50 protein-coding genes and 5 pseudogenes (2 of these 55 cut by a window edge) are annotated in these 57238 nt (G+C 63.4%); 22 read left to right on the forward strand and 33 right to left on the reverse strand.

All coding sequences use genetic code 11. The features are described 5' to 3' along the window. The 4 genes in view from HB778_RS03330 to HB778_RS03350 are tightly spaced (each overlapping or abutting the next) and all read right to left on the reverse strand, a layout consistent with a single transcriptional unit that may run on beyond the window. Positions 1 to 166, reverse strand: the 5' end (the start) of a protein-coding gene (locus tag HB778_RS03330) for an efflux RND transporter periplasmic adaptor subunit (protein WP_183461455.1). It extends 1094 nt beyond the left edge of the window; 166 of the gene's 1260 nt are visible here — the first part of the coding sequence; its start codon is at positions 164 to 166; its stop codon lies off the left edge, out of view. Then, a complete protein-coding gene (locus HB778_RS03335; RefSeq protein ID WP_244661792.1) occupies positions 150 to 3299 on the reverse strand; it encodes an efflux RND transporter permease subunit in 3150 nt (1049 codons plus the stop codon). Before HB778_RS03335 ends, HB778_RS03330 begins: the two co-directional genes overlap by 17 nt. Then, a complete protein-coding gene (locus tag HB778_RS03340) occupies positions 3296 to 4459 on the reverse strand; it encodes an efflux RND transporter periplasmic adaptor subunit (RefSeq protein ID WP_183461457.1) in 1164 nt (387 codons plus the stop codon). Before HB778_RS03340 ends, HB778_RS03335 begins: the two co-directional genes overlap by 4 nt. Further along, positions 4425 to 5468 (reverse strand): hypothetical protein, encoded by a 1044-nt coding sequence (locus HB778_RS03350; RefSeq protein WP_348524670.1) that lies wholly within the window; start codon positions 5466 to 5468, stop codon positions 4425 to 4427. Before HB778_RS03350 ends, HB778_RS03340 begins: the two co-directional genes overlap by 35 nt. Before the next feature lie 209 nt (positions 5469 to 5677). On the opposite strand from HB778_RS03350, the gene HB778_RS03355 reads away from it, so the two are divergent. The 6 genes from HB778_RS03355 (at position 5678) to HB778_RS03380 (ending at position 13322) form a co-directional block, all read left to right on the forward strand. Further along, the gene (locus HB778_RS03355; RefSeq protein ID WP_183461461.1) at positions 5678 to 6403 is read left to right on the forward strand and encodes a response regulator; all 726 of its coding nucleotides are present in this window, start codon (positions 5678 to 5680) and stop codon (positions 6401 to 6403) included. Then, the gene (locus HB778_RS03360; protein WP_183461463.1) at positions 6400 to 7644 is read left to right on the forward strand and encodes an ATP-binding protein; all 1245 of its coding nucleotides are present in this window, start codon (positions 6400 to 6402) and stop codon (positions 7642 to 7644) included. Before HB778_RS03355 ends, HB778_RS03360 begins: the two co-directional genes overlap by 4 nt. A gap of 576 nt (positions 7645 to 8220) precedes the next feature. Further along, positions 8221 to 9393, forward strand: a complete 1173-nt coding sequence (locus HB778_RS03365; protein ID WP_183461465.1) for an acyltransferase family protein — start codon at positions 8221 to 8223, stop codon at positions 9391 to 9393. Next, positions 9390 to 10496 carry a glycosyltransferase family 2 protein gene (locus HB778_RS03370; protein ID WP_183461467.1) on the forward strand — a complete coding sequence of 369 codons (1107 nt, stop codon included), beginning with the start codon at positions 9390 to 9392 and terminating at the stop codon, positions 10494 to 10496. The genes HB778_RS03365 and HB778_RS03370 overlap by 4 nt, the downstream gene beginning before the upstream one ends. A gap of 4 nt (positions 10497 to 10500) precedes the next feature. After that, a complete protein-coding gene (locus HB778_RS03375; protein WP_183461469.1) occupies positions 10501 to 11538 on the forward strand; it encodes a glycosyltransferase family 2 protein in 1038 nt (345 codons plus the stop codon). After that, positions 11538 to 13322 carry an ABC transporter ATP-binding protein gene (locus tag HB778_RS03380; RefSeq protein ID WP_183461471.1) on the forward strand — a complete coding sequence of 595 codons (1785 nt, stop codon included), beginning with the start codon at positions 11538 to 11540 and terminating at the stop codon, positions 13320 to 13322. Before HB778_RS03375 ends, HB778_RS03380 begins: the two co-directional genes overlap by 1 nt. Positions 13323 to 13891: 569 nt before the next feature. On the opposite strand, the gene minE is transcribed toward HB778_RS03380, so the two are convergent. The 4 genes from minE to HB778_RS03400 all read right to left on the reverse strand — a co-directional run bounded on the left by minE (position 13892) and on the right by HB778_RS03400 (position 18321). Continuing rightward, entirely contained in the window at positions 13892 to 14164 is a 273-nt protein-coding gene (gene minE, locus HB778_RS03385) for a cell division topological specificity factor MinE (protein ID WP_183461473.1), read from the reverse strand. After that, a complete protein-coding gene (gene minD, locus HB778_RS03390) occupies positions 14161 to 14976 on the reverse strand; it encodes a septum site-determining protein MinD (RefSeq protein ID WP_183461475.1) in 816 nt (271 codons plus the stop codon). Before minD ends, minE begins: the two co-directional genes overlap by 4 nt. Before the next feature lie 65 nt (positions 14977 to 15041). Then, positions 15042 to 15773, reverse strand: coding sequence for a septum site-determining protein MinC (gene minC, locus HB778_RS03395; protein WP_432421232.1), 732 nt, complete (start codon positions 15771 to 15773; stop codon positions 15042 to 15044). Positions 15774 to 15969: 196 nt separating this feature from the next. Then, entirely contained in the window at positions 15970 to 18321 is a 2352-nt protein-coding gene (locus HB778_RS03400) for a tetratricopeptide repeat protein (RefSeq protein ID WP_183461477.1), read from the reverse strand. A 146-nt stretch (positions 18322 to 18467) separates the two neighbouring features. On the opposite strand from HB778_RS03400, the pseudogene HB778_RS03405 reads away from it, so the two are divergent. After that, a pseudogene (locus HB778_RS03405) lies at positions 18468 to 19735 on the forward strand (IS256 family transposase). On the opposite strand, the gene HB778_RS03410 reads toward HB778_RS03405, so the two are convergent. Then, on the reverse strand, positions 19654 to 21468 hold the full coding sequence (locus tag HB778_RS03410; RefSeq protein ID WP_183461479.1) for a hypothetical protein: 1815 nt from the start codon (positions 21466 to 21468) through the stop codon (positions 19654 to 19656). The pseudogene HB778_RS03405 and the gene HB778_RS03410 overlap by 82 nt on opposite strands. A gap of 241 nt (positions 21469 to 21709) precedes the next feature. Between HB778_RS03410 and HB778_RS03415 the strand changes: the two genes are divergently transcribed. Beyond that, the gene (locus HB778_RS03415) at positions 21710 to 22204 is read left to right on the forward strand and encodes a hypothetical protein (protein ID WP_183461481.1); all 495 of its coding nucleotides are present in this window, start codon (positions 21710 to 21712) and stop codon (positions 22202 to 22204) included. 231 nt (positions 22205 to 22435) lie between these two features. Here HB778_RS03415 and HB778_RS03420 read toward each other — a convergent pair whose 3' ends face one another. The 11 genes from HB778_RS03420 to HB778_RS03470 form a co-directional block, all read right to left on the reverse strand. Next, a complete protein-coding gene (locus HB778_RS03420) occupies positions 22436 to 22942 on the reverse strand; it encodes a hypothetical protein (protein WP_183461483.1) in 507 nt (168 codons plus the stop codon). Positions 22943 to 23067: 125 nt separating this feature from the next. Continuing rightward, a complete protein-coding gene (locus HB778_RS03425) occupies positions 23068 to 23781 on the reverse strand; it encodes a class I SAM-dependent methyltransferase (protein WP_183461485.1) in 714 nt (237 codons plus the stop codon). A 149-nt stretch (positions 23782 to 23930) separates the two neighbouring features. Continuing rightward, positions 23931 to 24725, reverse strand: coding sequence for a glycosyltransferase family 25 protein (locus tag HB778_RS03430; RefSeq protein WP_183461487.1), 795 nt, complete (start codon positions 24723 to 24725; stop codon positions 23931 to 23933). 216 nt (positions 24726 to 24941) lie between these two features. Continuing rightward, positions 24942 to 25091: a hypothetical protein gene (locus HB778_RS03435; protein ID WP_013894378.1), complete on the reverse strand. Its 150-nt coding sequence runs from the start codon at positions 25089 to 25091 to the stop codon at positions 24942 to 24944. A gap of 24 nt (positions 25092 to 25115) precedes the next feature. Further along, a complete protein-coding gene (locus tag HB778_RS03440; RefSeq protein WP_183461489.1) occupies positions 25116 to 25439 on the reverse strand; it encodes a DUF2934 domain-containing protein in 324 nt (107 codons plus the stop codon). A gap of 112 nt (positions 25440 to 25551) precedes the next feature. Further along, a complete protein-coding gene (locus tag HB778_RS03445) occupies positions 25552 to 26163 on the reverse strand; it encodes a BA14K family protein (RefSeq protein WP_183461491.1) in 612 nt (203 codons plus the stop codon). A gap of 77 nt (positions 26164 to 26240) precedes the next feature. After that, entirely contained in the window at positions 26241 to 26606 is a 366-nt protein-coding gene (locus HB778_RS03450; RefSeq protein ID WP_348524671.1) for a DoxX family protein, read from the reverse strand. A gap of 406 nt (positions 26607 to 27012) precedes the next feature. After that, complete coding sequence (locus tag HB778_RS03455; RefSeq protein ID WP_183461493.1) at positions 27013 to 27492, reverse strand: tetratricopeptide repeat protein; 480 nt, start codon at positions 27490 to 27492, stop codon at positions 27013 to 27015. A 31-nt stretch (positions 27493 to 27523) separates the two neighbouring features. Beyond that, positions 27524 to 28495 (reverse strand): MBL fold metallo-hydrolase, encoded by a 972-nt coding sequence (locus HB778_RS03460; RefSeq protein ID WP_183461495.1) that lies wholly within the window; start codon positions 28493 to 28495, stop codon positions 27524 to 27526. Positions 28496 to 28624: 129 nt separating this feature from the next. Continuing rightward, positions 28625 to 28846 carry a DUF680 domain-containing protein gene (locus HB778_RS03465; protein ID WP_183461496.1) on the reverse strand — a complete coding sequence of 74 codons (222 nt, stop codon included), beginning with the start codon at positions 28844 to 28846 and terminating at the stop codon, positions 28625 to 28627. A gap of 41 nt (positions 28847 to 28887) precedes the next feature. Further along, the gene (locus HB778_RS03470; RefSeq protein ID WP_183461498.1) at positions 28888 to 29136 is read right to left on the reverse strand and encodes a DUF680 domain-containing protein; all 249 of its coding nucleotides are present in this window, start codon (positions 29134 to 29136) and stop codon (positions 28888 to 28890) included. A 438-nt stretch (positions 29137 to 29574) separates the two neighbouring features. Between HB778_RS03470 and HB778_RS03475 the strand changes: the two genes are divergently transcribed. From HB778_RS03475 to HB778_RS03485, 3 genes are read left to right on the forward strand one after another with little or no spacing between them, the layout of a single operon-like run. Next, a complete protein-coding gene (locus tag HB778_RS03475; RefSeq protein WP_183461500.1) occupies positions 29575 to 33702 on the forward strand; it encodes a Pls/PosA family non-ribosomal peptide synthetase in 4128 nt (1375 codons plus the stop codon). Positions 33703 to 33725: 23 nt separating this feature from the next. Continuing rightward, the gene (locus HB778_RS03480; protein WP_244661793.1) at positions 33726 to 34208 is read left to right on the forward strand and encodes a GNAT family N-acetyltransferase; all 483 of its coding nucleotides are present in this window, start codon (positions 33726 to 33728) and stop codon (positions 34206 to 34208) included. Continuing rightward, positions 34205 to 34849 (forward strand): 4'-phosphopantetheinyl transferase family protein, encoded by a 645-nt coding sequence (locus tag HB778_RS03485; protein ID WP_183461502.1) that lies wholly within the window; start codon positions 34205 to 34207, stop codon positions 34847 to 34849. Before HB778_RS03480 ends, HB778_RS03485 begins: the two co-directional genes overlap by 4 nt. A 7-nt stretch (positions 34850 to 34856) precedes the next feature. On the opposite strand, the pseudogene HB778_RS03490 reads toward HB778_RS03485, so the two are convergent. Together HB778_RS03490 and HB778_RS03495 are read right to left on the reverse strand one after the other, a co-directional pair. Then, positions 34857 to 35950, reverse strand: a pseudogene (locus HB778_RS03490) (KamA family radical SAM protein). Between the two features lie 168 nt (positions 35951 to 36118). Then, complete coding sequence (locus HB778_RS03495; protein WP_244661794.1) at positions 36119 to 37165, reverse strand: SDR family oxidoreductase; 1047 nt, start codon at positions 37163 to 37165, stop codon at positions 36119 to 36121. 93 nt (positions 37166 to 37258) lie between these two features. Here HB778_RS03495 and HB778_RS03500 point away from each other — a divergent pair, with 93 nt between their 5' ends. Continuing rightward, the gene (locus tag HB778_RS03500) at positions 37259 to 38215 is read left to right on the forward strand and encodes an AraC family transcriptional regulator (protein WP_183461506.1); all 957 of its coding nucleotides are present in this window, start codon (positions 37259 to 37261) and stop codon (positions 38213 to 38215) included. 627 nt (positions 38216 to 38842) lie between these two features. Here HB778_RS03500 and HB778_RS03505 read toward each other — a convergent pair. Genes HB778_RS03505 through HB778_RS03515 form a run of 3 tightly spaced genes read right to left on the reverse strand, consistent with a single transcriptional unit; the run spans position 38843 to position 40725 of the window. Then, entirely contained in the window at positions 38843 to 39055 is a 213-nt protein-coding gene (locus HB778_RS03505; protein WP_183461508.1) for a tautomerase family protein, read from the reverse strand. Positions 39056 to 39085: 30 nt separating this feature from the next. Continuing rightward, the gene (locus HB778_RS03510) at positions 39086 to 39979 is read right to left on the reverse strand and encodes an SDR family oxidoreductase (protein WP_183461510.1); all 894 of its coding nucleotides are present in this window, start codon (positions 39977 to 39979) and stop codon (positions 39086 to 39088) included. A gap of 8 nt (positions 39980 to 39987) precedes the next feature. Continuing rightward, entirely contained in the window at positions 39988 to 40725 is a 738-nt protein-coding gene (locus HB778_RS03515) for an SDR family oxidoreductase (protein WP_183461512.1), read from the reverse strand. 103 nt (positions 40726 to 40828) lie between these two features. Between HB778_RS03515 and HB778_RS03520 the strand changes: the two genes are divergently transcribed. The 4 genes from HB778_RS03520 (at position 40829) to HB778_RS03535 (ending at position 45467) form a co-directional block, all read left to right on the forward strand. After that, positions 40829 to 41722 carry a LysR family transcriptional regulator gene (locus HB778_RS03520; RefSeq protein WP_183461513.1) on the forward strand — a complete coding sequence of 298 codons (894 nt, stop codon included), beginning with the start codon at positions 40829 to 40831 and terminating at the stop codon, positions 41720 to 41722. Positions 41723 to 41861: 139 nt separating this feature from the next. After that, positions 41862 to 43139, forward strand: a complete 1278-nt coding sequence (locus tag HB778_RS03525; RefSeq protein ID WP_183461515.1) for a peptidoglycan-binding protein — start codon at positions 41862 to 41864, stop codon at positions 43137 to 43139. A gap of 222 nt (positions 43140 to 43361) precedes the next feature. Continuing rightward, a complete protein-coding gene (locus tag HB778_RS03530) occupies positions 43362 to 44297 on the forward strand; it encodes a hypothetical protein (RefSeq protein WP_183461517.1) in 936 nt (311 codons plus the stop codon). Positions 44298 to 44522: 225 nt separating this feature from the next. Further along, positions 44523 to 45467, forward strand: a complete 945-nt coding sequence (locus HB778_RS03535; protein WP_183461518.1) for a DMT family transporter — start codon at positions 44523 to 44525, stop codon at positions 45465 to 45467. Between the two features lie 85 nt (positions 45468 to 45552). Here HB778_RS03535 and HB778_RS03540 read toward each other — a convergent pair whose 3' ends face one another. Beyond that, on the reverse strand, positions 45553 to 47109 hold the full coding sequence (locus HB778_RS03540; protein WP_183461520.1) for a serine hydrolase: 1557 nt from the start codon (positions 47107 to 47109) through the stop codon (positions 45553 to 45555). Positions 47110 to 47284: 175 nt separating this feature from the next. Between HB778_RS03540 and HB778_RS03545 the strand changes: the two are divergent. Further along, positions 47285 to 48930: pseudogene (locus HB778_RS03545) on the forward strand (acyl-CoA synthetase). 338 nt (positions 48931 to 49268) lie between these two features. On the opposite strand, the gene HB778_RS03550 reads toward HB778_RS03545, so the two are convergent. The 6 genes and pseudogenes from HB778_RS03550 to HB778_RS03570 all read right to left on the reverse strand — a co-directional run bounded on the left by HB778_RS03550 (position 49269) and on the right by HB778_RS03570 (position 54271). Then, positions 49269 to 50309 (reverse strand): alpha/beta hydrolase, encoded by a 1041-nt coding sequence (locus tag HB778_RS03550; protein WP_183461522.1) that lies wholly within the window; start codon positions 50307 to 50309, stop codon positions 49269 to 49271. Positions 50310 to 50760: 451 nt separating this feature from the next. Beyond that, entirely contained in the window at positions 50761 to 51318 is a 558-nt protein-coding gene (locus HB778_RS41220; protein WP_244661795.1) for a methyltransferase, read from the reverse strand. A 238-nt stretch (positions 51319 to 51556) separates the two neighbouring features. Then, positions 51557 to 51745, reverse strand: a pseudogene (locus HB778_RS41225) (methyltransferase); the annotation flags it as partial. A gap of 228 nt (positions 51746 to 51973) precedes the next feature. Further along, positions 51974 to 52768, reverse strand: a complete 795-nt coding sequence (locus tag HB778_RS03560; RefSeq protein WP_183461524.1) for a hypothetical protein — start codon at positions 52766 to 52768, stop codon at positions 51974 to 51976. Positions 52769 to 52808: 40 nt separating this feature from the next. After that, a complete protein-coding gene (locus HB778_RS03565; RefSeq protein ID WP_183461526.1) occupies positions 52809 to 53744 on the reverse strand; it encodes a hypothetical protein in 936 nt (311 codons plus the stop codon). A gap of 110 nt (positions 53745 to 53854) precedes the next feature. Beyond that, a complete protein-coding gene (locus HB778_RS03570) occupies positions 53855 to 54271 on the reverse strand; it encodes a hypothetical protein (RefSeq protein ID WP_183461528.1) in 417 nt (138 codons plus the stop codon). Between the two features lie 324 nt (positions 54272 to 54595). Between HB778_RS03570 and HB778_RS43050 the strand changes: the two are divergent. Further along, a pseudogene (locus tag HB778_RS43050) lies at positions 54596 to 54709 on the forward strand (nucleoside hydrolase); the annotation flags it as partial. 4 nt (positions 54710 to 54713) lie between these two features. Continuing rightward, positions 54714 to 54908 carry a hypothetical protein gene (locus HB778_RS41235; RefSeq protein WP_244662033.1) on the forward strand — a complete coding sequence of 65 codons (195 nt, stop codon included), beginning with the start codon at positions 54714 to 54716 and terminating at the stop codon, positions 54906 to 54908. A gap of 23 nt (positions 54909 to 54931) precedes the next feature. On the opposite strand, the gene HB778_RS03580 is transcribed toward HB778_RS41235, so the two are convergent. Further along, positions 54932 to 55408, reverse strand: a complete 477-nt coding sequence (locus HB778_RS03580; protein ID WP_183464983.1) for a TetR/AcrR family transcriptional regulator — start codon at positions 55406 to 55408, stop codon at positions 54932 to 54934. A 236-nt stretch (positions 55409 to 55644) separates the two neighbouring features. On the opposite strand from HB778_RS03580, the gene HB778_RS03585 reads away from it, so the two are divergent. The 3 genes from HB778_RS03585 to HB778_RS03595 all read left to right on the forward strand — a co-directional run. Beyond that, complete coding sequence (locus HB778_RS03585) at positions 55645 to 56106, forward strand: ester cyclase (RefSeq protein WP_183461529.1); 462 nt, start codon at positions 55645 to 55647, stop codon at positions 56104 to 56106. Continuing rightward, entirely contained in the window at positions 56103 to 56441 is a 339-nt protein-coding gene (locus tag HB778_RS03590; RefSeq protein WP_183461531.1) for a DoxX family protein, read from the forward strand. Before HB778_RS03585 ends, HB778_RS03590 begins: the two co-directional genes overlap by 4 nt. Positions 56442 to 56641: 200 nt before the next feature. After that, positions 56642 to 57238, forward strand: partial view of an adenylate/guanylate cyclase domain-containing protein gene (locus tag HB778_RS03595; RefSeq protein ID WP_183461533.1) — the 5' portion only. Its footprint extends 849 nt past the window's final position; 597 of the gene's 1446 nt are visible here — the first part of the coding sequence; its start codon is at positions 56642 to 56644; the stop codon falls past the right edge of the window.

A 57238-nucleotide genomic window follows, 5' to 3' on the forward strand; every position in this document is an offset into this window, starting at 1 on the left:
ATTGCGGATGCAGCGTGACGACGCCGACCTCCGGCTTGCCGACGCCGCCCATGCCGGCGGGAGCTTTGCTCCCCTCCTGCGAACAGGCCGCCAGAAGAACCGTGGTGATGAGTATCGCCGCGAGCCGGCGGACCGGCAGGGAGGACGGACTAGACTGGATAGACATGGCCTGGATGATCTTTCGCTGGAGTTGCGGTCGCCGTCTGGCTGTCGGGATCGGAGCGTTCCACCAGCAGCCGCGCGAGATGCCGGCCGAGGAAGCGCTGGATGTCGTCCATGAAGGTGTAGACGACGGGAACATAGACGAGGCTGAGCACGGTCGAGGAGATGAGTCCGCCGATCACGGCGATCGCCATCGGCGCCCGCGTCTCGGCGTCCGCGCCGATGCCGAGCGCGATCGGCAACATGCCGGCGCCCATGGCGATCGATGTCATGACGATGGGCCGTGCCCGCTTGCGGGCGGCGTCGAGCAGTGCGTCGAGGCGGCTCATGCCACGCTCCTTCTCGGCGACCAGGGCGTACTCGACAAGCAAGATCGAGTTCTTGGCCGCAATGCCCATCAGCATCAATATCCCGATCAGCGGCGATATACCAAGCGCCTTGCCGGTCATCAGCATGAAGCCGAGCGCACCGCCAATCGAAAGCGGCAGCGCGACCAGGATGGTCACCGGCTGCACGAAGCCTCGAAACAGCAGCACCAGCGTCAGGTACATCAGCAGAATGCCTGCGGCGATCGCGGTGGCGAAGCCGGAAAACAGCTCCTGCATGCGCTGAGCGTCGCCGCGCGCCAGCTCTTGCACGCCGGCCGGCAGATTGCGCATCGCCGGCAAGGCGTGGATGGAAGCGGTCCCCTGGCCGAGCGTCAGGCCGGAAAGATCCGCCTCGACCGTGGCGCTGCGGCTGCGCCCCACCCTGGTGATGCTGTTTGGCCCGGCATTGAAGCCGATATCGGCCACCGCACCCAGCGGCACCGTGCCCTTGCTGCCGATCAGCGGCAGCACCGCCAGTTTCGCCGGATCGTCGATGGCGCCGTCGGGCAAGGTCACGACGATCGCAACCTGGCGGTCGCCGAGATTGAACTTGGCCAGGCTGGTGTCGGTGTCGCCGATGGTGGCGATCTTCACCGTCGCCGCGATCTCGGTTGGCGTGACGCCGAGTTCGGCTGCCCTGGCGCTGTCGGGGCGCACGATCAGTTCCGGTTTGGTCGTCGCCGCGGTCGACTTCGGATTGATGAGGCCGGGCACGGATTTCATCCCGTCGACCAGCGCGTCGCTTGCCTTCTGCAGCGCCTCGCCATCGTCGCCGACCAGCGTGATGGCGACCTTGGCGCCGGCAAAGCCGTCGGCGCCGAACTGGATGCGCCCGCCCGGAATGTCGTTGAGCTTCGGCGAGGCCTCGGCCTCGAACTGCTGCTGGCTGACGCTGCGCTCGCCGCGTGGCTTCAAATTGACGGTGACATTGGCGCTGCGCACCTCGGCCGATGTCGATCCGCGGTTCGGACCACCGCCGGATGAAGCCGCCGTGCCGATCGTGGCGAATATGCTGTCGACGGCCGGCTCGGCCTTCAGGCGCCTTGTGATGTCCTGGACGACGGCGGTCGTCTGTTCGATCGTCGAGCCCGGCTGCAGCTCGACCGAGATCATCGAGCGGCCGCGATCGGTCGCCGCCATGAATTCGGTCGGCAGTTTCGTTGCCAGCCCGATCGAGCCGGCGAAGAAGGCGATGCCGGCGACAAGCGTGATCCAGCGATGGTCGAGCGCCTTGCGCAGCAGCCACAGATAGGTCGGCACCCAGGCCGGCAGGTCGTCCTCGCTGTGGCCGCCGGCGCGCACCAGATAGGCGCCCATCAACGGCGTCAGCATGCGCGCCACCAGCAGTGAGAACAGCACCGACACGCAGACGGCGACGGCGAAGGAGAAGAAGAATTTTCCCGGAATGCCGGGCATGAAGGCGACAGGCAGGAACACCGCGATGATGGTCGCCGTGGTCGCCACCACGGCAAGCCCGATCTCATCGGCCGCCTCGATGGCAGCATGATAGGCGCTGGCGCCGGTCTGGCGCATATGGCGCACGATGTTCTCGATCTCGACGATGGCGTCGTCGACGAGGATGCCGACCACCAGCGACAGCGCCAGCAAGGTGATGTTGTTGAGCGAGATGTCGAACGCCGCCATGACGGCGAAGGTCGGGATCAAGGACAGCGGCATGGCGACCGCCGACACCAGCGTCGCCCTGATGTCGCGCAGGAACAGCCAGACGACGCCAATGGCCAGCAACGCGCCGAGCCACAACGCCTCGAACGCGGCGTCATAGCTCTCCTGCACGAAGCCGGAGGACGAGGTGACTTCGGTGAATTTCGCGGTATCGGTCTTGGCGCCGATGTCGGCGATCGCGGCGCGCGCGGCCTTGACCACGTCGATCTCGCTCGAACCGACCGAGCGGTAGACGTTGAAGGCGACAACCTGTCTTCCGTCGAGATAGGCGGCCTGGCGCGGCTTTTCCCAGCTGTCGACCACGCTGCCGAGATCGGAGAGCTTGACGCCGCCAGCGCCATTGAGCGCGATGTCTGTGTCGGCCAGCGCCTCGACAGAGCCGGCACTGGCCAGCGTGCGCACCGACTGCTCCTGGCCGCCGACGCTGGTGCGGCCGCCCGGCTGGTTGACATTGTTGGAGGCGAGTGTCTGGCTGACATCGCCGGCGCTGATGCCGAGCGCGGCGAGGCGGTCCGGATCGAGCTCGACACGGATGACGCGGTCGACGCCGCCCGAACGGGTGATCTTGGAGACGCCGTCGACGCCGAGCAGCGCCTTGGCGACATCATTGTCGATGTACCAGCTCAGCGCGTCCGGCGACATCGAGGGCGCCTCGACGACATAGGTCAGCACCGAATTGCCGGTCGCGTTCATCTTGGCCACGACCGGCGACTGCGCGGCCGCCGGCAAGCTCGACTGCACTTCGGACACGGCGTTGCGGACATCGTTGGCGGCGGTCTCGGGATCGATGCCCAATGTGAACTCGACCGTGGTGACGGACGAGCCCTCGCTGATCGAGGTCGAGACGTCGTCGACGCCTTCCAGCGTCGCCACGGCGTTCTCGATCACCCGCGCCACCTGCACTTCCATTTCGCTCGGTGCCGCTCCCGGCTGCGAGACGGTGACGGTGACCGTCGGCAGGTCGATGTCGGGCATATTGTTGGTGCGCAGCTGCATGAAGCCGTAGAGGCCGGCGATGGTCAGCGACAGGAACAGCACGATGGTCGGCACCGGATTGCGGATCGACCAGGAGGAAATGGCGTTCATCGCGCCGCCTCCGTCACCTTGCCGGCGGCGCCGGGTTGCGCGTCGGCGATACGCACCAGATTGCCGTCGCTGAGGAAACCGGCGCCGGCGACAACGACGCTGTCACCCTCCGACAGTCCGCTTTCTATGGCGACCCGGCCGTTCTGGTGCGCGCCTATGGTGACGGCGCGCGTGGCGGCCTTGCCGGCGTCGTCGACGACGAAGACAACAGGCTTGCCGTCCTGCCAGACCAGGGCGGCCTCGGCAACGCTGAGCCTTTGCGAGGCCGCTCCCGCGATCGACACGCGGGCGAACATGCCGGGCTTCAGGCCCGAGCCTTCGCCCAGCCCGACATAGACCGTGGCGAGCCGCGTCGTCGAACTGACCGTCTCGGCAATGGAGGACACCTGCCCGGCAAAAGTCCGGCCCGAAGCGTCGACGACGTTGGCCCCCTGCCCGACCGAGACCGATGGAAGGTCTTTTTCGGGGAGAAGCACACCGACTTCCAGCCTGCCGTCGCGGATGATCTTCATCAGCTCGGTGCCGGCCTGGACGATCGAACCGGCGACCGCCGGCCGGTTGGAGACGACGCCGTCGAAGGGCGCGAGGATGGTCGCCTGGTCGAGTTGGGCCTGCAGCCGCTCAGTAGCGGCCTTGGCCTGCTCGAGCGCGGCCCGGCCGGTCTTGACGGCGGTCGCCTTGTCTTCCGCCGTCTCAGCGCTGATCGCCTTGCTGGCCAGCAGCCTGTCGGCGCGGCCGGCGGCGGAGATCGCCGTGTCCAGCGTCGCCTGCGCCTGGTCGACGGCAGCCTTCTGCTCCGCCAGCTGTGCCTTGAGCACCGAGGCGTCGAGCTGCGCGACGACGTCGCCGGCCCGCACATGGTCGCCTTCGCCAACCAGCACTTCGGTCAATTTGAGGCTGGAGGTCTCGGCGCCGATGGCTGCTTCCTGCCATGCGGAGACGGTGCCGGTGGCGCTGATCGACGAGGCGACCGCCTCGGATCGCACCTTTTCGACCGCAACCGTCAGGCTGGCCTGCGGCGCCGCGACAGTCTGCGTGGCCGGTTCAACGGTCGCGCGTCCATAGGCTCTCAGCGCCGCCATCGCCCCCAGGACGATCAGCACGCCGGCCAGGACAAGATAGGTCTTACGCGATCTTGCGGTCATGATGTCCGTGGTCATTGGGCTGCTGCGAAACCGGCAGCGACAGGCGCCAGGCGGCGAAATGCAAGCGCACCGCGCCCTTCAGCGTATCGGCCGGCAGCGCCGCCGGCGTGGCGGCATGGCTGGCGCGCTGGCCGAGCGAGAGCCTCGGGCTCATCGATGCGATCAGCCGCAGCATCATCATGGCTTCCCACATTGCCGTGCTTCCATTGTGGATGATTTTCAAAGGTGGGATGGCGGAGCATGCCGCCATCCCACGAGACCGGCCGGCCCGAGAACGGGTTGGACACCGGGCCGGCCGGAGCAGCCGGACGGAGTTGTCAGCCGTTCCCGGGCTGGGGTGGCGGAAGCTGTCCGCCCTGGTCGGGCGGACCTCCAGGTCCGGCTGCATCTTCCGGCGGGCCGCCCCAGGGACCGGGGGTGGTCCGTGGGGTCGTTCCGCCGAAGCCAGGATTTCGAGCTGTTCAGGCGACAGCTTGGTGCGCAATTCGGCTATAGCCTCCTTCAGTTTGGCGGCCGAAGCCGCGCGCGCGGTAACCTCGTCGGCCAGCCTTTCCTGGAAGGCGAAGGGATCGGGCTTGCCGCCCGGAGCCGCATCAGGCCCCTTGGCCTCGGCGCCACCCGGGCCGGGGCCACCGGTGCCGCCGGGGCCGCGATCATGCCGTGGCGGCGCAAGCACGGCCTGCAGTGCACTGGTGTAGTCGCGCCAGGCGTCGAGCTGTTCGCTGCGGATACCGACGCGCGTCTCCAGCGCCGCCAGCCGGGCGGCCAGCATGAATTCCGGCGGCGGTCCCATGCGGTGCGCGCCAAAGCCTTCGGGGCCAAAGCCCTGCGGGCCAAAACCCTGCGAACCGTGCCGCATCGGCCCATGCGGGCCATTCTGGCCGAACCACGGCATCGGGCCATGGTCCGGTCCATCCTGAGCGATGACCGGCGGCTCGCCGGCGCCGGCATCGGGCTGTGCCGCCAGCACCGGGTGGATTGCGGCGACGGAAAACAGGCCGAGCGCAAGAAGTCTGCTTCGCATGACGGTGTTCCTTTCTCTCATGCATCGGACATCCCTGAGGATAGGAAGCCTGTTTGTCCGCTTCGCGTCGGCGTGTTGCCGAAGGTTTCCGCAAAGGGGCAATTTGTTTCCGAATGTTTCCCGCCCCCGGCCAGAAACATTGCGTTGCAATTTTCCATGCCGCTCGCGTGTGCGGTCCCTATAATCAGCGCCAAGCAAGGGCACGCATGATGCAATCACAACCCCATATCCTCGTCGTTGACGACGACCGCGAGATCCGCACGCTGCTCGGCCGCTATCTCGACGGCCAGGGTTTTCGCGTCTCGGTGGCGGCGGACCGGCGCGAATGCGAGCAGAAGCTTGGCGCCGGCCAGTTCGACCTCGTGGTGCTCGACGTCATGCTGCCGGACGGGTCTGGCCTCGATATCTGCCGCGGCTTGCGCGACCGCAAGCCGCATGTCCCGGTCATTCTGCTGACGGCGCTGAAGGAGGATGTCGACCGCATCATCGGCCTGGAGCTCGGCGCCGACGACTATCTCGGCAAACCCTTCAACCCGCGCGAACTGACCGCCCGCATCCGCGCCGTGCTGCGGCGCGCGGCACCCGAGGAGGCGCCGGCTCCCCGCCCCCGCATCTACCGCTTCGCCAGCTACCGGCTGGAACCCGACACCCGCAAGGTGACGGACGGGCGGGGCGAGCTCATCGACCTCACCGGCGCCGAGTTCGACCTGTTGCAGGTGTTCCTCGACCGCCCCGGCCGGCTGCTGTCGCGCGACCAGCTGCTTGACCTCACACAAGGCCGCGAACGCGACCCGCTCGAACGCTCGGTCGACGTGCTGATGAGCCGGCTGCGCCGCAAATTCTCGGACACCGGCGACGGGCCGCTGTTCAAGACCGTGCGCAATGGCGGCTACCAGCTCACCGCGCGTGTCGAGACGGTGGAGATCCCGGCGTGAACTCGCTGCGCCGAAGGCTGATCATCCTGCTGGTGGCCTCGATCATCGGCGTCGTCGGCCTCGCCACGACCGTGGCGATCAAGGTGCTCGGCGGGCCATCGCCGGAACTGATCATGGGGCCGGTTGCCCGTCAGGTCCAATTCATGGTGCAGCTGGTTCCCGGCCATGTGCCTGGCGCGGGCGATGCTCCGCTGACCATCCGCGACCACCCCGCCGATGGTCCGGTGGACCGCAAACACACGCGCGTGCTCAACGACATCCTGCGTGACGACGGCCTCGGCCTCTCGGCCGTTGTCAGCCGTACTCCGGGCACTCCCGGCATGGTCGCGTCGGTGGCGCTTCCCGACAAACGCTGGATGATCATCGACGTCCCCGACTTCGATCCGCCGAGGGATGTCTGGCTGGTTCTCGCCGGTTGGATCACGCTGATCGCGCTCGGCGCCACTGCCGTGTCGGTCTATTTCACCAGCGTGCTGGTGCGGCCGCTGGAGATGCTGGAGGCCGCCGTCTCGAAGATCGGCTCGGACGGCTTGCTGGCGCAGTTGCCGGAAGAGGGCTCGGCCGAGGTCAGGGCGACGGCGCATGCGCTGAACCAGCTCTCCTCGCGGCTGCGCACGGCCATGGAGAGCCGTATGCGGCTGGTGGCCGCCGCCGGCCATGATCTGCGCACGCCGATGACGCGCATGCGGCTGCGCGCCGAATTCCTCGACGAGGAGCGCGACAAATGGCTTCACGATCTCGACGAACTCGACCGCATCGCCGACAGCGCCATCCGCCTGGTGCGCGAGGAGGTGAACCAGGACGCCGTCGAGCCGCTGGACCTGGAAAAGATGGTGCGCGACATCGAAGCCGAAATGGTCACGCTCGGCCATGCCGTCTCGATCGGCCCTCTGGACAAGGTGTCGGTGCGCGCCGGCGCGCTCGGCCTGCGCCGTGCCCTGCGCAATCTGATCGTCAACGCCGCCACCCACGGCAAGGCCTGCACCATTGCCCTTGCCGCCACCGACAGGCGCGCCGTGCTGACCATTTCCGACAACGGCCCGGGCATCCCGCCCGACCTCATCAACAAGGCCTTCGAACCCTTCTTCCGCGTCGACCCCGGCCGCCAGCAATTCATCCCCGGCGCGGGGCTCGGCTTGGCCATCGCCAAGGAGATCATCGAGCGCTACGGCGGGACGGTGACGCTGGAGAACCGCAGGGGTGGCGGGCTGGCGCAGACGGTGGTGTTCAAGGCGGTGTGAGGCGTAAGCGAGCCGCCTGGTCAACCGACAAAAATGGGCGACTATGCTGCATCGCGAAAAGCCAATGATTCCAATTCATTCGCGGGTAAATCGGTATGAACCAAAATAGATAAAATGTAGATTTCTCAAATTTCAAGATTTTTTTACAGAGATTCTAACGCCTCCTGTCTCCGGGGCAGAAATGCTTCCAATCAACCAAAGCGAGTATACCGATACAACTCGAACCAAAAAGGTTGAAGTGCTATCGAAAATCGCAAGAGACCGAAAAAATGGCGGCTTTTTGCCAATTTCTAGCCTTGCTCACGCAAGTATTTCATCTCGCTAAATTTTTTGTGTTGCACCGCACAATGCCGTGACCGAACCATCGCCTGGGGGACTCATTTGCGACTGGACATACGCCGTGGAGGATTCCGCCAGCTTGACCAACTTGAGCTGTCCATCCGTCGAATTCGTTCCTGGCTCGGATGGACCCGCAAGGCTCGGGTTTGACGGTGCCGGGCCGAGGACAGGTACCGTCCATGTTGGCCCCCGGCTCGAAGCGGCCAGACGGCACGGACATCATAGGGGCGCAAGCTGATGGCAAACGCCCGCGACATCCAACTGGATGCACTGAGGGCCATCGCCGTGACGATGGTGTTGTACTCCCATTTCTTCGCGGCGGGAGGATCTTCCTTTTGGGGCCATATCGGCGTGCGGCTGTTCTTCGTGCTGAGTGGCTTCCTGATCACGCGCCTGCTGCTGGAAGCCCGCGCGGCCGCCGCGTTTGAAACCGGCCCCGCGCTGCGGTCCTTCTACATCAGGCGGGCGCTGCGCATATTCCCTCCCTATTTTGCCGTCCTTGGTTTCGTCTGGCTGGTCGACCTGGAACAGTCCAGGGGATCGCTGGTCTGGCATGCGCTTTATCTGTCGAATTTCTGGTATGCGCTGCGCAATGACTGGACGCCCTGGGTGCTGTGCCATTTCTGGAGCCTGAGCATCGAGGAGCAGTTCTATCTAGCCTGGCCGCTGGTCGTCCTGCTTGCCCCAAGGCGGCGCTTTGAACAGATCTGCATCGGCGTCATCGCGCTGTCGCTGGCCTATCGCTTCTACTGGCCGGTGACCGCCACTCCGGCGCTGGCGCGCGACCTGCTGCCGCCAGCGTCGATGGATGCGCTGGCCTCAGGCGCGCTGCTAGCCTGCTGGCGGTCAAGGGGCGCCGGCCTGCCGCAATGGATGCGGCTGAGCTGGCCGGCTTTCGCGGCCGCGTTCCTGATGATCGAGTGGTTTGTCCCGGCACCTCCCGATCCGACGCTGGAATGGGCCCGTTGGCTGCTGCTGCAGGTCCTGCCCCTGGTGCCGCTGATAGTCATCGTCGCCGCCTGTTCGCGCGGCCTCGGCGGCACCCTTGGCAGGCTCGCGGAGCTGCCGCCGCTGCTGGCCCTCGGCCGCATCAGCTACGGCGTTTATCTCTATCATCCGATATTGCTGTCGCTCGCCGTCAAGTCGCAGCCCTGGATTCCGCTCAATGTCTCGCAACAAGGGCCAGGACGGTTCCTGGTTGCAAGCACCGCCACGATCGTCCTGGCCTCGATTTCCTGGCTGGTTTTCGAAAGGCCGCTCAACAGCCTCAAGCGCCACTTCCCGTATGTCCGGCAAGCGCCCGCCGGTCATGCCGGCTGGTTTGCGAGGCCGGCGGAAGCCTATCCCGGCGGGTCGCCCGATGGCCGCACGCCATCCCTCGACCTCCCGCGAACGGATGCAAGACCATGACCGCCGCGCCGCTCGTCTCCGTCCTGCTGCCGGTCTACAACGCCGGACCCTATCTCGCCGCGGCGCTTGGAAGCATCCTGCGGCAGGACTACGGCCGCCTGGAGGTCATCGCGATCGATGACGGCTCGAGCGACAATTCGCTCGAAATCCTCGAGCGATACCGACAGGCCGACAGCCGCGTCTCGATCATCTCGCGCGAAAATCGCGGCCTCGTCGCGACGCTCAACGAAGGGCTGGCGGTCGCAAGAGGCGAGTTGGTCGCGCGGATGGACGCCGACGACATTGCCTATCCCTGGCGCCTGTCGCGCCAGGTGGCGCTGTTTGAACAGCGGCCCGAGCTCGGCTTCTGCGGCGCCGGCGTCGACATGTTGATCCGCGGCCGTATCGCCAGGGGCAAGCCCGATCCGGTGTTCCAGTTCGGCCGCATGCCCATACTGGCGATGTTCTTCACGATCTTCATGCACCCGACGGTCGTCTACAACAGGAAGGTCATCGAAGACGCCGCTCTCACCTACGACCCGACCTACCGGCACGCCGAGGATTTCGATCTCTTCAGGCGGCTGGCCAGCCGCTATCCGGCAGCCATGATGGCCGAAAACCTGCTCGTCTACCGTACTCATCAGGGGAGCGTGACCCACCGACACAGCAAGGAGATGCGCAGAACGCATTTGCGCATCGTGGCCGAGAACCTCGAGCGCGAGGGCCTCGCGGAAGCCATGCGGGACCTGCGCGACATCGGCGAAGCGGTCAGCCTCGACACGGTTACCCGCGCGGCCGACTTCATTCTGGCGCTGGAGGAGCGGATCCGCTCGCTGCCGGACGAGACGCGGCCGAGCTTCGAGGCCGGCGCGCTCAACCTGTTCTATTTCCTTTACCAGCTCGTCGCCGACGAAAAGCAGCCCGCATTGACGCACGAACTGCTGACGCGGACCGCGAAATGGAACGCCATCCGGCGGCGTGAGAAATATGCGTTGCGGCCGGGCGCCTGGGCGCCCTGGCTCAGCCGCGCCTCGCTGTCGGCCGGCAAGCAAGCGGACGCCGTCGAATACTTCTTCAAATCCGCGCCCGCCGCGGCGGTTCTGGCATCTCATCAGGTGGGCTAGAGGCATGACCATCGAAGCCCACCAACCTCTACAGCGCGATCGTTCGACGGCGCTTGGCGCCGCCCCGGCCGGTCTGCGAGCGGAGCGATCAGGCCCGGAAGTCAGCTTCATCATCTGCACGCGCAACCGCGTCGCCGTGCTCGAGGCCTGCATCCAGTCGGTGCAGGCCGCGTGCCGCGCCCATGCCGACTTCGCGGCCGAGCTCGTGGTCGTCGACAATGGCTCGAGCGACCGCACGGCGGAACGCCTGGCCAGCATCGCCGCTATGTCGGACATTCCATTCACGCCCGTTTGCGAGCCACGCCGCGGACTGGCGGCGGCCCGCAACGCCGGATTGCGGCACGCGCGGGGGCGCGTGCTGGTCTTCGTCGATGATGATTGCGCGGTGCATCGCGACTATCTCGCCGACCTGGAGCGACATTATTCCTCCGGGGAACAGTGGCTCATCCGGGGAGGCCGTGTCGAGCTTGGCGATCCCAGGGACTTGCCTTTCACGATCAAGCGATCGCGGGTGCGCGAGCGGCTGACGCCCGATATTCATCCCGGCGGCTTCGTGCTGGGCTGCAACATGACGATGCACCGCGACGTCGCGGCCCGCATCGGCTATTTCGATGAGCGCTTCGGCGCGGGCGGGCCATTGCGCTCGGCGGAGGATACCGATTACCTCGTTCGGGCGGTGTTGCTCGGCATCGCTGTTGAGTACGTGCCTGATATGACGATATTCCATCATCACGGCCGGCGGGATCGCAAAGCCATCGAAAAGCTCCACCGCGACTACAGCCTGGGCAATGGCGGGCTCTGCCTGAAACACATTCGCCATGCGCCCTGGCTGCTTCGCCATTTCTACTGGGCCGTGAGAGGGGCTTTCCGGGAATTGGCGGGCGGGCCCGCGTTCGATCGCGAACTCGATCTGTCGCACTGGCCGATCATCGGCATGAATCTGCTCGGCGCGGCCAGATACGCGCTGCTCCTGCTGGTGGGACGGCCGCAGGCCGAGCCGGTGCGGCAGGATCAACAAGCCAATGCCGAGGCACCGCTCTGATGCCGTTGCTCCCGCCTAGCCTGCCGATGCTGTTCCGCGCGTTCGGAAAGCGGCAACTGCGCCTGGTTCCGGCCGTGGTGGCTCTCGGTCTGGTCAGCGCCGCCCTCGAAGGGTTCGGCATCGGCCTGATCATCCCCCTGCTGGGCATCATCATGGGACACGGCGATGCGACGGGAATGGCTGGGTTCTCCGCTGTCCTCCAGCAGGTCGGATCGGGCTTCAGCGAGCGCGACAGGCTTATCGTCATTTCGGCCGCCATACTCGGCTCGATCATCCTGAAGAACGTCTTCGCCTTCGCCAACACGCTGCTGACGACCTTCATCTCCGGCAAGGCCAGTCATTCGATCCGCAGCGCACTGTCGGAGCAGCTCCTGCGGGTCGGCTACCCCTTCTTCCTGCGACAGAGCCCCGGACGGCTGCTCAACATCATCTCCAACGAATCCTGGCGGGCGTCCGATGCGATCCAGATCATGCTGTCGGCGATCATCAGCGCGTCGGCCGCCATCATCCTCCTGGCCTTTCTGCTGCTTTTGTCGTGGCGCATGACGCTGCTGGTCACGCTCGGACTGGCGCTCGTCCAGATCGCGCACGCCATCCTCTCGGCCAATCTGAAAGGCCCCAGCCGCAGCGTCGCTTCGCGCAACAGCCACCTCGCCTCGCAGATGCTGCATCTGGTGCATGCCGGACGCCTGATCCGCATCTTCGGCCAGGAGAGCCGGGAAAAGGCGATCTTCGACACCGCGTCCGACGCGGTTCGCCACGCCTCCTTCGTCCTGCAGGTCCGCCAGGGCGCGTTGCCGCCGCTGACGGAGGTTCTCCACGCCATGCTGTTCCTGGCGGTGGTGATCGGCGCCTGGCTGGCGCAGGTGAGTTTCCCGATGATCATCGCCTTCGTCATCCTGCTCTACAGGCTGCAGCCGCATATGCGCGCCCTGCAGGGGTCGTGGAGCCAGTTGCAGGGCCTGAGCGGATCGCTGGAAGAGGTGACATGGATGCTGGATCCCGCGGGCAAGCCCAGGCCGCCGCAAGGCGACGGACCGTTCCACGGTTTGCGCCAGGGCATCAAATTCGATGACGTAACGTTCACCTATTCCGGCACGGACCAGCGTGAGGTGGTGCTGCATGCGGCGACGTTCGCAATCAACAGTGGCCGCTCGACGGCGCTGATCGGCCGCTCGGGCGCCGGCAAGACGACGATCGTCAATCTTCTGTGCCGCTTCGTGGAGCCGGACAGCGGCAGGATCCTCGTCGATGGATCACCCCTCGATGGGATCGACGCCAGCCAGTGGCGGCGCCACATCGCACTGGCCAGCCAGGAGCTGGAACTGGTCGACGGCACCATTTTCGAGAACATAAGCTACGGGCAGGATGCGGCGACGATCGGCGACGCCGAGCGCGCCGCAAGACTGGCCGAAGCGCATGAATTCATCGAGCGGCTGCCTCAGGGCTACGAGACGCTCGTTGGCTACAGGGGCGTCAATCTGTCGGCCGGACAGAGGCAGCGGATCGCGCTCGCCCGGGCCTTGGTGCGCGATCCCGATCTGCTCATCCTCGACGAAGCCACCAATGCTGTGGACGGACTGTCGGAAGCGGCCATCGTCGAGACCCTGAAGTCGAGGGCGGGACGGCGCACGACCATCGTCATCAGCCATCATCACAGCACCATCTCGTTCTGCGACGACGTGGTGATCCTGAGCGGCGGCCGGGTGAAGAAGCAGGCCCCTTTCGGCGCCCTGGCATCGCTCTCCATGGACGAGCTTTACCAGCATGAACCGCTTGACTGACATGGGTCCGGGCAGCGATTCTCGGTGCGACCCTCGGCCGTCCGAATCAGTGGCCCGTGCTTGCCGCTCGCACCTTGCGCGATCGCACCAATGCCACGCGGCGCCCGGACTCGCTACCGTTCCTTCGCGGCGGACCTGTCGATCCGCCCGGGCCGGTGCCCATCGCTCACTCTCCAGATGCGGCGCCGGCCTCCCCTCTTGGCCCTCGTGCTGGTCATCCGCCGCCTCGCGCAAATGGTTGTGTTCGCGGCGGCGTGAGGGGGCTGGCGCAAGCTTTGCAGAACTTGGTTCCTCGCCCCCACGAATGTGGGGGAGAGGTGGCTCGGGCGAAGCCCGAGACGGAGCGGGGGAATGGCTCGACCTCAACGAAATTCAGAGGGAACCCGCCAGCGTCGCGCGGCCCCTCTCCGACCGCTTCGCGGCCACCTCTCCCCGCTTTGCGGGGGGCGAGGAACCCAAGTCTTGGGCGTCGCGCTGCCCCCACCCCGATCCGCTTTGCGGATCGACCTACCGGGGCGAGCCACGGGTCTCGCCCGTCCTCCGGCCCCCCACAAGGGGGAGGGCAAAGATCACCCCGCGATCGCCATCGGCGCCGGGCTCTTGTTGGGGATCTGGATATCGATCTCCAGCGTCGACATGGTCTCGCCGCGTTCCATCGAGACCTGCAGGTAATCCTGGTCGATCTGCACATGCTTGGCGATGACGGCCATGATCTCCTCGCGCAGGATGGAGACGAGGTCGGGCTGGCTGCGGTTGCGGCGCTCATAGGCGAGCAGCACTTGCAGCCGCTCGCGCGCCACCGGCGCGCTGGAGCGCCGCTTGAAGATGTCGAGCAGGTTCATGCCGCCCTCCTTCCCAAAAGACGATCGAGGAAGCCCTTGCGCTCGAAGGGCACGATGACAGGCAATTCCTCGCCCTCAAGCCTCCTTGCGGCTTCGATGTAAGCCTTGGCCGCCGAATTGAGCGGCTCCGACAGCGTCACCGGCGAACCGAGATTGGACGCGCGCAGCACGTCCTGGCTTTCCGGGATGATGCCGAGCAGCGGCACCGACAGGATTTCCAGCACATCGTCGATGGACAGCATTTCACCCCGCGCGGCCCGCCCCGCGTCATAGCGGGTGACCAGCACGTGCTTGGCGATCTGCTCGCCCTGTTCGGCGCGCATGGTGCGGGCGTCGAGCAGGCCGATGATGCGGTCGGAATCGCGCACCGACGACACTTCCGGATTGGTGACGATGACCGCCTCGTCGGCAAAGCGCATGGCGAGCTGCGCGCCGCGCTCGATGCCGGCCGGGCTGTCGCAGAAGACATAGTCGAACACCGAGCGCAGCTTGTCGATGACTTCGCCGACGCCCTCCTCGGTCAGCGCATCCTTGTCGCGCGTCTGCGAGGCCGGCAGCAGGAACAGCGTGTCGACCCGCTTGTCGCGGATCAGCGCCTGCGACAGCTTTGCCGTGCCCTGGATGACGTTGACGAGGTCGAACACCACGCGGCGTTCCGCGCCCATGATCAGGTCGAGATTCCTGAGGCCGACGTCGAAATCGACCAGCGCCACCTTCTTGCCGGTCTTGGCCACGGCGGCACCGAGCGCCGCCGTCGAGGTGGTCTTGCCGACGCCCCCCTTGCCCGAAGTGACCACCACTACCTTGCCCATCGAAAAAGCCTCCGTTGTTATCCGTTGTTATTCCGGGCCGGCTTGCCGGCCTTAAGTCAGCCGCATCAGCTCAGTGTCTCGACGCGCAGGCCCTCGCCGTCGAGGAAGGCCTGCACCGGTTTGCCGCGCGACACCCCTTCCATCTCCTCGGCGGTGATGTACCAGCCGTCGACCGACAGAAGCTCGGCCTCGTTGCGGCGGCAGAAGATGCGCGCACTGGTGTTGCCCAGCGCGCCCGCCGAAGCGCGCCCGCGCAGCGTGCCGTAGACATGGATCGAGCCGGCGGCGACGATCTCCGAACCGGAAGCGACCGAGCCCAGCACGATGACATCGCCATGCGGATGCATGATCGCCTGGCCGGAGCGGATCGGCGCCTTGATCATCAGCGTGCCCGAATCGTAATGCGAAACCTGCGGCTCGCTTTCGTCAGTCTTGCTTGCGCCAGCCTTGCCCCTAACAACGCTGGCAGCATCCGTCCGCGCCTCCATGCGGTGGTCCGGCGCCCTGCCCTCGGCCTGGCCTTCCCTGCCGGAAACCTCTTGCCCGCCCTTGCGGCCCGGCAGCAGCCCATCCGTCGTCGCCTCCTTGGCGCCGACCAGCAAGGGCGGCAGTTCAGGCCCGAGCGAAGCCCCTTCCAGCTCGATGGCATAGATGCGGATGCCGCGCGTGCCCAACTCAGTGACCAGCGCCGCGATCTCGCTCGGCCGCGCTTCAGCACATTCAAATCCAGCAGCACCGGCCGCCCGGCAAAATAGCCCGGCGAGTTGCCGATCCAGTGATCCAGCCCCTGCAGCCACTCCACCATGGGCGCTTCCGGGGTCAATGTGAAAGCGACGAAAGAGCGGGCACGAAAGCGAATGGATTTGGCCTCGAGGGGAGCGGCAAAGGTCACGGCTGGCGAATCCTTACTGAGAGGTAAACGCTAGCGAGGGAATGGTTAACGAATGGTTAATTCCTGGAAGCTCGGGAGGGTTATGGCGAGATGCCAGCGAACTATGATTTGCCTAGACGAGGGGAGGACGCGCTTAACGAAATCTGAGACAGCAAATCTAATACACCCTTCCGAGCATCCCCACCAACGGCAGGCGCTACCGCCAAGAGCAAGTTTGCGGCATCGCCTAGCTTTGGAGCTGGCTTCTTCATTTTCGCAATCGCCAAATCTATTGCTGGAACATGACTTGCGGGACTCGACATCATGAAACGCTGATGGTCGAGAACAAAGCGCCAGCCTGCAGCGATTTTAGTTGCCGCAGCAGATGCCAACGCCCCTCTCCCCAGCGAGGAGTTGATACAGATGGTAACCATCGCGTCCCGGTAGAATCTGAGGGAAGGATCCCCGATGACTGAGCCATCGGGGATCGCCGCAGCAGCAGCATAAAGCAACGGCATCGGGCTTGCGGGACCAACTTCAAGGTCACCGGACAACGTTTTGAATATCGAAGCCAAATCGGGGTCGTCGCCGAATATCATCTCTAGGCCGTGACGCAGCCCATCCAAGAAACTATGGTCTAAAGGCTTATCGGCAACGATCGTGTGATAAAGAACCGCATCGATAGGCAGGCGTTCTATCTTCTTTCGTAGTGACTGGTCACCAACCATGGCCTTTGGATCTGGCAAACTAAGTCCTGATAGCGGAACCCGCGACAATGGATCTTGGTCCTTTGACGCATCGCGAAATAGCGTTGTTACCCATACCGCAGCAGCACCCGCCCTTAGCGCCTCGACGATATTCTGCGATCGCAAGGCTTGCTCGTAGCGTTTTTCATACAGAAGCGCTTCCGTTAGTCCCCAAAGTGAGTCAGCCTGCTTTTCCATCGATCGAGCATCAACACCGAGGTTCGCTTCTATGCCAGATTCAACCACCGCCAGAATGCGCCAGTTATCTGCCAGAGACTTGAGAGGTATACCTCGCAATTTGGCTGTGTCTGATTCCAACGAGGAAGCTTGGCCAAAGCTAAAGGGTGGAGGCTCATCATCGCGTTCATTATCGAACTCAGAAAAGAAGAGCCCAACTATAGCCCGCACAAATTGATGCGCTCGCTCGGCTTGGCGAGAACTATCGGGCAAAAAAGCCTCAACAGCGTCAAGAGCGTCGGCGGCAACAAGGACTGCATCAGTTCGCCGCCCAGCACGCCAGAGAACAAGTGACTTTTCAACAATCAGGCCGACGGCCAAGGGCTTTCGATCTGGTACGCCTGTCAGCGACGTTATTGCCTTGTCCAGCAGCCGCTCAGCATCATCATAGTTTCCTGACTTGGCCGCGGAAAGGGCTCCATCGCGCAGAGCAAGCGATCGATCGAAGGGTGATTCCTTCCCAACCTCGTCCTCGATCTGGAGCAGTAGGTCAATCGCTTCGGAATCACGCCCTGCATGGCCCAAAACTTTGGATTTTTGGCGCACAAGCGAAGGAACTGAACCGTAAGCAGATATAGCCTTGTCGATGACCGCGATGGCCCGATCAAAGTTCCCTACGCCTTCGTCCAAGATTATCGAGCGAGCGCAAGCAATCTCGATAGAGATGTCTGGCCTACTCCATCCTTTGGCAACTACTTCGATCTGGTCATAGACCTTGAGCGCCACGCCCATATCGCGGTCCTCAAGCTGATCTCTCGACCAACCGCTATGAACGAACACCGCGTGCCCTTCGAAGATGGCACTCATAGCATCGATGAAGCCATTGCGATCATCAGGAGGGATATCATCGAGCGCTTTAAATACTGCCAACTCGTCGCTTGAATTGGTGATGTGGCGAGTAATATTGGAAAAAAGGAGGTCAGCAACATCCATGCCAGGTTTGAATTGAACTGGAAGCAATGTCTCGGGGTCAGGGATCGCGTCGCCTGCAATCTCGCGAACTTTTGGCTCAGCTGCGCGGAGCGCCAATGCATACGAAATCCGATCTGACGGTGTGATCTCGGCAAATTCGGCCACAAGGAATTTACTTGTTGCAATATGCACAAACAACGCGTGTAGGTCGGAGTGATCAACTGTATTGACCTCCTCAATTACTCGCCGTGCGATTCTTCCTGCAAGAGGCCCTTGTTCGAGCGCGTCCGCTACCTGGAATTGCAAGAGGCGCAACTGTGCCGCAACAGCTGGATTGGAAGGGAAAAGCGGCCTGTCAGTAACTAAGGCTGTCATTGGAGACAGAAGCGCAGCAGCGCCGCGAAGGGTCTCCTTCGACATGGCTTGCATGACATTGCAGAGCAACATCAGCACGCCCGAGTGTTCGCCCCAAAAAGCATTCCAGAAGCACAGCGGCAGTGTCCGCTCGTCAATTACATGTTTGCTTAGCCAATACTCGGCTGCAAGACAGCGCCATTCACGCGCTTCATCCAGAGGCACGTCTAACGCTATGTCTGTGAGCAATGGTGAAACCCGAAGATCGCCGCCGAGCTATGGCTGAAACTGGGTGATGACGGTTTGAGAAGGGCGGCGTATCGAGGCGGGTGATGAAGCCTGCCAGAACCTCTCAAGGAGAGCGATACGCCATGAACGAGACTATCAACATTGTTCGCCTTCGTCAGCCCGACGAAATCGATGATCCCCTGACGGATGTGCTTCGCACCGGCGCGCGCAAATTGCTGGCGCAGGCGATCGAGATGGAGGCCGAAGCGTTTCTTGCCGAGATGCGGGATCTCAAGCTTCCGGACGGACGTGACCGGCTGGTCCGGCACGGTCACGGGCCGGAGCGGAGCATCCAGACGGGGATCGGGGCGGTGCCCGTCAGCCGGGTGAAGGTCCGGGATCGCGGCGCGAACGGTGAAGCGGAGCGCATCCGTTTTTCCTCATCGATCCTGCCGAAATGGGCGCGTCGGACACGAAGTCTGGATGCGCTTCTTCCCGTTCTCTATCTGCGCGGCATTTCGACGGGCGACTTTCAGGAAGCTCTGGCAGCTCTGTTGGGCAAGGAGGCGCCGAACCTCTCACCCTCGGTGATCACGCGACTGACGGCGGAGTGGGGCATCGAATACGATCGTTGGCAAAAGCGCGATCTTTCGGCGCGCCGCTATGTGTATGTGTGGGCGGACGGGGTCTACCTGCAGGCCCGGATGGAAGATCATGCCGAATGCATGCTGGTCCTGATCGGCGCCACGCCCGAGGGCAAGAAAGAGCTGCTCGGCTTCCAGACCGGCATTCGTGAGAGCGCACAGAGCTGGCGCGAGCTGCTGGTCGACGTCAAGCGTCGTGGCCTGCAGATCGCGCCCGATCTTGCCGTCGGCGACGGCGCGCTTGGCTTCTGGAAAGCGCTCGATGAGCTCCTTCCCGGCACCAAGCACCAGCGATGCTGGGTGCACAAGACAGCCAACGTGCTCAACAAGGTGCCGAAATCGGTGCAGGCCGCCATGAAGACGGACTTGCGCGAAATCTTTTCCGCCCCGAACCGAGCCTCAGCCGAGACGGCGATTGCCGTCTTTGTCGAGAAATATGATGCGAAATACGGCAAGGCGGTCGACTGCCTGACCAAAGATCAGAATGCCTTGCTGGCGTTCTACGATTTCCCCGCCGAACATTGGGATCATCTGCGAACGTCCAATCCCATCGAGAGCGTCTTTGCGACCGTTCGCCATCGCACGGTGCGTACCAAGGGCTCACTCTCCTCGAAAACCGCCAGGCTGATGGTCTTCAAGCTGGTCATGGCCGCGCCAGGACGTGGCGACGACTGAAAGGACAAAATCAGTTGCCTAAACTCATCGCAGGTGCAACGTTCCAGGATGGAATCGAGGTCATTGAACTGAAGCCGCAGAGCGCCGCTTGATCAGCCTCGTCACCCAAATTGCAGCATAGCTCATCGCCGCCGGGCATCGCCTCAAGCCACGTTCCCCGCAGTACCGCCAATGCATCTCCTCCGTTTAGCAGAGAGGGGCCAGCAAGGGCGAGCTGTCGAATGAGGCCATCCTCGACCCGATCGAAAACACATGCAATGCGCCGAAGAAGACTTCCGGCATCCAGTGAGCGTGCTTGATCAAGCTCAGAAAGGTCCTCCAGCAGAGCGCGGCGCGCCTCGTCCCTAGATAGTTTAATGGCGTCACTTGGCTCGCCTATAATATCTTCAACAAGCGCCGTGTCCGGCCAGCCGCGAGCTCGCAAGCTGGACACCTTTGCAGCCGCCAATAGAGGGTGCCCGCCACGAGTCGACAAGCGAATGAAAATGCTCCAAGGAGCAATCATATCTTTAGCCGGGGAAGGCGCTGCGCTGACAAGCTCGACGACATCGGCCTCGCTGAAATACGGGGCCTGAATAGACGCAGTGGTGGATGTTCCGCATTCAAGAAGCAAAGCCGGCGATGGCACACGATGCGACGTTACAACTAAGCGCGCGCCACGAGAACCGAGCAGCCGTGCGAGGGCAGTAAGCCGAGAACGTAGAGCTCTTGAAGCATCGTCATCGAAGTCGTCGACGATAATCCCGTCGGCTGGAGCTGTGAGAGCAATCATGCGTGTCAGTTCACGCCAAGCTGCTGTTGAACCCGCTGCATCCTTCTGAACTGGTCTCAAATCCAGTTCTAGCCAGCGGCCACCTATTCGCTGGCCAACTAGCCGCGCCAACGTCGACTTCCCCACTCCATTGGCACCGTGTATCCAGATGAGAGGCTGCCCACTGGTCGCGCGCAGCAGGTTGTCGATTATTCCGGCGCGCTGAGCAGTGAACGGCCAAACTCCACCCAGTTCCGAAACCAGCACGCTTTGACCGATACCTTCGCTTGCTTGCAGCGATGGAGCCATTTGCTGTCCAAGCAGGATCGCGGCAGCAGCCTCTTCCATCGCTTTGACCAAATCGAACTGCGTAAGTCGCCGATCTTGCGCGCGAGGCTTAGCCGCGGTTTCAAACGCCAAATCCATCAAAGATTTCAGAGCTTGAGATGCGGCAATAATCGGCAAGTTGCGCGCATAAAAAAGCTCGCCTATCTGATCGCGTAGTTGCGTAGTCAGTTGTTCGGCCGAAATTGATTCAAGTTCCCATTGGACGCGGTGTAAGAGCCGTGAGCGCAATTCGGCATCGCTCGGGCCAGCGGCAACCCATTCTCCCAGTGGCGTGCCCGCCAAAATAGCGGAAAGTGCGGCACGAAGTGGCTGCGTATCAGAGTCCATCGCAGCAGCACGCCAATATGCAAGCCCTGACAGGTTGCCAGGGAAATCAAAGCCTCGTTCGATGGCTGCGCCGCCTCTCGCCAGGAATACTAAGCGACGATTGATTGTTCCTTCACGGCTTAAGTCCCAATAGCGTCCTAGGACTGCGGCGACCTCCGGTGACTGCAAACTAAATGGTCGAGGACCCTTGGTTGCCTGCGAGTTCTTCACCTGAACGTCTGTCGCCGCATACCCCGCGACGATCGTGAAATCCTCGGAAATCTCAAGGAGCAGTTCTTCATCTCCGCGCAGGCCAAGCAGCGCAGACACCGACTGCAGCAATTGATAACGAAACCCGGCGATTACATGCGCCGCACTGGGTGATCTCGTCGCGGCCTTGGCTGCTCGCTTGTTTTTCATGAATAGCGGCGCCGGTATTTAGCTCTCATATAAGTAGACGCGGAAGTCTTCTGTTTTTTTTCGTTTAGTCAAGCACCTTGCCGACGATCACGAGATATACACGCGGAGTATGCCGGCGTGGGCCCGCACCTATCGCTGCGTCGCCCAAACGACGCCGATCGGCTGTCTCGCCCCGTGGAGTTCGAGAACACAGCCATGCTAGCCTCCATCGAGCCGCCTGAAGCTCGAGGGGCAAGTCATGTTGGATCAATGGAGCAATTTCTTCGTCATGGTGGGCGGCGGCGCGGCGGGGCTTGCCGGGTTGATCTTCGTCGCGATCTCGATCAATCCCGAACGCATTGTCCGCAACACGACGCACAAGAACCGGGCAATCAACATGCTGTCGGGCTTCAGCGCGATTTTCATGGCATGCAGCCTTGCGCTTCTGGGAGGTCAGTATCTTCCGGCACTTGGCTTCGAATGGCTTTTCCTCTGGGGCATAGCAACATTCATATTCGTCAGAGGGTATGTTGTCGCCATCATGGCGGGGATGAGTTCCATCGGGCTGACCGGGCCCCGGCTGGCGGGCGGCACGCTGTGTTACCTGGCCGAGGTTGCAGGCGCGATTTTCCTTATTCTCGGGCGCGGCGTGGGCCTTTACATCGCGGCCCTTGGAACCATCGTCCTGTTCGCCTTCCTGATTTCAGGCGCATGGCTCCTCATCACCGGCATCTACGAAGAGCCGGCCGAGGGATGAGTTGCACGCCGGGCGCTTCTGCCCATCGACGCGCATAGGCCGGTGTCTAGGCCAAGTGGCGCTATCCCGGGACGCCGGTCGAGGCCTCATCAATGCCGACGACCGGACTTTCATCGCCTAACCCGCGCGGCCGATGCTGGATTCGTTCACGCGGCGCGATGATCGCGGGTCGGGAAGGCCGCTGACGTCTCACATTTCGGATGGTCCAGCCTCCCGGAACGGACAATCAGCTCACTGAGATACGTTGGGCACCCGCCAGCGCGGCGTTCCCACAATTTGCCCGCCTTTTGCGGCTTTGAAATAGGTCGCCGCGAGATCCTCGTCACACATCCATGACAGGTATATCTGGATCGAACCGCCCTCCTCGGTGACGGGGTAGCGATCGCTGCATGCCCCGATGCGCTTTTGATACAGGCGCTTTTGCTTGGCGGTCAGTCGATCGAGAAATCCAGTCTCGCATTTGTCGATCACGTCTTCCGACATGAATTCGTCGCCGCTCGATCCCCAGGCGCAGGCCTGGTGCAGCTTGTGAGCGGCCAGGCAATCGGGCGCGGCCTTGATGTCCGCCTCCAATTGAATGCCTTTCGGGCACTGCGCGTCCTCCGCGCCGCGGGAGCGACCAATAGAAGCCCCATCAGGATTGCGCAGCTGGTCCGCATATCGAATTCCCCCGGCGGCCTCTCCAGATCGGTTTTGCGTCCGTCGCATCTTAGCCGAATGGGCGCAAACGGGAAACATTGTCGCTTCCGGCTGTGTCCTGCGACCCGGAATGTCACAGGCCTCCGGCTGAGGCAGCGCTGCCGATGCCTTGCGCGGCCATCGCCTTGGCGGCGCCGTCGAAATGGGCGGCCGGTGCTATGCCCTCATTCGCGCGGGCTTCGAGTTAGGCGTCGCATGAAAGACCGAAGCTTTGCTTTGAATGTGCGCCTGCGCAACCTGTCAATCAATCTGAGGCGGTCAAGATATAGGTCCGGGTGGACGCAATCGAGCATTGTTGAAGGGCTGCCAAGTCCGAGTTTCTCGGCAGCCTGGTCATTGGCCATAATCAGGATGTTCTGCCTGTACCAGAAGGGCAAACTGCTGTCTGACCATATCTTCGGGCGAATTAGATCGAACGCCTCGTAACCCTGTTGCTTGAACAGGGCTGACCAATGGCTCTGCCAAGCCTCGTTGATGTGGTGAGTGCCTCCCTGGGAAGGGATGGCGGCCGAGAAAAGGACAACCGGTGCGCTGCGGCAAAGCCATTCGACAGCGCGCACGGAAGCTGGAGCCGAGATATGCTCCAGGACCTCCGTGCAAATTGCGAGGTCAAAGCGTCCAAGATCGGGAATCGAGTCCTCCAGGTCCCCCAGCACAAACTCCGCTTCCGAAATGAGTCTCTGTTCCGCGGGTACCCAAGGTCCGTCGATACCACGAACGCAGGCTACCCCCATCTGCTTTGCCGCCGATAGCCATGACCCGGTTGCTGTCCCGAGGTCGACAACAGACTCAGGCTTGAAATATTCAAAGACGTGCCCAAGTATTTCCTTCGCAATTCTGATTTCGCCCGAGCGTTCCCTAAAAAAAATCGCTGTCATAGGTGTTCTGGCTCATAATGCAGTCCTAAGAATTCATTCCAAACCTAGAGCGCTTCACCGTTTCATAGAAACGGCGAACCGCTCTAACTCCCTGTTTTGACGCAATTCCAGGCGGAAAACCGCTCACACTTTTCCTGGAATTGCTCTGGTCAAACCTGTTGGGCATGGAGCGCAAGCTCGTTTCGGGGCGATGCAACGTTCATTGCCAGCGGGAAGCGTAGCGGCACGACGTCGACCTTCTCGGTGGCGAAAAAGCTTCTGTTTCGAAAATGCCCGAAAATGCGAGTCGACTCTGCCCGGATCCTTTCGATGACGCGCTTGTTTCTGGCGGGCGGCGACCTGGATTGAATTAAGGTCTGAGGTCCGCCGTTTTCCGAAACGAAATGCGCTTGCGTGCAGAGCGCGGGCATCAACTGGTAGGTTGTATTACGCGCGGTCGTCATCTCGGTTGGATTGAAGAGTGCGAAATCGACCGCCGCTTTGAGACGATTCGTGCCCTTGAGCAGTTTTTGGGCGGCGTCTTTCGAAATCAGATAGCCGCACGAGCCCATGTGCCGTCCGGCCAGTCTCCTGACCGAGTATCCATTTTGAGCGGAAACATCCCGGCTCCCGATCCTCACCCGTACAAAGAATGTTTCGAGCTTGACCACATCCGCGTCTCTCGGGATCCAGCTGACATCGGACAGCATCGGTCCGGCGTCATGGCTGAAAACAACGTCGTCCTCGAAGATGGCGCCATACCGATCAGGGCCGTCCGCGATGCTCTGCCAGCAGAGACGGTGGCTAAGAAAGCAGCAGACTTCCGCCCCGGTCAGCGGGGGCGCAATAAAAGGAACCCCGCGTGCCGCATCGATACCGGCAACACGTTCAAAAGGAATTCCAATGCGGGAAAATTCTGCCGTGACGTCAGCGAGCCGATCAACTGATCGGTCAAGGTTGATCACAAAACACTTCACTGCCACCCCCCGAGGCCCTAAAGCAAAATTAGCGATATCTACTTTATGCCCGCCTAGGCAGGAAGTTCATTGTTAGTTCTTATCGCCCCTCACTGCTCTATAGGGATGCTCCAAGCAGCAGTCAACTTACCGTGAATGCCAAGCGATCGCAGCCGTTGGGCCAAGGCTTGCAAGCATATCGCCATCGCGACCGTCAGAACCCCCTCAATGCCGCTTGAAATACTGCACCTCCCGCTCATGCTTCTCGGCCGCTTCCCGCGTCTCAAACGTCCCCAAATTCCGCCTTTTCCCTGTCTTCTCGTCCTTCTTGCGCGAATAAAGCCGGTATTTTCCGTCCTTGAGTTTGCGGATCATCTCGCTCTCTCCAGTTGGGATCGATCAGGATTTTCGCCTGGCCTTGAGGCTGCGCGCTGCCTGCTCCACCGCCGCGCGGTCGCTGCCCAGGCGGTCGAGCAGCGCCTGCGCTTCGTCGCCCGAAATGCCGGTGCGCATGGCCAGCGCTTCGACCTCCAGCACGTCGGTGCTGGCGATCTCACGGGTTTGCGGCAGCGCGTCGTCGGCCGTCAGCGGCAGTGCGGCTTCCCGGTCGATCTCCATTTCGGCCTGGTGCCAGTGCCGCTCGTGGTCGCCATGGGCGCCGCCTTCGCGTTGCCAGATGGCGTAGGCACGGTCACGGATCTTGTCGTTGCGGTCGTCGGTCATGTCGGTTTCTCCCTTGTGTGAGGGATGAACGCCGGGCCGGCGGGATTGATCCAAAAATTTTGCGTGATCGAAATGGCCAGGGACCGCACGCGATTCAACCAGCCCGCGCCCCCTACTCGCACTGGCGCCTGGGCCCACCGGAGTATGGCTGGTAGCTGTTGTCTTCGGGACGGTAGGAGCGGTAGCGGCTGAAGCAGGACTGGACGTGGTCGTCCGAAAGGTCGGCCGACGCGACCAGGGGTGCTGCGCCGCCCTCGACATAGCTGACTGCGGTGGGCGCGGCCTGGTCGGCGGCAGTGGTGTCGAGATAGGGCGACACGCACGGGCGCTGCTGCCCGCTATAGGATGTGTAGCTGTTGTCGTCGGGATTGTAGGAGCGGTAGCGGTCCGCGCACCAGCTGACATGGGCGGGCGGCAGCCTGGCCTGTTGCTCGCCGGCGTCAAGCGCCACCGCGACTGAATTGGTCGGCTCGGGCGATGCCGCCTGCACCCTGGCTCCGGCGTCGGGTGCCGCGGGCTGCGCGGCGGCCACGCGCTCCAGCCCCGGCGCGGTCTTGTCCACGGGCTGTGCGTCCTTGGTCCACAGCTGCGAGACACTGTCGGCGGGCCTGGCCTGATGCGCGGGTTTGGCGACAATCAGCCAGGCGGCGAAAGCCAGCCCGCTGGCAAAGACCGCAAGGGTCAGGACAAAGCCTGCGACCAGTGCCAAAACCGCTTTCATCACACACTCCTTGAGCCCCTACTAATAGAATGCGGAGCACCCGGACTGGTTCCAGCGAGCGAGCGTTTGGCAAAGGTGCCTCAAACCGGCAACCGCACATCCACCGAGAACTCGTTCTCCACCGCCAGCAATGCCTTGACCATCTCCTTGTCGCGCTCACGCTTTTGCAGGGCGCGGGCCAGCAGCCAGTCCAGCGACAGCCGGCCGGCGCCGACGGCGGCCAGCACGAACATGCCGCCTGATATGGCCAGGTCCTTTTCGAAATGCAGCAGATCGTTCTGGCTGGCGAAGTTGGTGTGGAACAGCAAGGCGGTGGCCAGGCAGAACAGGCCGAGCCCGATGCCGCCCAGCCGCGTCAGCAGGCCTGATGCCACCGAGAGCCCTGCCCCCAGTTGCAGCGCGATGGTGGCGACAAACAGCGGCAGGCCGACGCCTTGGGCTGCCATTCGCCTTGGCGGCGCCGTCGAAATGGGTGGCCAGCGTCACGCCCTCATGCAGGAAGATGAAGGACATAAGCAGGCGGCCGGCAAGCAGGGTAACGTCCCTGATGTGGTATTTCGTGGCGAGGCCGGTGAGCTTCGCGGCGATGTCGTTCGGTGTCATGGGTCAGCCTCCAATTTTTGGGCACAGGCAAGCGTCGCCCGCCGTGGGACGCGAGAACGGCGCCTGCCGGATGTGATGTTCGAAAAGGCCGGAGCCGGCTCGAGGGAGAGCGCCGGCTCCGGCAATGGGCGCCAGCCACGAGCGCCCAAACTGGTAAGGGATGGGTCAGTGCCAGCCCCCCACTCCGTCTCGGCTTCGCCGAGCCACCTCTCCCCCACGTTCGTGGGGGGAGAGGAAATGGGTCACGGCCTACTGCGTCACCTTGGTGTCTATGGCTTTCTGCAGGTCTTCCAGTTCCTCGCAGCCGGCGGGGCAGAGTTTTTGTAGCGAGGCCAGCTGCGCCTTGGCCTTGTCCATGTCGCCGGTCTCGACATAGAGCTCGCCCAGATATTCGCGGGCAGCCTTGTGGTCGGGCTTCAGCTCCAGCGCCTTGTTGTAGTAGGTCAGCGCGGTGGTGAAGTCGCCGGTCTTGCGCAGCGTGAAGCCGAGCAGGTTGTAGACGTCGGCCTGCTGGTTGTCCTGCGCGAGATCGCGCAGGTCGGCCAGCGCGCCCTTATAATCCTTGGCGGCGATCTTGGCCTGGACGGCGGTAAGGTCGGGCGCATCGGCGCCCTCGATATCATCCACCGCATAGGCCGGCATGATTGTCGCGACGGGAACCACGGTCAGCACGGCAATGGTGCCGAGCAGGCCGAACAGGGCGTTTCTGCCCAAGAGAAGCTGTTTCATTGTCTTACTCGCTTGGTTTGGGTTGCCGCGTTCAAACTTGAACCGGCGTGAAGCCATAGGCACTGCCGTCCTTGACGAAAACGCCGGTGCCGGGGAACGGGAAGTGCGACCCGGAAATGCGGATGTTGTCCGCGATCACCCGGTCGATGATCTTGTGGCGCGTGGCAATCGCCGTCGGCCCATCCTGGTCGTAGGCGCCCTGCCACTCCGGATGCGGCGCGAGAAGTGCGGGCACGTACATGGTATCGGCCGAGATCATCAGCTGCTCCTTGCCGGAATTGGCGAGGTACACCGAATGGCCCGGCGTGTGGCCGGGTGCGGCGATGATCTGGATGCCGGGCGCCACTTCGGCGCCGTCCTCGACCAGCTTCCAGTTCTTCCATTTCGGAAAATTCTCGGCGATGCGCTTGCCCGCCGGCTTGCGCCCATCGGGCAGCTTGGCCAGGCGGCTGGGGTCGGTCCACCAATTGTATTCGGTGGCGTTGACGATCAACTCGGCATTGGGGAACACCGGCGTGTTGGTGCCCTTCTCCATCAGGCCCCAGACATGGTCGGGATGGAAATGCGAGATCATGATGGTGTCGATCGCCTTGTAGTCGATGCCGGCGGCGGCCATGTTGGCCGGCAGGTGCGTGGCGTTGGCCTGCCACTGGCCGACGCCCGAGCCGGCATCCATCATGATCAGCTTGCCGCCCATCTTGAGCACGACGACGGTGAGCGGAATGGGCATGAAGTCGGTGGTCAGCCCGGCCTTGGCGAGTGCCGCCTTGGTCTCGTCGACCGAGACATCCTTGATGAAGGCCGGGTCGTGCGGCTTCTTCCAGATGCCGTCATAGATGGCGGTCACCTCGATATCGCCGACGGTATATTTGTAGAAACCGACGGTCGGTTCCACCGGGGTTTCGGCAAAAGCGGGGCGGGTGAATTCAAGCTTGCCGGCAAGGCCGAAAGCGGCAGCGGCGGCGGCGGATTGAAGCACTGTGCGGCGTGTCATGCTGAACATTGTGTGGTCTCCTGTGGGTTGCGGTGGCGTCAAGAAATCGCGGAAGGAGCGACGGAGGGCCACGCCACATGGCCCCCCGTCCTGATTGCGGACCGGGTCGGGACCTCGAGGCTGTCCCGACCCCCGAACTCAGTTGCCCCAGATGCCCTGGCCTGGTTCGTCCGCATCAGTTTTGGTCGTTGCCTGCATGCCGTGCCGGACCATGTCCGGCTTGCGGATCGCGGCGGTGTAGGTGTTGTCCACGGTGACGGTCGTCGGATTGACGGTGCGGTCGCCAAAATGGTCGCTGCCGGCAAAGACGCTGGTGGTGGCCACGAGGATGGCAACGGCGGTGAGAGCAATGTTTTTCATGTCGATGGTTCCTGTTGTTGAGAGATTGCTTGAAGGTGGGCTCAGCGGCCCCAGAGGCCTTCGTCGTTGTGCCGGTTGATGATGTCCTGCACCGATCCCTGGCTCGGCCCGGTCGTCACCTTGGTGTCGACGCCGTCAGGACGTGCCGTGTAGGGGATCGAGGCGGTGGCATTGGTGTCGACGGAAGCGACAGGCTGGTTGGCATTGTCGGCGCTGAAATGGTCGCTGCCGGCAAAGGCAGCACTCGAGGCAAGCACCATCGCGGCCACGCTGAGAGCGAGCTTGGTCATTTCTAGTAATCCTTGTTTCGTTTCCTCAGGTCGCGGGCCGGCAGATTGGCCCCGCTGAAGGGAAGACCCGGCAAGGCGGTGGTTTATTCCCGGGGGTGGTGAGATTTTTTTGAAGGGCGGGATTCAAGGGGTTTGGACCCGCTGAACTCGGGTCCTCGCCCCATGAAACAGGGATCCCAAAGGCCCGAAGGGGCCCGCGAGGAGGAGGCAGGAAGAGCGCTCAGACACAATTCAGAAACAATATTCAACAGTTCGGAAAAACTGGCGAAAAGATCGGATGGCATAATCATCCTGCGGGGGACTGCGGGGACTTCCTTTTCGGAAGCTTCGGTCCGCCACCAACAAGGGTCAAAATTGCAGCGGCGGCACAGCCGAAAATGCCCGCTCGAACGGCAGGAACAGCCGGGCGATGCCCGGCCAGGACGAGAAAGTTTGGAAATGGATCACGGTGTCGATATCGCCGCACTCGACAGGGACACGGCAAGACTGGACGCAGAGCCCGAAACCAGCGTCGCAAGCGTCGATGCGCTTATCAGGAGTGCTCAGCGGTCCCTGGCCGCGCACGGCCAGGTCCTGACCGGCGCCGACTTCGCCCGGGCAGGTCAGCCCGGCGAGCGGCTCGATGCCGTCTTCGAACAGCTCGCCGAAACATTCGCCACCCTGCCGGCGGTGATCTCCGAAGGACGTGTCTGGACCTATCAGGAGCTCGACAAGCGGGCCAACCAGTTCGCCCGCCTGCTGGTCAAGCGCGGCGTACGGCCGGGTCACCGGGTCGGGCTTATCCTCGACCGGTCGGCGGAAACCTATGTCGCCTTGCTCGCCGTGGTGAAGGCGGGCGCGGCTTTCGTGCCGCTGGCCACCGCCTTTCCGCAGGAGCGCATGGCGCTCATCATCGACGACGCCAGCGTCAGCCTGATCGTCACCATCGCCACCTATGCGTCGCGGGCCGACCAGTTGCCGGTTCCGCATGTGCTGATCGACAGCGCCGCCGCCGAGATCTCCAAACAGTCCGACGCACCGCTGAAGCCGCACAAGGCGCCGGCCCCCACTGCGGCCGAAGACATCTGCTACATCCTCTACACGTCGGGCACGACCGGCAGGCCGAAGGGTGTGGCCATCCGCCACCAGAGCTTCGTCAACTTCATCCGGGTCGCCGCCGCATCCTACGGCTACCGGCCGGGCGATCGCGTCTACCAGGGCATGACGATCGCCTTCGACTTTTCCTCCGAAGAAATCTGGGTGCCGTTCGTTGCCGGCGCGACCGTGGTGCCCGCACCCGGCCAGATGCCGCTCGTCGGCGAGGAACTCGCGGATTTCCTGCGGCTTCATGACATCACCTGCATGGCCTGCAGCCCGACGCTGCTGTCATCGATGACATCTGATGTGCCCAGCCTGCGCACGCTCTTGGTCGGCGGCGAGGCCTGCCCGCACAATCTGGTGGTGCGCTGGTCGAAGCCGGGGCGGCAGATCCTCAACACCTATGGCCCGACGGAGGCGACCGTCACGGCAACGATGGGTGCGCTGACGCCGGACAGGCCCGTCACCATCGGCGCGCCGCTGCCGACCTACTCCATCGTCATTCTCGACGCTTCGCTGCCGGAGCTTGCCGAGCCTGGCGAACTGGGCGAGATCGGCATCGCCGGCATCGGGCTCGCGGTCGGTTATCTCAACAGGCAGGACCTGACGGAACAGAAGTTCATCCCCGACTTCCTCGGCCTGCCGAACAACCCGTCGCAGCGCATCTACCGCACGGGCGACCTTGGCCGGATCAACGGCGATGGCGAGATCGAGTATGCCGGGCGCATCGACACCCAGGTGAAGATCCGCGGCTACCGCATCGAACTCGGCGAGATCGAGGCGGTGCTGCTCGAACAGCCCGAGATCGCGCAGGCCGCCGTCACCACCTGGGAGATCGAGCCTGGCCGCGTCGAGCTCGTCGCCTATTACGCAGCCAAGGCCGGAGCGCCGGCGCTCTCGCGCGCCGATCTCGCCCAGACGATGAAGCGGCGCCTGCCGGACTACATGGTGCCTTCCTATCTGGAGGAACTGCCGGCAATCCCGATGACGGTGTCGAACAAGGTCGATCTTCGCCAGTTGCCGAAGCCGACAAGCACCAGGCTTTCGGCCGACCGCGCCATGGTGGCGCCCGGCAATGACGACGAACGTTTCCTCGCCGACGCGCTGGCCGCCGTGCTGAAATTCGACGCGGTGTCGGTCGAGGACAATTTCTTCGACGATCTCGGCGCCAACTCGCTGCTGATGGCGCATTTCTGCGCCCGCGTGCGCACCCGCAAGGAATGGGCGACGACGTCCATGCGCGACATCTATCTCTATCCAACTGTCGCGCGCCTGGCCAAGCATCTGAGCGTGGCGGAAGAGATGACGACGGCCACCAATGAGCCTGTTCTCACCCGCCAGGCATCGAATCTTGCCTACTGGAGCTGCGGAGCGGGCCAGCTTTCGTTCTATCTGCTCTACAGCTATGCCGCGCTTTGGGTCCTCGACCACGGCCTCGACTGGGTCTATGACGCACTCGACGAGCCGCTGCAGCTGTATATCAGGTGCGTGGCACTGTCGGCCGGCGTGTTCTTCGGCATGTCCGGCTTTGCCGTTGCCGCGAAATGGCTGCTCATCGGCCGCTGGAAGGCCGAGGCCTTCCCCATCTGGGGATGGCGCTATTATCGCTTCTGGATCGTCAAGACCTTGATCCGCTCGGCACCCGTCGTGCTGTTCCGGGGCAGCCCGCTCTACAGCATCTATCTGCAGTTGCTGGGCACCAAGCTCGGGCACAACGCCGTCATCGAATCCAAATCCGTGCCCGTCTGCACGGATCTGATTTCGATCGGCGCCAACACGATCCTGCGCAAGGAATCGATGATCCTCGGCTATCGGGCCCAGGCCGGCTATATCCACACCGGGCCGCTGACCATCGGCCGCGATGCCTTCGTCGGCGTCGGCTCCACGCTCGACATCGACACCTCGATTGGCGACGGCGGCCAGCTCGGACATTCGTCCTCGCTGCAGCGCGGGCAAAGCATTCCCGATGGTGAGCACTGGCATGGATCGCCGGCCGTGCCGACCACGGCCGACTATTGCAAGGTGCGCACCGCGAACCCTTACGAGGTCCGGCGCTTCCTTTACGAGGCCGTTCAGCTGTTCCTGTTGTTCGCTGTCATCACCCCGCTGCCGTTCCTGTTCCACAGCTATTGGGAATATGTCGGCGACGACTATCAGGAGACGATCGGTCTTGTCGCCATCGGCACCACGGTCACGCTGTTCGGCTATATCGCCGTGGCTTTTTTCGCCGCCACCGTCCTGCCGCGCGCTTTCAGCCTTATCCTGAAGCCTGGCCGTACCTATACGCTCTATGGCTTCCGCTACTGGCTGCAGACGGTGTCCGAGTTCTCCAGCAATTCGCGTGTGCTGGGGCTGCTGTTCGGCGACAGCTCGGCCATCGTCCACTACATGCGCGCCATCGGCTGGAACCTCAACAAGGTGGTGCAGACCGGCTCCAACTTCGGCTCCAACCAGCAGCACGACAACCCGCTTCTGTGCGAGATCGGCACCGAGACCATGGTGTCGGACGGCCTGTACATGATCAATGTGCACAAGTCCGCCTCGGCGTTCCGGCTGGAGCCAACCCGCATTGGCGAGCGCAACTATCTCGGCAACAACATCTACTATCCGCCGGATGGCCGCACGGGCGACAACGTCCTGCTCGGCACCAAGGTGATGATCCCCATCGACGGCCCGCTGCGCGAGAATGTCGGCCTGCTTGGTTCGCCTGCCTTTGAAATCCCGCGCATGGTCAACCGCGACAAGGAACTCATCGCCGGCGTCGACGAGGCCGACCGGCGTCAGCGCATCCCGTTCAAGAACCGTCACAATCTGGTGACGATCCTCCTGTTCATGGCAACGCAATGGGTCATGCTGTTCGCCACGCTGGCGATCTGGGACCGGGCGCTGAACTACTACACCGAATGGAACGAGGTCGCCCTCTTCGTCGCCGTGCTCCTGACCTCGGCGATCACCATTCCGTTCTACATCTTTGTCGAGCGGGCAAGCCTTGGTTTCGGCCGGCTGAAGCCGCAGATGACGACGATCTACGACGTCGCCTTCTGGCGCCACGAACGCCACTGGAAGCTGGCGGATTCGCCGATCGTGCGCCTGTTCGCCGGCACGCCGTTCCGGCCGATGATCCTGCGCATGCTGGGCGTCAAGGTCGGCAAACGGGTCTATGATGGCGGCAGCAACCTGACCGAACGTTCGCTGGTCGAGATCGGCGACGACGTCACGCTCAACGAGGGCTGCGTTATCCAGGCCCATTCGCTGGAAGAAGGTGCGTTCAAGTCGGACTTCATCCGCATCGGCGACGGTTGTACGCTCGGACCTTCCGCCTTTGTCCATTACGGCGTCGTCATGGGCAAAGGATCGGTGGTCGATACGGACTCCTTCGTGATGAAGGGCGAAGAGCTGGAGCCCAACTCGATCTGGCGCGGCAACCCGGCCAAGCTGCATCGGTTCGTCGAGCCGATCGTAGAGGACGGCACCAGGGCGTCGTCCTGACGCCCGATAGCATCGGAGGTCACGTGACAGAGCGATCCGGAAGCACCATCGACATCCGGATCGCTCCGGTGACCCCGGCCAACAGCGCCTTGGTCACTGCACTGCAGCTGGCCCCGGAGCAGATGGATTTCGTCGCAAGCAACGCGGATTCGCTGCGCGAGGCCAAATCCGACAGGGACGCGCGGCCGCGCGCAATCATGGCCGGGGATCGTGTCGTCGGCTTCCTGATGTACGAGGCGCCACGGGATGACGACGAGGCGCGGATTTACCGCTTCATGATCGACCGCGCCTGGCAGGGCAGAGGCTACGGCAAGGCCGCGTTGCACGAGGCGCTGGCCGAAATCCAGGGACTTGGCCACATCAGGCACGTTTCGATTTGCTATGAACCGGAGAACGAAGCGGCACGCCAGCTCTATCGCAGTGCCGGTTTCGTCGAAGAAGGGCTCGACGAGGATGGCGAAATGATCGCCGACCTCGTCCTGCCGGCATCGATGGGCGATCGATGACACCTCCCGCAAATCCTTCCGGGGAAATCTCGCTCGCGCAGGCGCTGGCCACCATCGCCCCGAATGGGGTCCGCACCGGATGCCGGATAATCCGCGAAGGTGACGAGGCCCATCTGCTGCCCGAGGAAGCGCGTTCGATCCCCGCGCGCCAGCCGGCCATGCGGCGCGCCAGCGGTGCGGCCCGCTGGATCGCGCACCGGCTGCTGGCCGATATCGGCATCAGCAACGTCGCCATCCCGCGCGCGCCATCCGGTGCTCCGGTCTGGCCGGAGGGGATAATGGGTTCGCTCGCCCATGACGACAACATGGCCGTGGCGGCGGTCGCGCGCGTTGGCCACATCGTCTCCCTGGGTATTGATGTCGAGCCCGCTGAACCCTTGCCGGATGATATTTTCGCGATCGTTGCAACCGGCGCGGATCGGGCCGGCGCGGTGGACCGGCGGCTTGCCGGTCGCATCCTGTTTTGCGCCAAGGAAGCAGTCTACAAGGCGGCCTATCCGCTTGATCGCGAGGTGCTGGGCTACGAGGATATCGCCGTCGACCTGGACGCGGGCCGCGCGACGACGAAGACCGGCCGCAAGGTCAGCCTTGCCCACTGCGTCGCTCCGCGCGTGGTCGTGCTGGCCTTTGTCGGGCAATAGCGCGGACCTATTCGCCCACGATCTCCCGATAGTCCCTCACCGCGCCATCCAGCCCGCGTATCCGCCAGGTTGCCCCATCGCGGCCCTCGATAGGGGACGGCCCGAGCGGCACCTTGCCGCCGCCTTCCGGCAGGTCGAGCACATAGACCGGATTGCAGATGCCCGACAGCCGTGCCCTCAGCGCTTCCACCAGCGCCTGGCCCTGCGCGATCGTGGTGCGCCGGTGCGCCATGCCGCGCGCCAGATCGCCATGGTGCAGGTAGTAGGGTTTTACCCCCAGCCGGTACATCAGTTCGCGGCAGAGCTCTTCCAGCACCTCGACGCTGTCGTTGACGCCTTTCAGCAGAACGCTCTGGTTGAGCAGCACGAAGCCCGCCTGCCGCATCGTGCGGCATGCTGTCTCGGTGGCATCGGTGATCTCGCGCGCATGGTTGAAATGCGTGACGACGGTGACCATCAGCCGGCCCTGCAGCGCTTCGACCAGCCCGGATGTGATGCGTGACGGCAGCACGACGGGCACACGGGTGTGGATGCGTAAGAGCCGCACATGCGGGATCGCCTCGATGCGCGCGAAGATTTCGGCCAGTGCCTTGTCGGGCAGCGACAGCGGGTCGCCACCGGTCAGGATCACCTCGCGGATTTCGGGATGATCGGCGATATAGGCCAGCGCCGGCTCCAGCGCCTCGCGCGTATAGCCGCGCCGATCGAGGTCAGCGATTCCTTGCGGAAGCAGAACCGGCAATAGACCGCGCATTGATAGGTCGGGAACAGCAGCACCCGGTCGGCATGGCGATGCGTCAGCCTGGGCACCGGGCTGAAATCATGGTCGGCGATCGGATCGCCAAGCTCGCCCTCCGTCTCCACCAGTTCATCCGGTGACGGAATGACCTGCGCGCGGATCGGATCGGCCGGGTCGTTCCAGTCGATCAGGTCGAGATAGGCTTTCGGCGCGCGCACCTTGTGCAGCGCGGCGGCAGCTTGTGCGGCTGCGCGCTCGGCCGGCGACAGCGGCAGGGCGGCAAGGTCGCGCACATGGCGAACGCCTTGGCGGACATCGTCCTGCCAGTCGGGGGCGCGGGTTGCATCTTTGAGGTCGGTCATGACAGGTCTCGGAGTGGTCGCGCGGACCTATCGGCCGGATGGGCGGCGCGGTCAACCACTTGCGGCAGCGCCAATGTGCCCGTCGCGCAGTGTCGAATAGGCGGGCACGGCGTTGCCTTACCCTCCCCCTTGTGGGGAGGGTCGCTGCGAAGCAGCGGGGTGGGGTCCTCAGCCGTGACCTCTCTTCCCACCCACGAGCCCCAGCCGCAGTAGGCTCTCGGCCGTGGCGACGATCGCCTCTTCGGCCGGGCGCGGCGTCCAGCCGAGCAGGCGCGTCGCCTTTTCGCTGGTGGCGTCCATCATCACGCCGAGATGCCTGGCCAGCATCTTGGTCGTCGGATCGCCGCGCACCGCCAGCAGGCGGATCACCCAGTTGGGAATCTCCCTGGTCGGCACCTTGGCCGCGGCCGCGCCCATCCTGCGCCGCAGCACCTTCGCGACCTCCGCCATCCACAGGCTGTGGCCCGAAATGCCGATGAAGCGCTCGCCCTTGGCCGCAGGGCTGGTCATCGCCAGCAGGTGCAGATCGGCAAGGTCGCGCACATCGACATAGCCGGAATTGACCCGGGGACAGCCGGGCATGCCGTCCATCAGCCGCTTGATCAGCCCGATCGAATGCGAAAAGTCGGCGGCGAGCACAGGGCCGAGCACGGCGACCGGATTGACGACGGAGAGTTCGAGGCCGTGCCCTTCCCGGGCAATAAAGTCCCACGCGGCGCGTTCCGACAGCGTCTTCGATTTCTGGTAGGGCGCGACAGCGCCGCTAAGGTCAGTCCAGTCAGTCTCGTTGAATGGCCTGGTCTGCGGCGCATGACCCATGGCGACGGCACCAATGGCCGAGGTCAGCACCACGCGTTTCACGCCGGCATCGCGCCCGGCGCGCAGCACCCGCAGCACGCCGTCGACGGCGGGCCTCACCCAGTCTTCCTCGCGCGTCTGGCTGCCGGAGGGCGTCGGCGAGGCGCCATGCATGGCATAGGTGCAGCCGGCGGCCGCCTCCGCCCAACCGGCGCCCGCAGTCAGGTCGGCGGCGACGAAGGACAGCCGATCGCCGGGCTCGGCGCCGCCTTCCCTCAGCATCGCGCGCACCTCGGCTTCGCGTTTCAGCGAACGCACCGTCGTGCGCACCTGGTAGCCGGCGTCGAGCAGCTTCAGGATGCAGTGCGAAGCGATGAAACCGGAGCCGCCGGTCACCAGCACTAAATCGTCAGTCATGTCAGTCTCCTGATGTTCGTTGGCCATCAGCTATGCCCCGCTTCCCGGATTGTGAATGCTTGAAAATCCGCATAAATTGCGCGAGAGTACGAAATGACCGGCGATCCTTTCTCCGACATCCTCAAATTCACTAGCGCGCAAACCATGGTGACAGGCGGCTTCACCGCCGGCGGGCCTTGGGCGTTGCGCTTTCCCGCGCCCGAGAAGATAAAGTTCTTCGCCGTGGTGAAGGGCAGTTGCTGGATCCGCCTCGAAGGCGAGGACGAGCCGGTGCATGCGCAAACCGGAGACGTGCTGCTGCTCGCCTCAAGACGCTCCTTCATCCTCGCCAGCGACCTGTCGGTCCCACCGCTGGACGCGATGGCGGTGTTTTCCGGCTGCAAGATCGCGCAGCTCGGCGACGGCGGGGATTTCGCCCATATTGGCGGCCATGTGCTGCTCGACCAAGCGAGCGGGCGGCTGCTGGCCGACGTCTTGCCGCCATGGATCCACATCCAGGCCTCGTCGCCGCAAGCGACGATCCTGCGCTGGATCCTCGACCAGCTGGTGCGCGAGCAGGCGGATGGCCAGCCGGGCGCAAGCCTTGCCTCGGCACAGCTAGCGCAATTGCTGTTCATCCAGGTGCTGCGCGCGCATCTGCAGACGTCGAGCCTGATGCCCGCCGGCTGGCTGCGCGCGCTCGCCGATCCGCGACTGGCACCGGCGCTGCGGCTGATGCATGGCGACCCCGGCCGTGACTGGCATCTGGAGGAACTCGCCAGGGCTGCCGCCATGTCGCGCACCAGTTTTGCCTTCCATTTCAGGCAGACAGCCGGCGTCGCGCCACTGACCTACCTGACGCAATGGCGCATGCATCTGGCCGAGCGCGCTCTGCGCGAGGAAGATACGCCCGTGGCGGTGCTGGCCCGCTCGCTCGGCTACACCTCCGAAAGCGCCTTCAGCAACGCCTTCAAACGCGCCACCGGCACCGCGCCCAAGCGCTATCGGACCGCGGGGAGAGCCGAGCGGTCGGAGGATACGGAGGCTCAGTCGTTGAGCCTGGTGTCCTGAGATAGGGCCATTTTTCGAGCTCCCAGCACACCGGTCCAATAGGCAACCGGTTGCGCGAACGCCTCCTCTCCGTCTCGGCTTCGCCGAGCCATCTCTCCCCCTTTCGTCTACACTATGCACAGATCTTCTGTGACTGGCGTGAGCAATCGACCCGAGGCTCGATTGCCATGTGGTTCCCCCAAACCGTCGCTGCTTCGCAGCGCCACCTTCCCCCTCCGGAGGGAAAGGAAGGGAGCGTTGCTGGACGAGCGTTGACGGCAAAAAGCTTGGCGCCTTTCCTCTACCCCGTCGATCGGGGGTCCGAAGGACGGGCGAGACCCGTGGCTCGCCCCGGCAGGTGGCTCGGCGAAGCCGAGACGGAGTGGGGGTCGACCAGCGCGGCACAAGACAATGCATGCGCCAAGCTGCCATATGGCGCAAAAAATCTGGTTCCTCCCCTGCGGACCGGAAGCAAGCACAAGCAAGACAGGTGGACAGCTCGGGGCTGTCCACCTGGCCCCCGCCTGATGCATGTCGCCCCAAAGGGGGCATCGGTTTTCAGGGAACCGACATGCAGGCCCGCGGACAGAGTGAACGTTGGCGTCCGCTGCGGCCAGTCGTCATATGACGGGTATCAGCTCAGAGCGGTTACTCCTTGGCGCGATAGGCTTCCGGCACGACAAACACCTCGTCGGCCCGGCCATAGCCGCCGTCGGCGATCTCTTCCACCAGCACCATCGTGGTGGGGCGCGCGACCTCGCCGAAAAAGTCGACGAACATGGCGGTGGTCCGATGGATGAGGTCTTCCTTCTGCGCCTTGGAGAGTGCGGCCTGCGGTACTTTTATGTTGGCGAACGGCATAGTCGTATTCCTTCTGTTTGAGGTTGGGTTTCAGGCTTTGGGATGGAGCAGGTCGGCAAGGCCGATCCGTTCCAGGAGTTGCGCGCGCACGCGGTCGGCAACGCCGTTGACGATTGCTGCGCCGTCGTCGGAGGGATCGATGTGGACGCGCAGCGGACGCCGCCCGTGCGGCATGGCGACGAGGTCGACGATGGCCGCCGCGATCTCGGCCGGATCGGCATCCGCCGGCTCCAGCGCCGCCAGCCCCTTCAGCGCCTGCTGATCGGCACCGGCATAGGGGCCGGACCAATAGGCGTCGGCGCGCTCCGCATCGGCTGGTGCCGCCGCATGGTGGAAATGCTCCGTGCCCTTGGTGAAGGCGCCCGGCACGACGATCGTCGTCTCGATGCCGAAGCGGGCGAGCTCCAGCGCATAGCTCTGCGCCAGTGCGTCCATCCCGGCCTTGGCGGCGAAATACGGCGCCAGGAAGGGCGGCGTGCCGCCGCGCGTGCTGCTCGAACCGACCCAGATCATCTGGGCCCGGCCGAGAGACCGCATATGCGGCAGGGCCGCGCGGTTGACGCGCTGCGTGCCAACGACGTTGACATCATAGAGCTGCGCCAGCTGTTCGGGCGAAAAGGCTTCCGCCGGCCCGAACCCCATATGCCCGGCATTGTGGATCAGCACATCGAGCCGGCCGGCCTCAGTGACGATCTGCCGGATTGCCGCTTGCGCCGATGCATCCGAGGTGACGTCGAGCGCGATGGTCTTCAGCGCCACACCCTCGTCACGAGCGAACTTTTCCATCTCGGCTACAGCCGTGCCACGCGCCGAGGGGTCGGGCATCGAGGCATAGACCGTGTGGCCCGCCCTTGCGAGCGCCCGCGCCGTCATCGCGCCAAAGCCGCTGGAGGCGCCTGTGATCAAAATTGTCTGTTTCATCATTGCCTCCTTCAGATCACGCCGCCATTGGCGCGGATGATTTGTCCGTTGACCCAGCCGCTATCCGGCCCAGCCAGGAATGAGACCACGCCGGCAATGTCGTCGGGCTGGCCCAGCCGGCCGAGCGGGATCATCTTGGCCGTAGCCTCGATCTGCGCCTCGCTCTTGCCATCCGTGAACAGGGCGGTCTCGACCGGTCCGGGCGCAACCGCATTGACGGTGACGCGGCGCGCGCCAAGCTCCTTGGCGAGGATATGCGTCATCGCCTCGACAGCCGCCTTGGTGGCGGCATAGACGCCGTAACCCGGCTGGTAGAGGCCGACGACGCTGCTCGAAAAATTGACGATGCGGCCGCCATCGCGGAGGCGTTTCGCGCCTTCGCGCATGCCGCGGAACACACCGCCGAGATTGATCGCGATCTGGGTGTCGAAGGAAGCATCGTCGGTCGCTGCGATCGGCGACAGCTTCATGATGCCGGCATTGTTGACCAGGATATCGACGCCGCCGAAGGCCTTCTCGCCGGCGTCGAACAGGGTGACGATGCGCGTGGGATCGGCAATATCGGCCTGCACGGCGATCGCCTTGCCGCCTTCGGCTTCGATCGCGCCGACGACCGCGTCGGCCTCGGCACGGCCCCGCGCATAGTTGACGACGACGGCAACGCCGTCGCGGGCGAGCCGCTGTGCGATCGCCGCACCGATGCCCTTGGAGGCGCCGGTCACGATCGCGGTTCTGGTTTGATTTGTCATGGAAGTCTCTCCGTATTGTCAGTGACACGGATATAGACGTCGCCACCTTCCGGATAATCAGTCGATCCTTGACATCACTATTCGGAAACTGCGAACAAAGCCCATGGATCGCCTGGACACGATGCGGCTCTTCGTTCGCGTTCTCGAGCGGCGCAGTTTTACCGCTGCCGCCGCCGATCTCGGCCTGCCGCGCTCAACCGCGACGGAAGCCGTCCGCCGGCTCGAAGAACATCTCGGCGCGCGGCTGCTGGAGCGGACGACGCGGCAGGTGAATGCCACGCAGGACGGCGAGGCCTATTACCAGCGCTGCCTGTCGATCCTGGCCGAGATCGAGGATGCCGAGGCTGCCTTCCGCAAGGCCGAGCCCTTCGGCCTGCTGCGCATCGACGCCAGCACGCTGCTCACCCGCACCTTCCTGCTGCCGCGCCTGCCGGAGTTTCTTGGGCGCTACCCCCGGATCGACCTGCAGATCGGCCAGAGCGACCGGCTGGTCGATCTCGTGCGCGAGGGCGTCGATTGCGTCATCCGCGTCGGCGAGCCGCCCGACAGCGGCATGATCATGCGCCGGCTAGGGATGATCCGCGAGATGACCTGCGCCAGCCCCGCTTATCTCTCTCGCCACGGCATGCCCGCCTCCCCCGACGCGCTCGACGGCCATCAGGCGGTGGGCTTCGTCTCGTCGCGCAGCGGCGAGGTGCTGCCCTTCGAATTCACCGTCAACGGCAAGACACGCGAGGTCCGACTGCCCGGCCGCGTCGCCGCCAACAATTCCGACACCGCCGCCGACCTCGCACGGCTCGGTCTCGGCCTCATCCAGGCGCCACGCTATCGTTTCGAGAAGGATCTGGCCGACGGCACGCTGGTCGAGGTGCTCGCCGACTACCCGCCCTCGCCGACGCCGCTGTCGGCGCTCTACCCGCAGAACCGCCAGCTCTCGCCGCGCCTGCGCGTCTTCCTCGACTGGGCGGCGCGCATCTTTGCCGAGGCGAACCTGTAGGGGATAAAGCGGCTTGCCCCCAACGACCCCGGCTCCCCGGTGCCGCAAATGCAGCCGTCTTCATCACTATGAAGGGGGACGCAAGCCCACGGCCGTGAAATGGTGCCCGGCAAGGCAAACACGGAGATCGGAGGCTGCGATGAAGCGCCTCTACCTCATGCTAAGCTGTGTTCTGCTTGGTCTCTTGCCGGCCGGCAGCACTCGGGCCGCCGGCGCGATCTTCTTCGGCGACGATGAGTCCTACGGATGGTGCTCCGGCTACACAAGCAGGGAAGCCGCGCGCAAATGCGCGCTCACGCAGTGCAAGGACGCCGAAGGCGTCAATTGCCAGCTGGCCCTGGAATGCCAGGGCGGATGGGGGGCAGTCGCCATCGGCGACAATGGCGGCTATGGCATGGCCTGCGAGGCCTCCTCGGAGGTCAATGCGCGCATTCAGGCCCAGCTGGCGTGCATCTTCGCGGTGAAAGGCTTGTGCCACACGCAAACCACCTTCTCCGAGCGCAACCAGTCCATCAGCCAGGAGGACAACGCGCTGTTTGACCGCACGGTTTTCCCCCAGGTCATGCTGCTCAGGCTGGGTTACTACAAGGGCAGTATCGACGCCAACGCGGGATCGGACACACAGAACGCGCTGAAATCGTTTCAGAGCCAAGCGGGATTGCCGGCTACCGGCGAACCCGACGAGAAAACGCTCGACCGGCTGACGGCCAAGCTCGGCGGCGCCGGCGCGCTCGTGGCGGCCATCCTTGAGGGAAATCGCGATATCGATACCTCGGACTGGCACACGAAGACGGCAGCGCCCCGCGCCGAGGCCGTGCAGGCATCGACGTCGCAGAACATACCGGCCTCCCCGCTCGAGTCATTCGGCGTGAAGGAAGAGGCCCTGAACGCAGCCCTGTCGGAGGGTGTCGGTAACATCAATGGCCAGACGGGCAATAAGTTCAGTTTCCAAGGAACTTTCACCTGTGGCCGCCTGGCGGGCGACAACAAGATCAGGTGCACGGCGGCGGTGACCGATCCGGCCAGTCCGGAAGCGGATGTGGTCGATCTCTACCATGTCGATGGATCGGACGTATTCGCCCAGATGGAGGCAATGGCCGACAAGAGGGCGCGCGAGGAAGGCGGCGCCGACCACCTCGACAGGAGGTCGCAGGCGACGTTCAAGACCAAGGACGGAGAAAAACGGGTGGTCGATTTCGGTTGCGTGCAGCGCTTCGGAGACCGGGTCTCGCACGGGATCTGCTATATCGAAGTCACGAAAAGCATCGGCTTGATGACGACCGTGGCGCCGCCATCGCCAAATCGCGATCCGGGCGGCGTGAAGGCCACGGATGAAGGGACTGCCGAAATGAAAAGGGCGTTCGACCTGTTGGGAGGGATGTCGCTCGCCCTGCTCAACGTTCCGTTGAAAAAGTAGGGGACGAAAGGTTCTCCGCTACAGGCCGCACGAGCGACAGGCAGCCGCCCCTACCCCCCGACACTTCCTGTAGGCGGACCCGTCGCATTCCTTCGCGCGCCCTCTGTCCTGCCGCGAGCAGACAAGGGGAAAACGCCGCCATCGACCCCATCGCCGACGAAACCGTAGGTATTGAAGCAAAATGGCACTATTCTGCGCAGTCTGGGGTCTTGGGACAAGCGGATGGATTTCAGCACGGGCCATGGCTACCTCCTCATCGGCGGCCTTATCCTGGTCGGCGCCGGGCTGCTCATCCTGTCGCTGATCGTCAATCTTCGCGTCGCCCACAGCGTGCGCAACGACGTGCGCCATCGCGAAAAGCTGCTCGAATATTATCGCAACATCTTTTCACAGCTGGGCGTGATCCTGATCGGCATCGGCGTGTCGCTGTTCATCTTCTTCTTCCAGCAGAATTATCAGGACCAGCGCAGACGGGAGACGGAACTGCAGCAGGTTCTCGCCAAGCTGGCGGCGCGCATTGCCCGCGGCGCCCCCGTCGTCGGTTCGCTTGGCGAATTCGACACGCTGCTGGATGAAGGCGGACCCTATGTCGGTCCGGAGCTTGGAGGAACGAACGCCGCGGTCAGCGCGCAGGGAACCGGGCTCGGCAAACAGGTCGCCGAGATCCTGCTGGTCGAGCGCGACGTCGATATCAGGGACTTCGACATCTTGAACCTGTCGCGCGATTTCGAATCGTCGTTCGTCGTCAACGAGCTCGATCCGACACTGTGGTTCAACATCGTGCGCGACGAGAGCGAGATCAAATATGCCACAACCCAGATCGCCCTCGATTACAAGGACCTGCAGGACGCGATCGGCGGTGATCCGGTCGAGGTCGCGGTCGCCAATCCCGAAAAGCAGCGCAAGATCAAGCATGAGGTGCTCGACATCTTTTACGATGCCGACCTGCTGCGCCTGCGCAGCAGGCGATTTCTCGGCCGTGCGTGCTGGCTCTTCAGCAATGGGCGCGGCTTCGTCAGCCTTCGACCGATCGATGCGATCGAGGCCGATGCCAGGTCGCATCAGGAATGGATCGACAGATCGAAGCCGGTGCTGACGCAGGCGAAGTCGGGCAGCGGCGATTGCTTCAAACTGCTCCAATTCGGCCACGCGTCCTGAGCCGGAGCGAGAAAGCGGACGTTGAACTTCCAATGGCCGATGTCGTGAGTTGACCCATTCCGGCCGTCGCACCCCCCTCACCTCACGGAAAGAACCTCCTCGCTCCATCGAAGACATATGGCGGCTGAGCGCAGATTCCCCGCCCTTTCAAAACGGATGCACGACCCAACGCCCCAGGCTATGCTGCCCCCATCGGGCCGACGTCATCCAAGGGGAGGACATGACATGCAGGCAGTGCCGATAGCGCATCAAGCCGCGCAACCCGCGGTCGGCCCCGTATCTTCGGTGACCGGCGATCCGGCCGCCGTCCTGTGCTGGCTGCTTTCGGCTGGTGTCTATATCGCGGCCAAATGGGTGGCGCCTGAAATGCCGCCCTGGGGTCTCTGCTTTTGGCGGCTGACGCTTGCTTGCGCCATCCTGCTGCCGATTGTGCACCGTCATCACGACGCGATGATCGGGCTTTTGCGAACGCGCGCGGTGGAGGTCGTCGCCGTGGGCGCGATCGGCCTCACCCTCTGCCAGGGTATGATCTACCATGGCCTCAACGACACCGACGCCACCACGGCCGGCATCATCATGGCGCTGTCGCCTGTCATGACGATGGTGCTCGCCCGTTTGGTGCTTGGCGAACCGCTCGGACTGTGGAAGTCGCTTGGCGCGTTGGTTGCGCTCGCCGGGATGATTTTCATCGTCGCCCATGGGAACCTGACGGCGCTGCTGCAACTCAAGTTCAACGCCGGCGAGCTCTGGATCGTCGGCAGCGCGTTCTGCTGGGGCCTGTACACCGTGCTTTTGCGCCGTGCCAAATTCGGCATCGAACTCCTGCCGATGGTCGTGTTGCTGCTCGGCGCCGGTGCGCTGGTCGCCTTGCCTTTCCATTTGTGGGAATTGTTCAACGACGAACGCTCCGCCATGAACGTCCACAGCATTCTCGCGCTCGCCTATCTGGCAGGTCCGGGCGGCGCCTTGATGTACTATCTCTACAACAAAAGCGTGGAAACGCTCGGCGCGAGCCGGGCGAGCATGCTGCTCTACCTGCAGACGGTGTTCGTCGCCATGCTCGCCTATCTGCTGCTCGGCGAGGGCTTGCACGATTACGATCTGGTCGGTGCGGCCTTCATTGTCGTCGGCATCATACTCGCCACCGTGGTCAAACCCAGGCCAGCTTAACCACGCGTGGGGTAGAAATCTTGCGAGTGATGGCGGAGCCGTTGGCGATTGCGTGCCAACCTCGCCCTGTTGCCCCTGTCAGCCCTTAGTCACCCACGCGCCGCAGCGTGCCGAGATGATTGTCGTCGAGGAAGCCTATGGTCATCGCCGACGCCTTGCCGTCGGGGCCGACGACAAAGCTCACGCCGGTTGGCCTGTCCGGCGTCTCGGCATCGGGGAAGGTCAGGAAAAGATCGCCGTCGAAATGCGCCAGGGAATAGGACCGGGCGCCGGCCGGGCCGACCTTGAGCACGAGGCCGTCTCCCGCATTCGCTACGACCGCGTCGCCGAAGAAGTCGTTGGCGTAGCGGCCGGCATAGGCACTTGCCGGCCTGGCCGGCCTTGCCGGAGACGGCGGCTTGGCATAGGTGGCCTTGGCCGCCTCGACCACCGGGCCGAACATGCCGTTGTAGATGCCGTCCCACGCCTTGATCCAGTCCTTCTCAACTGACCCCTCGAAAACGAGATCGGCAAAACTGTCGGACAGCCCTTCCGGCACGCCTGTCGGAAAGGCGTTGGCGATGATGACGATGCCAAGCTTCTCCTGTGGGAAGATCGTCACCAGCGTGCGTGCGCCGACGCTGAAGGCACCCGCATGGCCCCAGCTCAGGCCATGGCGACCGAATTCGACATTCCAGCCGAGGCCGTAGAACGATGCGCCGCCCGACACAGGGTTCTTGTCCCGCGTCATCAGCGGCACATGCGTCTGATCCAGCGCATCGGCGGCAATCAGCGTCTTGCCGGCATAGACCCCGTCGCCGAGGATGAGGCGCACCCATTGCGAGAGATCGCGTGCGGTGGAACTGACGCCGCCAGCGGGCGCCTGCGCATCCGGATTGCGCTCTATCCTGGCGGCCCATGCGCCGTCGACCTTGATGTGGAGTGCTGCCCGATTGGCATGCTTGACGAAATCCGCATGACGGGAGCTGGTCAAGGCCATGCCAAGCGGACGGTAGAGCTTCTCCTCGGCGACGTCCTCCCAGGATTTGCCTGTCGGCATGGCTGCGGCGATGGCGCCCTCTGTCAGTCCGAAATTGCTGTAGGAGTAGCCGGCACGGAAGCTCGACGATGGCGGCACGAACCGCAAGCGATGCAGGATCTCGGCGCGGTCGTAGCCTATGTCCTCGAGGTCGTCTCCGGCGGTGCCGGGCAGTCCACTGCGGTGCGAAAACAGGTCGCGGACGGTGAGTTGGCTGGTCGGATAGGGATCGGCCAGCCGGAAGGCCGGATCGAGGTCGGCGATCTTCGAATCCCAGGACACGATCCCGTCGCTGACCAGCGCCGCCACGACGGTGGCGGAGACCGGCTTGGAGAGGGAGGCGATCTGGAACACTGTATCGGCGTCGACCGCCTCCGGCTTGCCGGCTTCGCGATGGCCGAACCCTTTCAGGAAGATCACCTCATCGTCGTGCACCACCGCGATAGCGAGACCGGGCACGGCACCGTCCTTGACCGCGGCTTCGGCGAGCGCTTCGAGCTTCGACAGCGCGGCAGCGATGCGCTCGGCCGTGATGGTGCCGGCAGGCGCCGCCTGCGGCCAAAACACCAGGACGGCGATAAAGGTCCAGAGTCGCCAATGGCAGAGGTTCCGATCCAGCCGCACGCTCGAGCCTCCTCTCCTGCATTCACCTGGTTATGATACAGGCCGGTGCGAACGAGGCCAATGCCTGCCGTCCGGCGGGCCACCTTCGTCGCAATCGACCATCACCACGATTTCAGGCAATCTGACAGATGATTGCGCGCCATGGGGAGATGGCGCGCCGCCAGGGAGGACTGACATGACCGGCTTGCCGCGCTATGAGGACGCCGTTGCGGCCTTTCGCATCGAGGATGAGGTCGCCAGGCTTTACGGCGACCCGGCGACCGGCATCAACGCCTACGTCGAATGCTGCGGCCGCCACACCGGCGAGGACCGGTTGGCGCTGCGCGCGATCTCGGCCGGCGGCGAACTCCGGCTGTTCAGCTTCGACGATCTCGCCGACATGTCGGGCCGTGTCGCCAACCTGCTCAAGGATTTGGGCGTCGGCCCCGGCGATGTCGTCGCCGGCATGCTGCCGCGCATTCCCGAACTCATAGCGCTCATCCTCGGCACCTGGCGCATCGGCGCCGTCTACCAGCCGCTGTTCACCGCTTTCGGCCCGAAGGCGATCGAACACCGCCTGGGCTACAGCGGCGCCAAGCTGGTGGTGACCAATCCGGCGAATCGCGGCAAGCTCGACGAGATCGAGAACTGCCCGCGCGTGGCGACCATTCTCGGCCCCGGCGATGCCTTGCCCCCGGGCGACATCGATTTCCGCGCCGCCCTCGCCGCCGCTTCCCCGATTGCGAACCCGTCATGCGCAGGGGCGACGACCTGTTCATGATGATGTCGACTTCGGGAACGACCGGCCTGCCCAAGGGCGTGCCGGCGCCGCTCAGCGCCCTGCTCGCTTTCGGCGCCTATATGCGCGACGCGATCGGGCTGCGCCCCGACGACGTCTTCTGGAACATAGCCGATCCCGGCTGGGCCTACGGCCTCTATTACGCGATCACGGGGCCCTTGATGCTCGGCATCGCCACCACCTTCAACGAAGGCGCCTTCACCGCCAAAAGCACCTACGAAATCATCGAACGGCTCGGTGTCACCAGCCTTGCCGGCTCACCCACCGCCTTCCGCCTGTTGCTCGCCGAGGGGCCCGAAGCCGCTGCCCGCATCAAGGGCCGTCTGCGCGTGGTGAGCAGCGCCGGCGAGCCGCTCAACCCGGAAGTGATCCGCTGGTTCGACGCCCATCTCGCCGCGCCCATCCACGACCACTATGGCCAGACCGAGAACGGCATGATGGTCAACAACCACCATGGGCTCGCGCATTCCGTGCGCGCGGGCTCCGCCGGCTTCGCCATGCCGGGCTATCGCATGGTGGTGCTCGACGAGGCGGGCAACGAACTCGGGCCAAACCAGCCCGGCATCCTCGCCGTCGACATCGCCAACTCGCCGCTGCGCTGGTTCGACGGCTATCACCAGGCCGAGACGCCGGCGATCGCAGGCGGCTATTACCGCACCGGCGACACGGTGGAGTACGAGCCGGACGGCTCGGTCTCCTTCATCGGCCGCGCCGACGATGTCATCACCTCGTCGGGCTACCGCATCGGCCCCTTCGACGTCGAAAGCGCGCTGATCGAACATCCCGCCGTCAACGAAGCGGCCGTGGTCGGCGTGCCCGACCCGCAGCGCACCGAGATCGTCAAGGCCTTCGTCATCCTGGCGCCCGCTTACCAGGGCAGTCCGGAGTTGGCCGAGGAACTGGCGCAACACGTCCGCAAGCGGCTTTCGGCCCACGCCTATCCGCGCGAGATCGATTTCGTGGCGGAGTTGCCGAAGACCCCGAGCGGCAAGATCCAGCGGTTCCTGCTGCGGAAGGCGGAGGTGGAGAAGCGGAAGGGGTGAGAGGGTCACGCGGGATTGGGAGATTCTCGACTAGCCGGGAGCAAGGTGCACGGCTACCCGTGCAATCATGAAGCCCCACACGGCAAGGGCGTGCCGTCGTGTCCTCAGCAAGCCCAAAATGCGCGCGATCGCTAAGCCCAATGCGCTGGCACGAACACAAGCCGATCAGTCAGGAGTTTACACCACGAAACACCCAGTATTTACCGTGGTCGGAATTCGCTTGGAAGAGACACTGACGTTTGGCTGGCGGTGTATCGATCTTGAGTAGAGATCCCATATCGTTTAGGACTGGTGCAGCATCAGCATAATAGCTGTGACCAAGAACCTCCAAGTTAACGTTAGTTGCTTCGATCGTGTCTATCCCGTCGACGATGGTTACCGGGGGGACAGTAGCCCGTCCGGATATTATCGTGTTCAATTCCTGAGGTCTCCAACGCTCGATCAGCCGCACAGACATAGAGTGTGGTACGAGCTGATAGTTGTGAATAGGCCGTCGCAGCCTTGCGAAAGGCGCGAGAATCAATGTCTGGAGCTGCGAGAAAAATTTGGCCGAACTTTGCGCCTGATAGCCCAGGGTATTGGTTTGCATTCTGCAGTACGTCCATTAGTGCGCGATTGCCCATACTGTGGGCCATGATGTTTATAGTGCGGTCAGGAAAATTGGCGTGCAGCAACGATAGAAAATCGGCGAGATGCTGTGCGCTCAATTTGATCGTGTCTTCATCGGCCGGGTAGGCCACAGCAGAGCCCTTCGACGCCCAGCAAAAGGCGGCCATGACACCCGGCACCTTAAGATCGAAACCGATCTGTGCAGCACGCAAAACAGCGCCGTCAAAGGACACGTTGAAGCCATGGATGTAAACGAGGATTTGGTCGCTGGTTTCTATGAGAAATTTCCGAACCGAATCCACAAATTTTGCCGGTCCCGCGCTTAGAGGCCAATTCTCCTGCTCAATGATCCGCAACGAATCGTCTGATCCCGTTCTGAGCTGCTGAACTACGCGCATATAGACCGGCGAGCCAAGCGATCCATATTTGTGGGATTCAGGAACAGAGATGCGGCAACACCCGAATCGTAGCGTCTCACTCAACTCGCACGTGAACGAGCCAGCGCTAATCTCTCGATTCGTGGCATACAAGATTTCATAGACATCGACGGGTTTCGTCTCGACTGCAGGCTTCAAAAAAGCTCCCTGCTTTATGCGCCGAACAGCTTGGACACAGCCAGCGGCTCCGGCCATGCCGCCCATCAAGAGCAGGCCGATCCCCCATTCGGCGGCTCGGTCAAATAGGCCCGCGTGCGCTTCCACAACAAACGCCACCCACCAGAGTCCAGTGCACAAGATAAGGACGCCGGCAGACCGCTTTATTTGAAACATATCGTTCTCCCCGCCATTAATCCTGCATCTTATGACTCCTCTTTACGCGTGACAATTGGATTGCAACAACGGCATTGCGTAAACTTGGATGACGCCGGCCGTTACGGTCGAGGCATGAACCGATAGTTGACCTCTCGGGCGTTCCTTTTTGATCAGCAAGTACTTGCTATTGTATAGGAATTTTAGCCCTGCGCATGGGCGCTTTGGATCAAAGAAGACGCCGTGCGGCAACATCCAGCGGTTCCTGATGAGGAAGGCGGAGGTGGAGAAGCGGAAGGGTAAACGGCCACAAACGACCGCAATGGGCCGGTAGCTGTCGGTCCGCTCTGAAACCATGCAAAGTCGAAAGCAGCCGGTCAATCGTCAACCCGTTGTGTAAGTGCAATCGTTAGAGACCAATTTTTTTGCTTTCCTCGCAATCAGGCCACACCCTCCATGGCCAGTCTAACCTTCAGCTGAGGCGCGCACGAAACAGCGTGCAGCCGTCCGTCAACCGGGACCTTGAGATATCCCGGAATCCAGCCTCGGTCATCCACGCGCGATACTGGCCTTCCGTGTAGGATTCGCCGTGGCGATAGAGGTTCAAGAAGGTGAGATTGAGAAAGACACCCTCGGGTGGACCGAGGCGGTCGTCATCGACGACACCCCACCCCGCGATTGCGATCTCGCCCCCTGGTGTGAGGCAACGCGCCGCGTTCAGGATCGACCTGCGTGCCTGGTCCGGCGGAAGGACCTGGACGACGGCCTTCAGGATCGCCAGATCGTGCCGGCCGATCGATGGCGCGACAGTGATGTCCCCCTCTTCGACAACCACGTCGTCGGCGCCGTATTCGGACAGGATAGAAGGCGCGACCGCTGCGACCGTTGGCAGTTCCATCAGCGTCGCCGCAATCTGTGGCCGTTGCTCGCGAAGTCCGACGAGAATGGTCCCCGCACCTCCGCCGATATCGATCACCGAACCGATCGCCGAGAGGTCGATCTCGCGGGCCAGATGCCGGCCGAAAATCACCCCCGCCCGGTGCGAGCATGCGGCTGAAGGCCGCCGCGGACTCAGGCCCTGCTTCGGAAAAGTCGTGCAACGCGGCCGGCCGGTTCTGCCGCAGCGACTCCGCGGTCAAGAGGTCGGCTCCCCATAGCTCGCGCAGCAGCGCATGGTCGCCGCCGCGATAGGCGGGCTTGGACGCGTCGAGGAAGGCCGACGCTTCGGCTCCATTGCGAAATTGATCATCCTCGACGTCGAGGAGACCGATGCTGGCGAGCGCGTAGAGGAGCCGCGACAGACGATCGGGATCGACGTTGAGCGCGGCCCCAAGGCTGTCGGCAGTCGCGGCATCGCCACCGAGCCGGGTGAAGACGCCAAGGTCCAGCCCGGCTCGAAGCGCCAAGGCGGAGGGCACCGCTGCGATCAGTCTGTCGATGCGATCAGAATCCACCATGTCAGGTCCCCTTGCGCATCCAGGACCGACTTCGCGGCTCCCATAAGATTAGAACCTGCGTTCTCCGGAAAGTGAAGACAAAATCATTGTGTCGAGCGACCGATACGGTGGCATAACGGATACTGCTGGCAAAGCTGAATGAACGTCGGCTTCTGAGAATGTCTGTCGCCGCCTCGACCAACTCGAGCGACGTCGGCGGAGCGCCGCCTGTCCTCTTGCAGGTTGGTTCTAGATTACCGCGATGACCCTGCCTGCCTTATTGAGGCGACAACCGACTTGCGCTTGCCGGACTTCGATGCCGCCTCCTCTCGCATAGTCTATTCGCACCTTGATCGGCGCCGTTAGTGCACCTCCACGTCGATGCAGGACACCTGCGCTGACCGCGCGGACACGGACGGCGCCGAGCGGCTTGGCGGCGGACGTGATCGCCGCGCGGCAGGCTTGTACGACCGCGGCCGGCGTGCCGGGTTTCGCTGTCAGCCCTTCCAGGGGTGCAAAGGGGTATCCCCTGGTGAGGTCGCCCTGGCCGTCTTTGGAAGGCCTGAGGACGGGTGGCAGGACGATCGATTGCCTGGTGGTCTTGGTAGAGGCTGTGGCTGTCGTGGCAGAGGTGGTGGCTGTGGTGGCAGAGGCAGTGCCTGTCGCGGCAGCGGCCTGACCACCGGGAGCGGTTGCCGATCCGTTTTCGGCGGACGAAGCGGCGCCCAGGCCGACACCGGTCGAAAGGCCTCCGCCTGAGGTGCCAACGTTGCCGCTGGCACTGACGCCTGCGTTGCCAACGTTGCCGCCGGCGCTGACGCCTGCGTTGACCGACCCGTTGCCTGCGCCGACCGAAGCTCCGACGTTTGCTCCACCAACGCCGCCGGCGCTTGCGCCGACCCCTACGGATGCGCCTTGCGAACCGGCGCTCACGCCAGCACTGACCCCGAGACCGCCAACCTTGCCGCCCAAACCTGCATCGAGCGCCGAGGCAGGCCCGGTTGCGATACCGATGGTCAGCGCGGCTGCGAAGTATTTTTTCACCGTCATCCTCCCTGCGCCATACATTTCGCTCACCTGTCTTTCACGGCGAAAGTGGTCGGATTGGCAGCAATGCGGGGGGCAGAGCAATGGTTGCCAGCTGAACAGGCTGTGGTGACTTTGGGCCCTTCACCCTACGTTTTTTCGGCAGGCCGGGTTTACGGGCGGCGACCGAACGCGATGGTGAACTTGCGAGCGCACTCTTGGAGGTCCCTGCCTTAGGCGCGCGCACCACGGCCGCCGTCCGACGTTTTTCCTTGATGGCGTCGATTTCCTCGCGCGCGGCACTGAGGCTGCGGGCCAAGCCGTTGGCCCTCTCACGCTCCTGGTCCAGCGCCGCACTCAAGTCTATCGAGCTCTGCTTCAAGGCATCGCGTTCCTTGCGGGCACTGTCGAGGTCACGCGTGGCTGAATCTGCTCGTTGACGTTCCAGCTCGAGTGCATCTCTGGCCTGGTTTGAAGCGGCGTCGGCCACTTGTCGGTCCTTCACGCCCTTGGCCTGCTCCATAGCGGCCAGATTTGCGTCTGTCTTGAGGGCATCAATCGTTTGACGAGCCGTGGCGAGTTCTTGTTCCAGGAGCTCAACCTTATGGCGCTCCTCATCAAGCGCCTGCGTCGCGGCGGCGTCGGCCACTTGTCGGTCCTTCACGCCCTTGGCCTGCTCCATAGCGGCCAGATTTGCGTCTGTCTTGAGGGCATCGATCGTTTGACGAGCCGTGGCGAGTTCTTGTTCCAGGAGCTCAACCTTATGGCGCTCCTCATCAAGCGCCTGCGTCGCGGCGGCGTCGGCCACTTGCCGGTCCTTCACGCCCTTGGCCTGTTCCTCTACGGCCAGATTTGCGCTTGTCTTGAGAGCATCGATGGTCTGACGCGCCGTGGCGAGTTCCTGTTCCAGGAGCTCAACCTTATGGCGCTCCTCATCAGGCGCCGGCGTCGCAGCAGCCTGGGAGGCATCCGTGGAGGGCTGCGCTTCAGGCATCGCGCCTTTCTTGCTGTCCCAGAGACCGGCCTCCGCCCTGAAATTTTCGATGGCACGCTGTGCTGTCTCCAGATTGAGCGTGAGAGCTTCGTCCGTTTGCTGCTGCTCTTTCAGGGCCTGCGCTTGCCTGGCCAGTTCAGCCCGTGCCGCGCCAATTCGCGGCGTAGGGCCTCCTCATCCTCGCCGGGCAGCGTTTGCGCGCCCTTGAGGGCCTGTGTTTCGCTGAGCGTCAGATTGAATATATCGGTTCCGACCACGCCGGGCTGCACCTTTTCAGGTTCTTTCGCGATATCAGTGCTGTCCGAAACGGCGGCCGACGAACGGCCGTAGACCGCGGCAGTCGCGGACGCATCGGGCGTCTGCTGGCTATTTGCCGGAGACGCCAACAGCAGAATGAGGATTGACGAAACGAGGGACAGCATGGCGTTGCACCCCATGCGCATCCCGTGAAGGGAAATCAAAGGCCGTCGTTTAAAGGTGAGATCACAGCGTAGACATTTTGACGTAGTACCCTGCAAATGATCCATCACTTGACCTCACCTGGCGCGACCCTCACCCGCGATTGTATTCTCCACTTAGTTCGAGCCACGGCGCTGGATGCCGCGTCACCTGGACGCTATCTTCTATTTCCTCGGCTGTTGTCATTCGAACGAACGAAACGTTTCCCCTGCTCAATGCCGGGAGACAGCTCTGTCCGAAATCAGCGGCGCTTAAGCATGCCCCGGCGGGCGGGCGACCAGATTTACGCAGGCAAGGCTGCGGCCCGGATCGGTCGAGCGCCAAAACCTTGACGGCGCCGTTGCTGTGGCCTCTTGTCCACGTGAGTGAGGCCGACAAGGGAGGTGCCCACCATGGAAAAGATCATCCTGGACTGCGACCCCGGGCATGACGACGCGATCGCTATTCTGCTCGCGGCCGGAAACCCGAAGATCGATCTCCTCGGCATCACCACGGTTTCGGGCAACCACAATGTCGAGAACCGCCCGGTGGACCAAGGGCATGACGGTCTGCAATTCCGAGAGGATGGGCGGCATGCGCCATTTCGGCGACACGGCGAGCGAGCAGAGCGACTTCCGCCACACCGTGGCGATGAAGCTCGACCATGCAAAATTTTGCGATCTGATCGTGGATACGCTGGAGCGCTTGACCAGGCAGAAGGCGTGACAATCAAATGGTGATAGCAACGTTCAAGAAGGGCTAAGGCGGCTGAGCCCGTAAGCAATGGCATCTTCGATTTGGTGTTCAAACACCTCGGCGTCTCCCTCTTCGACGATGCCCATGATCGCGCGCTGATAGGCATCCCCTAGTGCCAGCGCCACGATCCCGCCAGCGATTGTCAGTGACCCGCTGGAAGGGACCGCGCCAGGCTCGAGCAACCCCGCTATGCGTTGCCGAATAACGCGCATGCCGGACAGGTCAAACACCGTGGACAGGGCGGGAAAGCGCCATCCGTCAGCGACGATCAAGCGATAGAGCGCCAGCGCGTCCGGCTCAAGAAGGGCCGTAATGAAGGCGTGCAGCTCTTCAGCAAGCCGGTCCGCCCTGGGCTTGTTGATGTCGGGGGGCGCGGCGTTCTCGATCTCCTCGCGCATGTACTCGCACATCGCGGTGACCAATCCCTCAAACAGCGCCTCCTTGCTTGGGAAGTGACGATAGAGGGTCATTTTCGCGATCCCCCTTCCGCCGCGACCCGGTCCAGCGTCGTGCCGCCGAGGCCATCCCTCAGCAGAATGGGACGCGCCGCGCGCAGGATCGAAGCCCTCGTCTCGGCCATCCGCAGCCTGCGCGGATCGTCGTCTCGCCACTTTCTAGAGCTTCCTTCTTGCATACGATACGATTCCGTCTTATATGATTTTATACGATACGATTGTGTATCGCCTTATAGCCCACAGAGGTCAACATGCGCAACCCCGCCGATCTGGCCCACCTGTTCGCCGACATCATGAACAGCCACAACGCTGAACGCTTCGCCGAACTGGTTTCTGAAGACTACGTCAACCACAACCCCGGCGTCCGGCCCGGCCTGGCCGGTGTCGTTGAGTTCATGGGACATTGGTTCGAAACCCTTTCCGACACCCACGTCGTCGTCGAGGACGCCTTTGCCGTCGGCGACCGCGTCGTCGGCCGCTACACCTACACGGCCCGCCACACCGGACCGTTCATTGGTGTTCCGGCATCGGGCGCCGAAATTACCATGCGCTCGATCGATATCTGGCGCATCGAAGGCGATCGGTTCGTCGAGCACTGGGACGAGCTCAATCTGCAGGAGGTTCTACACCAGATGGGTGCCTACCCCACGGGTGCCTACCCCACGGGTGCCAACCCCACGGGTGCCAACCCGACGCAAGGAGCTCCGCGATGAGCATCGCCCTGGTTTTGAACGGGATCATTGCGCTGGCGTTCGCCGGCGCCGGCCTGGCCAACCTCATCAATGCCGGCAACGCCGAAGCGGATTTCCAACGCTGGGGCTATCCCAAAGGGTGGCGTTTGTTGACGGCGGGTCTGGAGGTCGCAGGGGCAGCGGCCTTGCTGTTTCCATCGACGCGCGTCATCGCGCTGGTCGGCCTCACGCTTTTGATCCTCGCCGCGCTGGGCACGCTGATCAAGGCACGCGAGGGCTTCAAGCACCTCGCCCCGGCGATCGGCTTTACTGTCATGATCCTGGCGGACGCAGCCGTGCTGCAGGTCTGGGCCTAAGGATGCAATCCTGAATGTCGCGGCCATTGAGCTCATGAAACGGTGGCAGCGAGAACTGCCGCTGTTTCAGCGCGTCTGCTCCAGTGCGCGGCGTGCTGTTCTGGGCCTCCTGGACAAACCGCGTACAACAGGGAATTCTTTCCATTCGCATCGCGCCGGTTTTTTAGTAGGCTGTCGCGAGGCAAGGTCGAGGATCCGGCGTGACGGAAGTCAACGATCGTCTTCTTGAAAGCAAGATGACCAAGGTGGAGCAGGCGCGAGCCTGGAGCCCACGCGTCATCTCGAAATTCGAGACGCTGATCAGGAGCGCCGACGACCACTCGCTCTATCGCGTTAATCCGCGGTCCTTTGCCCGCGACCGCGCAATCGCCGAGCCTGAAGCAATCGACCTCTTCCTGCATGCCGCCCGCTGCGGCTTGTTCGACATGAGCTGGGATGTGCTCTGTCCCCAGTCCGGGATGGTGCTCGACAGTTTCGGCGCCCTGCGCACGCTGAAGACCCACTACGTCTGTGGCCTGTGCGACGTATCGGGCGACACCGACCTCGACGACTTCATCGAGGTCACCTTCTCGGTATCGCCGAAGTTACGGCGCCTGCCGTACCACGACCCCGAGACGCTCCCTGTCGAGGATTTTCACTGGAAGCTCCACTTCGGGCATGACGGGCGGCTGCCGGGGCAAGACGTTCGCTTTCTTGACGTTCTGCGCGGCTTCGTTCGGGGCATGACGTTTCTGCCGCCCGGCACCACCACAGTGCTGCGCGCCGACCTGGGACCGGGCGCCCTTTCAGGCGTCAAC

Source organism: Mesorhizobium huakuii (genome assembly GCF_014189455.1).
Classification (GTDB): domain Bacteria; phylum Pseudomonadota; class Alphaproteobacteria; order Rhizobiales; family Rhizobiaceae; genus Mesorhizobium; species Mesorhizobium huakuii_A.

What these genes read in the sequence shown, in the direction of transcription:
- HB778_RS03335 (WP_244661792.1), bottom strand. Translation starts at nt 3,299, where the DNA reads ATGAACGCCATTTCCTCCTGGTCGATCCGCAATCCGGTGCCGACCATC.
- HB778_RS03340 (WP_183461457.1), bottom strand. Translation starts at nt 4,459, where the DNA reads ATGACCACGGACATCATGACCGCAAGATCGCGTAAGACCTATCTTGTC.
- HB778_RS03350 (WP_348524670.1), bottom strand. Translation starts at nt 5,468, where the DNA reads ATGCGAAGCAGACTTCTTGCGCTCGGCCTGTTTTCCGTCGCCGCAATC.
- HB778_RS03355 (WP_183461461.1), top strand. Translation starts at nt 5,678, where the DNA reads ATGCAATCACAACCCCATATCCTCGTCGTTGACGACGACCGCGAGATC.
- HB778_RS03365 (WP_183461465.1), top strand. Translation starts at nt 8,221, where the DNA reads ATGGCAAACGCCCGCGACATCCAACTGGATGCACTGAGGGCCATCGCC.
- HB778_RS03370 (WP_183461467.1), top strand. Translation starts at nt 9,390, where the DNA reads ATGACCGCCGCGCCGCTCGTCTCCGTCCTGCTGCCGGTCTACAACGCC.
- HB778_RS03375 (WP_183461469.1), top strand. Translation starts at nt 10,501, where the DNA reads ATGACCATCGAAGCCCACCAACCTCTACAGCGCGATCGTTCGACGGCG.
- HB778_RS03380 (WP_183461471.1), top strand. Translation starts at nt 11,538, where the DNA reads ATGCCGTTGCTCCCGCCTAGCCTGCCGATGCTGTTCCGCGCGTTCGGA.
- minE (WP_183461473.1), bottom strand. Translation starts at nt 14,164, where the DNA reads ATGAACCTGCTCGACATCTTCAAGCGGCGCTCCAGCGCGCCGGTGGCG.
- minD (WP_183461475.1), bottom strand. Translation starts at nt 14,976, where the DNA reads ATGGGCAAGGTAGTGGTGGTCACTTCGGGCAAGGGGGGCGTCGGCAAG.
- HB778_RS03410 (WP_183461479.1), bottom strand. Translation starts at nt 21,468, where the DNA reads ATGAAAAACAAGCGAGCAGCCAAGGCCGCGACGAGATCACCCAGTGCG.
- HB778_RS03420 (WP_183461483.1), bottom strand. Translation starts at nt 22,942, where the DNA reads ATGTTTCCCGTTTGCGCCCATTCGGCTAAGATGCGACGGACGCAAAAC.
- HB778_RS03425 (WP_183461485.1), bottom strand. Translation starts at nt 23,781, where the DNA reads ATGACAGCGATTTTTTTTAGGGAACGCTCGGGCGAAATCAGAATTGCG.
- HB778_RS03435 (WP_013894378.1), bottom strand. Translation starts at nt 25,091, where the DNA reads ATGATCCGCAAACTCAAGGACGGAAAATACCGGCTTTATTCGCGCAAG.
- HB778_RS03440 (WP_183461489.1), bottom strand. Translation starts at nt 25,439, where the DNA reads ATGACCGACGACCGCAACGACAAGATCCGTGACCGTGCCTACGCCATC.
- HB778_RS03450 (WP_348524671.1), bottom strand. Translation starts at nt 26,606, where the DNA reads ATGGCAGCCCAAGGCGTCGGCCTGCCGCTGTTTGTCGCCACCATCGCG.
- HB778_RS03455 (WP_183461493.1), bottom strand. Translation starts at nt 27,492, where the DNA reads ATGAAACAGCTTCTCTTGGGCAGAAACGCCCTGTTCGGCCTGCTCGGC.
- HB778_RS03460 (WP_183461495.1), bottom strand. Translation starts at nt 28,495, where the DNA reads ATGTTCAGCATGACACGCCGCACAGTGCTTCAATCCGCCGCCGCCGCT.
- HB778_RS03465 (WP_183461496.1), bottom strand. Translation starts at nt 28,846, where the DNA reads ATGAAAAACATTGCTCTCACCGCCGTTGCCATCCTCGTGGCCACCACC.
- HB778_RS03470 (WP_183461498.1), bottom strand. Translation starts at nt 29,136, where the DNA reads ATGACCAAGCTCGCTCTCAGCGTGGCCGCGATGGTGCTTGCCTCGAGT.
- HB778_RS03475 (WP_183461500.1), top strand. Translation starts at nt 29,575, where the DNA reads ATGGATCACGGTGTCGATATCGCCGCACTCGACAGGGACACGGCAAGA.
- HB778_RS03485 (WP_183461502.1), top strand. Translation starts at nt 34,205, where the DNA reads ATGACACCTCCCGCAAATCCTTCCGGGGAAATCTCGCTCGCGCAGGCG.
- HB778_RS03495 (WP_244661794.1), bottom strand. Translation starts at nt 37,165, where the DNA reads ATGACTGACGATTTAGTGCTGGTGACCGGCGGCTCCGGTTTCATCGCT.
- HB778_RS03500 (WP_183461506.1), top strand. Translation starts at nt 37,259, where the DNA reads ATGACCGGCGATCCTTTCTCCGACATCCTCAAATTCACTAGCGCGCAA.
- HB778_RS03505 (WP_183461508.1), bottom strand. Translation starts at nt 39,055, where the DNA reads ATGCCGTTCGCCAACATAAAAGTACCGCAGGCCGCACTCTCCAAGGCG.
- HB778_RS03510 (WP_183461510.1), bottom strand. Translation starts at nt 39,979, where the DNA reads ATGATGAAACAGACAATTTTGATCACAGGCGCCTCCAGCGGCTTTGGC.
- HB778_RS03515 (WP_183461512.1), bottom strand. Translation starts at nt 40,725, where the DNA reads ATGACAAATCAAACCAGAACCGCGATCGTGACCGGCGCCTCCAAGGGC.
- HB778_RS03520 (WP_183461513.1), top strand. Translation starts at nt 40,829, where the DNA reads ATGGATCGCCTGGACACGATGCGGCTCTTCGTTCGCGTTCTCGAGCGG.
- HB778_RS03525 (WP_183461515.1), top strand. Translation starts at nt 41,862, where the DNA reads ATGAAGCGCCTCTACCTCATGCTAAGCTGTGTTCTGCTTGGTCTCTTG.
- HB778_RS03530 (WP_183461517.1), top strand. Translation starts at nt 43,362, where the DNA reads ATGGATTTCAGCACGGGCCATGGCTACCTCCTCATCGGCGGCCTTATC.
- HB778_RS03535 (WP_183461518.1), top strand. Translation starts at nt 44,523, where the DNA reads ATGCAGGCAGTGCCGATAGCGCATCAAGCCGCGCAACCCGCGGTCGGC.
- HB778_RS03550 (WP_183461522.1), bottom strand. Translation starts at nt 50,309, where the DNA reads ATGTTTCAAATAAAGCGGTCTGCCGGCGTCCTTATCTTGTGCACTGGA.
- HB778_RS03565 (WP_183461526.1), bottom strand. Translation starts at nt 53,744, where the DNA reads ATGCCTGAAGCGCAGCCCTCCACGGATGCCTCCCAGGCTGCTGCGACG.
- HB778_RS03570 (WP_183461528.1), bottom strand. Translation starts at nt 54,271, where the DNA reads ATGGATCATTTGCAGGGTACTACGTCAAAATGTCTACGCTGTGATCTC.
- HB778_RS41235 (WP_244662033.1), top strand. Translation starts at nt 54,714, where the DNA reads ATGTCGAGAACCGCCCGGTGGACCAAGGGCATGACGGTCTGCAATTCC.
- HB778_RS03580 (WP_183464983.1), bottom strand. Translation starts at nt 55,408, where the DNA reads ATGACCCTCTATCGTCACTTCCCAAGCAAGGAGGCGCTGTTTGAGGGA.
- HB778_RS03585 (WP_183461529.1), top strand. Translation starts at nt 55,645, where the DNA reads ATGCGCAACCCCGCCGATCTGGCCCACCTGTTCGCCGACATCATGAAC.
- HB778_RS03590 (WP_183461531.1), top strand. Translation starts at nt 56,103, where the DNA reads ATGAGCATCGCCCTGGTTTTGAACGGGATCATTGCGCTGGCGTTCGCC.